This window comes from Streptomyces sp. NPDC044984, from assembly GCF_040646935.1.
Lineage (GTDB): Bacteria > Actinomycetota > Actinomycetes > Streptomycetales > Streptomycetaceae > Streptomyces.
The window spans coordinates 1-44,409 of the sequence record NZ_JBEZBE010000049.1; the positions used below are offsets into that span (position 1 = coordinate 1).

Consider the following 44,409-nt stretch of genomic DNA (forward strand, 5'->3'; position numbering starts at 1 on the left):
GTCTCGTCAGATCATGCCGGACCGTCGTGCTCCTCGCCTGCCCCGCCCGTCACTTCGGCAAGCGCGTCCCGCTCGGCGGCCTTCTCCCGGGCGCGGTCGGTGTCGGTGAACTCCGCGACCGTGGCGATCTTGAAGTCGGCGAAGGCGGCGCGGAAGCCGGGGCGGCGCCGCAGGTCGCGTCCGGTGAGCATCGCCGTCAGACGAGGGACTCCACGGCGGCCGTGGCGAAGGCATGGTCCTGCTCCGGGGCGCCACCGCCGACACCGATCGCGCCGATCAGCCGGCCGTCGCGCCGGACGGGCACGCCTCCGGCGATGAACAGCAGCGGCCGGTCGAGTGCGGTGGGCAGGGTGTGGAAGAGGCCTCCGGGCTGCACGGCGTCCACGAGGTCGGCGGTCGGCGCGTTCAGCTGGAGCGCGGTGTACGCCTTGCGGGTGCTGGTCTCCCCGGAGATCAGCACGGCGCGGTCGTCCCGGCGGAAGGTGAGCAGATGCCCGCCCGCGTCGAGAACGGTGACGCTGACCGTGACACCGGCCGCGTCCGCGGCCTGATACGCCGCGCCGAGCAGGGCTTCGGCCTCCGGGGTGGTGAGCGGGGCGACGGCGGTGGGGCTCATGAGGGGATTCTCCTCGTGGTACTCGGTGTTGTCGGTGGTTCCGGGTGGGGAACCGGCCGGGGGACGGCCCTGGCCCCGCATCTGCCGGTCCCGTGGGTCAGTGGGAGACGACGGTCCGCCGCTCGGTGGGCACCGGACCGGCGAGCACGCTGCCGGGCGGGGTGTCGCGGCGCTCGAAAGCGGCCGAGACGAACGCCAGCACCAGGGCACTCGCGGCGAGAACGGCACCGACCCAGTTGGGGGCGGTGTAGCCGAGGCCGGCCCCGATCACGAGGCCGCCGAGCCAGGCGGACAGCGCGTTGCCGAGGTTGAAGGCGCCGATGTTCAGGGCCGAGGCCAGGGTGGGGGCGCCGTGCGCCTGGTCGAGGACCCGCTTCTGCAGGGGCGGCACCGTGGCGAATCCCAGGGCGCCGATGAGGGCGATGGTGACGGCTGCGGCGATCTTGTTGTGCGCGGTCAGGGTGAAGAGCGCGAGAACGACGGCGAGGGCGCCCAGGGAGAGGTACAGCATGGGCATCAGGGCACGGTCCGCGTACCTGCCGCCGACGAGGTTGCCGCCGACCATGCCGAGGCCGAAGAGGACCAGCAGCCAGGTTACGGAGCCGTCGGCGAAGCCGGTGACGCGCGTCATCATCGGCGCGATGTAGGTGATGGCCGCGAAGACGCCACCGAATCCCAGGACGGTCATCGCCATGGCGAGCAGGACCTGGACGTTCTTCAGGGCGGCCAGTTCGTGACGCAGCCGCACTCCCTCGGCCTTGGGCATGTCGGGGACGAGCCTGGCGATGCCGGCCAGGCCGACGACACCGAGGGCGGCGACGATGCCGAAGGTGACCCGCCAGCCGATGGACTGGCCGACGAGCGTGCCCAGCGGGACGCCGACGACATTGGCGACGGTCAGCCCGGTGAACATCAGGGCGATGGCTCCGGCCTTCTTTTCCGGGGCGACCAGGTCGGCCGCGACCACCGAGCCGATACCGAAGAAGGCGCCGTGGGCCAGCGAGGCGACCACCCGCCCGGTCAGCATGAGGCCGAAGGACGGGGCCAGCGCGGAGAGCAGGTTCCCCGCGATGAACAGTCCCATCAGCAGCATCAGCATCCGCTTGCGGGAGATCCTGGTGCCGAGCACGGTCATCAGCGGGGCGCCGAACATGACGCCCAGCGCGTAGCCGGTCACCAGATAGCCGGCGGTGGGAATGGAGACACCGAAGTCACCCGCGACCTCGGGCAGCAAGCCCATGATCACGAACTCCGTGGTTCCGATCCCGAAGGCCCCGATCGCGAGGGCCAGAAGCGCGAGAGGCATGGGGGAGAGACCTTCCCAGACGATTGCAGGGGCGCTTTGCGTGCCTCGACAATAATTGCAGACGCTGGCTATTTGCAAGCGCCGTATATTGCGGCCTTGCTCTACCCTGGTGTCAGCAGCTCCTGGACGGAGGAAACGCCCATGACAGCCACGGACCCCGCGCTCACCGCCCTCGCTCAGGGCTGGTGCGCACTCTCCCTGCTGCACGGGAGGATCGAGGCCCACATCGAGCGCGCCCTTCAGGCCCGGCACGACCTGAGCGTGCGGGAGTACTCCCTGCTCGACGTGCTGAGCCGGCAGCACGACGGTGACGGGGGGCACCTGCAGATGAAGCAGGTCGCCGACGCGGTCGTGCTCAGCCAGAGCGCCACCACGCGCCTGGTCACCCGTCTCGAGGACCGCGGACTGCTGGAGCGCTACCTGTGCCCCACCGACCGCCGGGGCATCTACACCAACGTCACCGAGGCCGGTCTCGAGCTGCTGGACGAGGCGCGGCCGACCAACGACACGGCCCTGCGCGAAGCCCTCGACACGGCGGCGGAGAACCCCGACCTCGCTCCCCTGGTCCGGGCCGTGGAAACACTGAAGGCGCCGGTGCCCGCGTAGGGTGCCGGCATGGAAGATCTGGAGATACGGGCCGCGGTCGCCGACGACGTTCCCGCGATCGTCGGCATGCTCGCGGACGACCCCCTGGGCGCGCAGCGCGAGTCGCCGGACGACCTCAGCCCCTACCTGACCGCCCTGGAGCGGCTCAGCGCCGATCCGAACCAGCACCTGGTCGTCGCGGTCCGCGCAGGACGCGTCGTCGGCACGCTTCAGCTCACGGTCGTTCCCGGGCTCTCCCGCCGCGGCGCCACCCGGTCGATCATCGAAGCGGTCCGCGTCCACGCGGACGAGCGCGGCAGCGGCCTGGGAAGCCGGCTCGTCGAGTGGGCGATCGACGCGTCCCGCCACGAGGGCTGCCAACTGGTCCAGCTGACCTCCGACAACACCCGGACCGCCGCCCACCGCTTCTACGAGCGACTCGGCTTCACGGCCTCCCACGTGGGCTTCAAACTGCCGCTGTGACGAAGGAACCGGGTCCTGTTCCACGTGAAACAGGACCCGCGGCCGCTCCCTGACGGCCGGGAGCTAGCCGATACCCCGCCATCCCTCCGGATCCACGCCGCCCGGCACGGGAGCCCCCTCCTCGTACGGCTGACGTGTGAACACGAACGAGCCCAGGTCGAGATGGCTCAGCGCCCCGTCCGACCGCCGTACGGGTTTCAGGAGTTCTCCGGCGTAGTAGCCCTCCAGGCCCACCCAGGTGCCGTCCTCCGCCGGGCGGAAACGCGAGCGCCGGCCGTTGCCGGACAACGGCTCCAGCGAGACGAGGCCGTCGGCCGAGAGCCGGAGCACGAACGCGGACGTCCCCCAGTACCACTGCCCCACCAGCTCCAGCGCCGCCGGATCCGCCTCTCGCAGCGGCCGCCAGGGAGCCGGGACACGTGGTTCCGCCTCGGCGACGATCCGGACGAGGTCGGCCGCGACCGTGAACGGCGCCGGTCCGGACGTGCAGTTGGCCAGGACCACCGCGCCCACGTCGTCCGCCACACTGATCGTGAGGCAGGCGAGGAAGCCCGGCAGTGAACCCGTGTGCCCGACGAGGGAACGCCCGTGCTGGTGACGGATCTCCATGCCCAGGCAGTACGCGTAGCCGCTCGCCACGTCCGCCGCCTCGACCGGAGCGGCCGGCGTCCTCATCTCCCGCAACGACTCGGCGCTCAGCACCCGTTCGTCGCCCTCGGCCAGGAAGGCGGCGAAGCGCGCCAGATCACCTGCGGTGGACCACAGTTGCCCGGCGGGCACCATCACCCCGAGATCCTCCAAGGGCTCGGGCAGCATCACATCGGCCCATGGGTGCACCGCCCAGCCACCCGCGTGCGGCGCTTCCGCGCGCACAGTCGTGCGACGCAGGCCCAGAGGTGCGAGTACTTCCCGCCGAAGCACCTCCTCCCACGGGGCACCGCGCAGCTTCTCGACCAGGGCGCCGAGCAACGCGTATCCGGGGTTCGAGTAGTGGAACCGCCGGCCGACGGGGTGCACCAGGGGCCGCTCGCCCAGCACGTCGGCGAGGCCTGGACGCAGGGACCCGGGGGTCCGTTCCCACCAGGGCCCGGGGGTCTCGGCGGCCAGCCCGCCGCTGTGGGCGAGCAGTTCGGCGACGGTCGCCCCGCCCACGCCCGTGTCCGGCAGGTGCTTCTCCAGCGGGTCGGCGAGATCGAGCGCTCCCTCGTCGCGCAGCCGGAGCACCAGAACGGCGGTGAAGGTCTTGGTGATCGAACCGATCCGGTACTGCACGTGCTCGTCCGGAGCGTGCCCTTCCACCGACGTCCGCGCTCCCGTCCACACGGCCTTCCCGCCCCGCACCACGGCCGCGACGAGCGACGGCGCGCGTCCTTCGCTCTGGGCGACGGCGATCCTGTGCAGCAGCGCCCGCCGTGTACCGGGCAGCAGTTCTTCCTGATGAGGTGTCGTCATGCCCTCAGTTCAGCAGGAACGGATCAGGTCTGTGCCATGTCCACGAAACGTGAGTAGTGGCCCTGGAAGGCGACCGTGATCGTGGCCGTCGGACCGTTACGGTGCTTCGCCACGATCAGGTCCGCCTCACCCGCGCGCGGGGACTCCTTCTCGTAGGCGTCCTCGCGGTGCAGCAGGATGACCATGTCGGCGTCCTGCTCGATGGAACCGGACTCACGCAGGTCGGAGACCATCGGCTTCTTGTCCGTGCGCTGCTCGGGGCCGCGGTTGAGCTGGGAGAGCGCGATGACCGGGATCTCCAGCTCCTTGGCGAGCAGCTTGAGGTTACGGGACATGTCCGAGACCTCCTGCTGACGGCTCTCGGACCGTTTACCGCCGGACTGCATCAGCTGGAGGTAGTCGATGACGACCAGCTTCAGGTCGTTGCGCTGCTTGAGGCGACGGCACTTGGCGCGGATCTCCATCATCGACAGGTTCGGGGAGTCGTCGATGTAGAGCGGTGCCGCCGAGACGTCCGGCATCCGGCGCGCCAGGCGGGTCCAGTCCTCGTCGGTCATCGTGCCGGAGCGCATGTGGTGCAGGGCGACCCGGGCCTCGGCGGACAGCAGGCGCATCGCGATCTCGTTGCGCCCCATCTCGAGCGAGAAGATGACGCTCGGCAGGTTGTTCTTGATGGAGGCGGCCCGTGCGAAGTCCAGGGCGAGCGTCGACTTGCCCATCGCGGGACGCGCGGCGATGACGATCATCTGTCCCGGGTGCAGGCCGTTGGTGAGCGAGTCGAAGTCGGTGAATCCGGTGGGCACCCCGGTCATCTCACCGCTGCGCGATCCGATCGCCTCGATCTCGTCGAGCGCACCCTCCATGATGTCGCCGAGCGGCAGGTAGTCCTCGCTGGTGCGCTGCTCGGTGACCGCGTAGATCTCCGCCTGCGCGCGGTTGACGATCTCGTCGACGTCGTCGTCGGCCGCGTATCCCATCTGCGTGATGCGCGTGCCGGCCTCGACCAGGCGGCGCAGCACGGCACGCTCGTGCACGATCTCCGCGTAGTAGGCCGCGTTGGCCGCCGTGGGCACCGTCTGGACGAGGTTGTGCAGATACGAGGCCCCGCCGACCTTGTTGATCTCACCGCGCTTGGTCAGCTCCGCGGCGATGGTGATGGGGTCGGCCGGCTCGCCCTTGGCGTAGACGTCGAGGATGGCCGTGTAGATGGTCTCGTGGGCCGGCTTGTAGAAGTCGTGGCCCTTGAGGATCTCGACGACGTCGGCGATGGCGTCCTTGGACAGCAGCATGCCGCCCAGCACGGACTGCTCGGCCTCGAGGTCCTGCGGCGGCACCCTTTCGAACGCGGAGCCTCCGCCGTCCCACACGCCGTTGTCCCGGCCGCGGTCGTGCTGCTCGTCGCGGCCCCTGCCCCGGTCCTCGCGGCGCCGGGAGGCGGGCAGACGATCACTGGGTCCGCTCTCGGCCCACGGGTCGTCCAAGGGCTCGGAAATGCTCACCGAGCCACCTCCTCCCGTCCGCCGGAACGGACCTCGCCGTGCCTCTCTGTTCTACGGCACGGCACTGACAGATAAGAGGCCCAACTCCACTTGTCGTGCGCCGGATTTGTGGCGTTTCTGAAACCGGTGGACGGAGCGAGCGCCGGACCACCGTAGGCCCGTCGGCACCGACAGCCAATCTGGTTATCCACAGGCCATGTGGACGACCGGCCCAATGCTGTGGAGAACTCGGCGAAACCTGTGCACGAGCCGGTGGACAGCCCTGTGAACAAGCCCGCACCTTTGACACCCACAAGGCTTTGACCTGCGAATTCATCGTCCACCGGCTGTGCAGAAGAAAAAGTTTCCCGGTCGGATCAAGATCGCTCCATGTGGTGTACGCAAGCCCACACCCAGAGCCACAAAGTAAGGGTCTCCAAAGCTTTGCATCTCTTACCTGTGGACGATTAGATTGGTGCACATGACACAGGCCCCCGCGCGGCCCGGAGCCGCTCGACGGCAGCATGACCGCGAGATCGTCATGCTGGCAGTCCCCGCCTTCGGCGCCCTCGTCGCCGAGCCGCTCTTCGTCATGGCGGACAGCGCCATCGTCGGTCATCTGGGCACGGCACAGCTCGCCGGTCTCGGCGTCGCCTCGGCCCTCCTGATGACCGCCGTGAGCGTCTTCGTCTTCCTGGCCTACGCCACCACGGCCGCCGTAGCCCGACGCGTCGGAGCCGGCGACCTCCCGTCGGCCATCCGCCAGGGCATCGACGGAATCTGGCTGGCCCTGCTCCTCGGCGCCACCGTCATGGCCGTCGTCCTGCCCACGGCGCCCGTCCTCGTGGACCTCTTCGGCGCCTCCGACACAGCGGCCCCCTACGCGACCACCTATCTGCGGATCTCCGCACTCGGCATACCGGCCATGCTGATCGTGCTCGCCGCGACCGGTGTCCTCCGCGGACTGCAGAACACCAGGACACCGCTCTACGTCGCCCTCGCCGGCTTCGTCGCCAACGGTGTGCTCAATGTCGCGCTGGTCTACGGCGCCGGCCTCGGCATCGCGGGCTCCGCCTGGGGCACCGTCATCGCCCAGTGCGGCATGGCCGCGGTCTATCTGGCCGTGGTGCTGCGCGGAGCGCGCAGGCACGGGGCGTCGCTGCGGCCGGACGCCGCCGGCATCAGGGCGTCCGCCCAAGCGGGCGTTCCGCTGCTGGTGCGCACCCTCTCACTCCGGGCGATCCTGCTGATCACGACAGCCGTCGCCGCACATCTCGGCGACTCCGACATCGCGGCCCACCAGATCATCCTCTCCCTGTGGAGCCTGCTCGCCTTCGCGCTGGACGCCATCGCCATCGCCGGGCAGGCCATCATCGGGCGTTATCTGGGCGCCGGCGACGTCCGGGGTGCCCGTGAGGCATGCCGCCGCATGGTCGAGTGGGGCATCGCGGTCGGTGTCGTCCTCGGCGTCCTGGTGGTGCTCGCCCGACCGGTGTTCCTGCCCCTGTTCACCAGTGACGCCACGGTCACGGACGCTGCCCTGCCCGCCCTGGTCCTGGTGGCGCTGTCCCAGCCGATCTGCGGCGTCGTCTTCGTCCTGGACGGGGTCCTGATGGGCGCGGGCGACGGACCGTATCTGGCCTGGGCGATGCTGCTGACCCTCGCGGTGTTCACTCCCGCCGCCCTGCTGGTTCCCTCGCTCGGGGGCGGACTCACCGCGCTGTGGGCCACGATGACGCTCATGATGACCGTGCGGATGCTGACCCTGTGGCTCCGTACTCGCTCCGGCCGCTGGATCGTCACGGGTGCCGCACGCTGACCGTTTCACGTGGAACACGGCGATGGGGGCCGCACCCCGAAGGGTGCGGCCCCCATGCTCACTGCTTCAGCAAGCGCGGCACTCAGCCGGCGACGACCTCGATGCTGACCTTGGCGGCCACCTCGGGGTGCAGACGCACGGACGTCTCGTGGGCGCCCAGCGTCTTGATCGGCGAGCCCAGCTCGATGCGGCGCTTGTCGACCTCGGGACCACCGGCGGCCTTGATCGCCGAAGCGATGTCGGCCGGGGTGACGGAACCGAAGAGACGACCGGCGTCGCCGGAGCGGACGGCCAGGCGGACCTTGACGCCCTCGAGCTGGGCCTTCACCTGGTTGGCCTGCTCGATGGTCTGGATCTCGTGGATCTTGCGAGCACGACGGATCTGCTCGACGTCCTTCTCGCCACCCTTGGTCCAGCGGATCGCGAGCTTCCGCGGAACCAGGTAGTTGCGAGCGTAACCGTCCTTGACGTCGACGACGTCGCCCGCGGCACCGAGGCCGGAGACCTCGTGGGTGAGGATGATCTTCATGAGTCGGTCACCCTTCCCTTATCGCGCGGTGGAGGTGTAGGGCAGCAGCGCCATCTCACGGCTGTTCTTGACGGCCGTGGCGACGTCACGCTGGTGCTGCGTGCAGTTGCCGGTCACGCGGCGGGCACGGATCTTGCCGCGGTCGGAAATGAACTTCCGCAGCATGTTCGTGTCCTTGTAGTCCACGTACGTGACCTTGTCCTTGCAGAATGCGCAGACCTTCTTCTTCGGCTTGCGCACAGGCGGCTTCGCCATGATGTTTCTCCTGTGTGATCAAGAAGTGTGGGTACGGCCCGCCTAGAAGGGGGGCTCGTCCGAGTAGCCGCCGCCGCTGCCGCCGGAGCCACCGCCCCAGCCACCGCCGCCGCCCTGCTGGCCACCGGCGGGAGCGCCGGTCGCCCACGGGTCGTCGGCAGGAGCGCCGCCGCCCTGCTGGCCACCGCCGGGGCCGCCGCCCCAGCCGCCGCCACCCTGGCCGCCGCCGCCACCCCCGCCGTAGCCGCCCTGGCCACCGCGGCCGGTGGTCTTGGTGACCTTGGCCGTGGCGTTGCGCAGGCTGGCGCCGACTTCCTCGACGTCCAGCTCGTAGACCGTGCGCTTGACGCCCTCACGGTCCTCGTAGGACCGCTGCTTCAGCCGGCCCTGCACGATGACGCGCATGCCTCGCTGGAGCGACTCGGCGACGTTCTCCGCCGCCTGACGCCAGACCGAGCAGGTCAGGAACAGGCTCTCGCCGTCCTTCCATTCGTTCGTCTGACGGTCGAAGGTGCGGGGGGTCGACGCGACACGGAACTTCGCGACGGCCGCACCGGACGGGGTGAAGCGCAGCTCGGGGTCGTCGACAAGATTGCCGACGACCGTGATGACGGTCTCGCCTGCCATGGGGAACCTCTCGGCGGGTTTGCTGCTGGCTGCTTGTGCTGCTACTCGAGTCCCGGGATCAGCTGAGCGGAAGAGCTCAGTGGGTCTCGGGGCGGAGGACCTTGGTCCGGAGGACCGACTCGTTCAGGTTCATCTGGCGGTCGAGCTCCTTGACGACCGCAGGCTCGGCCTGCAGGTCGATGACCGAGTAGATGCCCTCGGGCTTCTTCTTGATCTCGTACGAGAGACGACGACGGCCCCAGGTGTCGACCTTCTCGACCTTTCCGCCGCCGTCACGGACGACAGAGAGGAAGTTCTCGATCAGCGGGGAGACAGCGCGCTCCTCGGTGTCGGGGTCGAGGATGACCATCACCTCGTAGTGACGCATGTGGAACCCACCTCCTTTGGACTCAGCGGCCACGGTCGTTCCGTGGCAGGAGGGTCGTGATGCGTTGCTGCAACGATGCCTGTCAGTAAAACAGCCGCCACTGACAATCGAGGCCGGGCGGCGATCTCCCAGGCCGGCGAGGACGGACCGTGGCCCTTCCTCGACTCGCCTGGCTCTGTCCGGACAGACACCGATGCGGACGGTACAGAGTACCCACACAGCGGCTTCCGGTTGAAATCCGGCCGTGGGGACAGTCAATCTGTACACATCGGGTGTGTACGGCGCTACGATCCGCCGCCTTTCGCAGGAGGTGCCCCATGGCACAGGCATTGCGACCCAACACCACCGGAGGCCTTTTCGCCACGGACGGTAAACCCCACCCGCTCCAGGACACCCTCATGGCGGTGACCCTGGTGCTGGGGATCACGTCCTTCATCACGGCGATGTTCCACCATCTGCACCTGCTCAGCTCCTGGACCGGCCTGGTGGGGATCCTCATCGGCGCGTACGGCCAGTGGATCTCGGTGACGACCCGCGAGCGCTTCGGCCTCGTCCTGGGCCTCGGTGCCGCGGCGGTCGGGTTCTTCCTGGGCATGGCGCACGGGGGCCTCTTCGGCGGACTCTTCGACTGACGTCGGACACCACTCCTTTTCGAACACCGCCGAACGCCCCGGCCGGCGACGAGCCGGGGCGAAGGGCCCGTGCGCCCAACCGGGGCGCCCCCGAGGCGCAGTAGGCTTCGCGCGAGAGCCGGAGCCCCTGAACCCATGGGGACACACCAGCCCGAGGAGCGCCCCGAATGAGCCTGACCCTGAGGACCATCAGCCGAGAGCAGCATCTGGCCTACATCCAGAGCCTGCCGTCGGCGAGTCACATGCAGGTCCCGGCCTGGGCCGATGTCAAGGCGGAATGGCGCTCGGAGAGCCTCGGCTGGTTCGACGACCGGACCGGTGAGCTGGTCGGTGCCGGTCTCGTCCTCTACCGGCAGCTGCCCAAGATCAAGCGCTACCTCGCCTATCTGCCCGAGGGCCCGGTCATCAACTGGTTCGCGCCGAATCTTCAGGAATGGATCGAGCCGATGCTCGCCCATCTGAAGCAGCAGGGCGCGTTCTCGGTGAAGATGGGCCCGCCGGTGATCATCCGGCGCTGGGAGGCCTCGACCATCAAGAAGGGCATCCAGGACCAGGACGTGAAGCGCCTGCGCGACCTGGAGGCCGACTTCATCGAGCCCCGGGCCTTCGAGGTCGCCGACAAGCTGCGCCGTATGGGCTGGCAGCAGGGTGAGGACGGCGGCGCCGGATTCGGAGACGTCCAGCCCCGCTACGTCTACCAGGTGCCGCTGGCCAACCGTGCCCTGGAAGAGGTCCACAAAAACTTCAACCAGCTGTGGCGCCGCAACATCAAGAAGGCGGAGAAGGCCGGCGTCGAGGTCGTCCAGGGCGGTTACAACGATCTGCCCGAGTGGCAGCGGCTGTACGAAATCACGGCCGTGCGCGACCACTTCCGGCCCCGCCCGCTGTCGTACTTCCAGCGCATGTGGACGGCCCTCAACACCGAGGACCCCAACCGCATGCGGCTGTACTTCGCCCGGCACAACGGCGTGAACCTGTCCGCGGCGACGATGCTGATCGTCGGCGGGCACGTCTGGTACTCCTACGGTGCCTCCGACAACATCGGCCGCGAGGTCCGGCCCTCGAACGCGATGCAGTGGCGGATGCTGCGCGACGCCTACGCGCTCGGCGCGACCGTCTACGACCTGCGCGGCATCTCCGACTCGCTGGACGAGACCGACCACCTCTTCGGTCTGATCCAGTTCAAGGTGGGTACCGGCGGCCAGGCCGCCGAGTACCTCGGCGAGTGGGACTTCCCGCTGAACAAGCTGCTCCACAAGGCGCTCGACATCTACATGTCGCGCCGCTGACCCCTGTTGCGCCGCTCCGACGGCTCCATAAGCTCCCATACCTCTGATACACCGCAGCCACGAGAAAGGTTCCAGGTCCGGCCATGGCGCTCACGCTCTACGTCGACACCGCGCGCTGGCGGGCGCATCACAAGCACGTGCAGGAGCAGTTCCCGGGGCTGGTCCCGGTCTGCAAGGGCAACGGCTACGGCTTCGGCCACGAGCGGCTGGCCGAGGAGGCCACCCGGCTGGGCTCGGACGTCCTCGCGGTCGGCACGACGTACGAGGCCGCCCGGATCAAGGACTGGTTCGGCGGTGACCTGCTGGTGCTGACGCCGTACCGGCGCGGTGAGGAGCCGGTGCCGCTGCCCGACCGGGTCATCCGTTCGGTGTCGTCCGTCGACGGCGTGTACGGCCTGGTCGGCGCCCGGGTGGTCATCGAGGTGATGTCCTCGATGAAGCGGCACGGCATCAGCGAGCAGGACCTGCCCCAGCTGCACTCAGCGATAGAGAACGTCCGGCTGGAGGGCTTTGCCATCCACCTGCCGCTGGACCGCACCGACGGCTCGGACGCCGTCGAGGAGGTCATCGGCTGGATGGACCGCCTGCGGGCGGCCCGTCTCCCGTTGCACACCATGTTCGTGAGCCATCTCAAGGCCGACGACCTCGCCCGGCTGCAGCAGCAGTTCCCGCAGACCCGCTTCCGCGCCCGGATCGGCACCCGGCTCTGGCTGGGCGACCACGAGGCCACCGAGTACCGGGGCGCGGTGCTGGACGTCACCCGCGTCGCCAAGGGGGACCGGTTCGGCTACCGGCAGCAGAAGGCCGCCTCCGACGGCTATCTGGTGGTCGTGGCGGGTGGTACGTCGCACGGGGTGGGCCTGGAGGCCCCCAAGGCCCTGCACGGCGTCATGCCGCGCGCCAAGGGCGTCGCCCGCGCCGGCCTCGCCACGGTCAACCGGAATCTTTCGCCGTTCGTCTGGGGCGGCAAGCAGCGCTGGTTCGCCGAGCCGCCGCACATGCAGGTGTCGATCCTGTTCGTGCCCGCGGACGCGCCGGAACCGAAGGTGGGCGAGGAACTGGTGGCCCACCTCCGGCACACCACCACGCAGTTCGACCGGCTCCTCGACCGCTGACAGCGAGAAGGCCGTACACGGTTCTCCCGTGTACGGCCTTTCCTCTGCCCTGAGCAGGTGTCACCCTCCTGATCGTTCGCTCAGAGCGAACCTCCGGTGGCTTCCTTCCTGCCCCATTCGACCGGGGTTCCCTCGAAGTGGGCCGCGTGCCGTGCCGGGTGAGCCGCGGGTCCGAGCACGAACACGTCCTCCGCCCCGTCCAGCACCCCGCCCGAGGGGTCGTCGTCACCGGACCGGCGCACCGGGTCCCGCTCCGGCATCAGGATGTCGCGCAGGACCATGACACACAGGTAGAGCGTCCCCAGCAGGTGCACGCCGATCGCCCAGTGGTAGCCGTCGGTGGGCAGCCCCTTGTGGGCGTCCCCGCTGGTCGTGTAGGCGAGGTACATCCAGATGCCCAGGAAGTAGGCCACCTCGCAGGCCTGCCAGACGAGGAAGTCCCGCCACTTCGGCCGGGCGAGGGCCGCCAGCGGCACCAGCCACAGGACGTACTGCGGCGAGTAGACCTTGTTGGTGAGGATGAACGCCGCGACGATCAGGAAGGCGAGCTGGGCGAAACGCGGCCGGCGGGGGGCCATGAGCGTGAGCGCCGCGACACCCGCGCAGCACAGCAGCATCAGCGCCGTGGCGAGCGTGTTGACCGTGTCGGTGCTCAGCGGGTCGTCCGAGTTCTGCGCGAGGATCAGCCAGAAGGACCCGAAGTCGACGCCCCGCTCCTGGCTGAACGTGTAGAACTTCGACCAGCCGTCGAACGCGAAGAGCATCACGGGCCCGTTCACGACGAGCCAGGCGGCGGCCGCGCCACCGAGGGCCGTGCCGTACTCCCGCCACCGTCCCGCGCGCCAGCACAGCACCAGCAGCGGCCCGAGCAGCAGCACGGGGTAGAGCTTGGCGGCCGTGGCGAGCCCGAGGAGGACACCGAAGGCGAGGGAACGCCCGCGCGACCACATCAGCATCGCGGCGGCCGTCAGAGCGACCGCCAGCAGGTCCCAGTTGATGGTCGCGGTCAGCGCGAAGGCCGGCGCCAGCGCGACCAGCAGGCCGTCCCAGGGCCGCCGCCCGTGCGTACGGGTCACGCAGACCGCGATGACGGACGCGCACGCCATCAACATCCCGGCGTTGACCATCCAGTACCACTGCTCCTGGTCCTGGATGCTGCCGCTGCCGGGGGTGAGCCAGGCGGCGACCTCCATGAACAGGCCGGTCAGCACCGGGTACTCGAGGTACTGCATGTCCCCGGAGAGCCTGTCGAAGTACGGCACCAGCCCGTCGGCGAAGCCGCGCCCCTGGTAGAGGTGCGGGATGTCCGAGTAGCACGCGTGCGTGTACTGGGAGCTGGCGCCGAAGAACCAGGCTCCGTTGTAGCAGGGTGCCTTCTGCACCAGGCCGAGGGCGAACATGCCGATCGCCACGAGCGCGATCACCCGCACCGGGGTCCACCAGGAGGTCCCGGTCAGAGCACGCCGCCCGAGCGGACCGCCGATCAGCTCGCTGCCGGCCGCGGCGACCCGGTCCTCCTCGGTCGGCCGCACCGGCTCCGGCTCGTGGACGCTCGCTTGCGTCGATTCTCCACTGGGCATGCCGCACATCCTGCCGCATGGGGCTGGGGATACGCCGAGGGCCGCCGCACCCGGAGGTACGGCGGCCCATGTTTCACGTGAAACACCCAAGCCGGGCGATAAGCCGACTAACCGAAGAGACCGCCATCACTTCCGTTGCCGTTGCCTCTGCTGGTTCCGGTGTCGCTGCTGGCCGTGGGATCCGGCGAGCTGGTCGCACCTCCGTCGGTGCCGCCGCTGTCCGTGCCGCCCACATCGGTGCCGCCCGATTCCTCGCCGTCGTCCTCGCAGTTGAAGTCGAACGGCCTGCACGTGGCGGTATTGGTCGGCGGCGGCGGCGTGACCTCGGTCTGGCTGGGCGACGGAGGCGCCGTCGGCGTCTCCTTCTCCTCTTCCTCCTCGGTCGCCGTGACGCTCGGGCTGGGAGACGGTGCTCCGATCCCGTCCGCGATCTGACCGATCTTCTCGGCCTTGGGGAATCCGGGGTCGTCCTCGCCCTTCAGCGCGACCTTCATGTACTCGGTCCAGATCTGCGTGGGAACGTCACCACCGTGGATGGACTCATCACCCGCCGTGCCGTTCATGGAGAGCAGTTTGTGGTCCTTGGGGTCCTCGCGGAACATGGCGACCGAGGTCGCGAGCTGCTGGGTGTAGCCGACCCACCACGCGGACTTGTTCTCGTCGGTCGTACCCGTCTTGCCGGCCGCTGCACGCCCGAGCCCTTGCGCCCTGTAACCGGTACCGTTCTCGATCACGTTCTCGAGGACATTGGTGATGTTGTGCGCCACGTTCTCCGGCATCGCCTGCTTGATGCGCGGCTTCTCGAAGTTGGGAAGCTCCGTCCCCTTGTGCTTGACGGCGGTCACCGAGTACGGGTCGGCCTGCTTGCCGGACGCCGCGAAGGTCGCGTAGGCGTCGGCCATGCGGATCGCGCTGGGGGTCGACGTGCCCAGGGCGAACGACGCGTTGAGGTCGGCGAAGCTGTCCTTCAAAATGCCGGACTTCTCGGCGACGTCCGCCACGTTCTTCATCCCCACGTCCATGCCGAGCTGTACGAAGGGGGTGTTGACGGACTGCTCCATCGCCTTGTGCAGGGTGATGTAACCCCACTTGTAGTCGGTCTCGTTCGCCTGGTAGAAGGGCGTGTTGTCCTTCTTGAGGACGAGGGAACCGTCGTTGTTCCTGATCTGCAGGTGGTCGTTGCCGTTGTACTTGCTCTGCGGTGAGACGCCTTCGCCATTGGTCTTGTACGTGCCGTGCTCCATCGCGGCGGCCAGCACGAACGGCTTCCACGTCGAGCCGACGGGGACACCCGAGGTGTCCGCGTTGTTGTTGAAGTGACCGTTCTCGAAGCCGGCACCACCGTAGAGAGCGACGATCGCACCGTCATTAGGCTTCACCGACGCCGCGCCGAACTGGACGTGCTGGTCCTCCTCGCGCTTCTTCGGGTCGAGCTTCTCCTTCTCGACCTTCTTCACGGCCTTGGCCAGCGCCTCGACCTTGTCCTTCTCGAAGGTCGTGTAGATCTGGTAGCCACCCTGGTCGAACTGCGCCTCCGTGATGTCGGAGTTCTTCATGACGTAGCGCTTCGCCGTGTCGACGAGGTAGCTGATCTGACCGGTCATGCCCTTGGTCGCCTTGCGGCCCTGGGGCATGGGGTACTCCTTGGTCGCCTCCTGGTACTCGGCGTCCGAGAGGTGCTCGTCCGTGTGCATCTGCTCGAGGATCCAGGACCAGCGCTCCTCGGAACGCTCAAGGTTCTTCTCCGCGGTGGCGGAGGAGTCGAGGTTCACGTTGCCCGCGGGGTCGTAGTACGTCGGGCCCTTGAGCAGCGCGGCGAGGAAGGCGCACTCGCTGGCGGTGAGGTCGACCGCGTCCTTGCCGTAGTAGGTCTGGGCGGCGGCCTGGATGCCGTAGGCGCCGCGGCCGTAGTACGAGGTGTTCAGGTAGCCCTGGAGGATCTCTTTCTTGGTGAGCTTGGTGCCCACCTTGATCGAGATGAACATCTCCTTGAACTTCCGGGAGATCGTCTGGTCCTGGCTCAGGTAGGTGTTCTTCACGAACTGCTGGGTGATCGTCGAGCCACCCTGGGTGTCACCACCCGTCGCCATGTTGCCGAGCGCCCGGGCGATGCCCATGGGGTCGATGCCCGAGTCGTCGTAGAAGCTCTTGTTCTCGGCCGAGATCACCGCCCACTGCATGGCCGCGGGGATCCGGTCGATCGTGACGTTCTGCCGGTTCTGCCCGCTGCCGGTGGCGACCATCTGGGTCTCGTCGGCCCAGTAGTAGACGTTGTTCTCGGACAACGCCATGGCGTTCTCCTCGCTGGGCACGCTCACCATCGCGTACCCGATCCCCGCCACGGCGACCAGACTGCCGAAGAAGGCGAGGCACAGCCCGGACACGAGCTTCCAGGACGGCGTCCAGCGGCGCCAGCCGTCCTTGTCCCAGCGCGGATAGTCGATGATCCGCTTCTTTCCGGGAGGGGCCGAGCGCCCCCCGCCCCGGCCGGGGCCGGCGGCGCCGGCACGGCGGCCCCCGCCTCTCTGTGCCGCGCGTCGCGCCTCGGCACGACTGCTGTACGTATGCTCCTCACCCCCCGGACCACGGGAGCCCGACCCATAGGAATCGGACGGAGACCCGGTGGCGCCTCGCGGTGCCGCGCGGCGGCCGGAGGACGAACCGGACTGGCCGCGTCGGGCCGCGGCACGTCCGCCTCCCTGCGGCTGCGGCGGTTTGCGACGGTGCTCGCTCATCGAACGACTACTCCTCGGGCAGGCGCACCTTTGCGCGCCTGGAAACGGCGGCTGGTTTCCGGTCCCCCCGAAGTACGGATGCGGCGCTTCGCGCATTCACCCGTACTACACCGGGGACCAAGACGCCCCCGGGCGTCACTCGGTTCCCGGTGGTGTGCATGGCGCACAGACTACGCACCGCCAAAACCCGCCGAGCACAGAAGTTCACCTCAAATCAGGCAACTTGCTCTCGATGAATCGGTGATGTGATCCCGTTCACCTTTTTCCCCCTTGTCGCATCCGGGAGGCCGTTCTATCGTCGTGATGTATCGAGTCGATACATCAGCTCGGCATAAGGACGGCGACAAGCCGCACACGAGCCCGTCACGGCATGACCGCGGCAGAGAGGAGGCGACGATGAGCCGGCGTTCCGGGATCCTCGAGTTCGCCGTACTCGGCCTGCTCCGCGAATCTCCGATGCACGGCTATGAGCTGCGCAAACGACTCAATACGTCACTGGGTGTGTTCCGTGCGTTCAGCTACGGGACGCTTTACCCCTGCCTCAAGACGCTGCTCGCCAACGGCTGGTTGATCGAGGAACCGGGGAACACCACCGAGGACGCCCTCGCGGCCCCGCTCGCGGGGCGCCGCGCCAAGATCGTCTACCGGTTGACGGCGGAGGGTAAGGAGCACTTCGAGCAGCTGCTCTCCCAGACGGGACCGGACGCGTACGAGGACGAGACCTTCGCCGCGCGGTTCGCCTTCTTCGGGCAGACGTCGCGCGACGTACGCATGCGCGTGCTCGAAGGCCGCCGCAGCCGGCTGGAGGAGCGCCTCGAGAAAATGCGCGCCTCCCTGGCCCGGACCCGGGAGCGCCTCGACGACTACACGCTCGAGCTCCAGCGCCACGGGATGGAGTCCGTGGAGCGCGAAGTGCGCTGGCTGAACGAGCTCATCGAGAGCGAGCGGGCCGGGCGGGACCTGAAGGGATCCGCCACCGGGGAGCCCGCTCAGCAGGACACCACATCTGGAGCGACGGGCGGCCTGCCCCGGACCGGGGACGATCCCCGGCCGGATACGCCCGACGACACCGCCACGTGAGACCCGCCGAAGGGCCTCACTCGTACACACAGGGAGCAACCGGAATGGGTTCGGTTCGCGTAGCCATCGTCGGCGTGGGCAACTGCGCCGCATCGCTGGTGCAGGGCGTCGAGTACTACAAGGACGCCGACCCGGCGTCCAAGGTCCCGGGCCTGATGCACGTCCAGTTCGGCGACTACCACGTCCGTGACATCGAGTTCGTCGCCGCCTTCGACGTGGACGCCAAGAAGGTCGGCCTGGATCTCGCGGACGCCATCGGCGCCTCCGAGAACAACACCATCAAGATCTGCGACGTGCCGAACAGCGGCGTCCAGGTCCAGCGCGGCCACACCCTCGACGGTCTCGGCAAGTACTACCGGGAGACCATCGAGGAGTCCGCCGAGGCCCCGGTCGACGTCGTCCAGGTCCTCAAGGACAAGCAGGTCGACGTCCTCGTCTGCTACCTGCCCGTCGGCTCCGAGGACGCGGCGAAGTTCTACGCCCAGTGCGCCATCGACGCCAAGGTCGCCTTCGTCAACGCCCTCCCGGTCTTCATCGCCGGCACCAAGGAGTGGGCGGACAAGTTCACCGAGGCGGGCGTTCCGATCGTCGGTGACGACATCAAGTCGCAGGTCGGCGCCACCATCACGCACCGCGTCATGGCGAAGCTGTTCGAGGACCGCGGTGTCGTCCTGGACCGCACGATGCAGCTGAACGTCGGCGGCAACATGGACTTCAAGAACATGCTCGAGCGCGACCGCCTCGAGTCCAAGAAGATCTCCAAGACGCAGGCCGTCACCTCGCAGATCCCCGACCGGGACCTCGGCGAGAAGAACGTCCACATCGGCCCGTCCGACTACGTCGCCTGGCTGGACGACCGCAAGTGGGCCTACGTCCGCCTCGAGGGCCGTGCCTTCGGTGACGTCCCGCTGAACCTGGAGTACAAGCTCGAGGTCTGGGACTCCCCGAACTCGGCCGGTGTCATCATCGACGCCCTGCGCGCCGCGAAGATCGCCAAGGACCGGGGCATCGGCGGCCCGATCCTCTCGGCGTCCTCGTACTTCATGAAGTCCCCGCCGGTGCAGTACTTCGACGACGAGGCCCGCGAGAACGTCGAGAAGTTCATCCAGGGCCAGGTCGAGCGCTAGGACCTCCCTCTTGTGGGCAGTTGAGGGTCTCCGGGTCGTATGGCCCGGGGACCCTCTTCGTATGTGAGGCTGTGCCCCATGGCCGTCGTCCATGACCTGCGCGTTCTGCTGCGCCTCCAGGGCTTCAGACGTCTGCTCGCCGTCCGGCTGCTCTCCCAGGGCGCCGACGGTGTCTTCCAGGTCGCGCTCGCCGCCTACGTGGTCTTCTCCCCCGAGAAGCAGACGTCGGCCACGGCGATCGCCTCCGCGATGGCGGTTCTGCTCCTCCCGTACTCCGTGGTCGGCCCCTTCGCGGGAGTCCTCCTCGACCGCTGGCGCCGCCGTCAGGTCTTCCTGTACGGCAACCTGCTGCGCGCCCTGATGGCCTCGGTGACCGCCCTCCTGATCCTCGGCCGGGTGCCCGACTGGCTCCTCTTCGTCGCCGCCCTGTGCGTCACGGGCGTCAACCGCTTCGTCCTCGCCGGACTGTCCGCCGCGCTGCCGCGCGTGGTGGACCGCGAGCGGCTGGTCGTCGCCAACTCCCTGTCCCCGACCGCCGGAACGCTCGCCGCGACCGCGGGCGGTGGACTCGCCTTCGTCGTCCGCCTGGTCGTCGCCGACTCCGACGCGGCCGTGGTGCTCGTGGGCGCCGCGCTGTACCTGTGCGCGGCCGTGGCATCGCTCCGCATCGCGAAGGAACTGCTCGGTCCCGACCGCGCGTTGGTACGTCCCCGGCTGGCCACGGCACTCACCGGCACCGCTCGGGACCTGGTGGCGGGCGTACGGCACCTCGCCGCGCCCCGGCGCAGGGAGGCCGCCTGGGCGCTCACGGCGATGTCGCTCATGCGGTTCTGCTACGGCGCGATGCTCGTCATGCTGCTGATGCTCTGCCGGTACGCCCTGACGTCGACCACCGAGGAGGGGCTCGCCCTGCTGGGGCTGGCGTTGGGCGTGTCCGGCGCCGGCTTCTTCGCCGCTGCCGTCCTCACGCCCTGGGCCGCGGGACGGCTCGGTCCCGGCCGCTGGATCGTGGTGTGCGCAGCGGCGGCGGCCGTACTGGAGCCGGCGCTCGGTCTGCCCTTCGCCACCGGCCCCTTGCTGGCCGGGGCGTTCGTCCTGGGCCTGACCACCCAGGGCGCGAAGATCGCCACGGACACCGTCGTCCAGGCCTGTGTCGACGACGACTTCCGCGGCCGGATCTTCTCGGTGTACGACGTCCTGTTCAACGTGGCCTTCGTCGGCGCCGCGGGAGTGGCTGCCCTGATGCTGCCGCCGGACGGCCGATCGGTTCCACTGGTGGTAACGATCGCCGTTATCTACGGAGCAGTAGCTGTGGGTATGGCTCGTTTTGAGCGTCAGTAAGTGTCACATCAACGCCACAGAGCTTTATTGAGCTACGGAGTTGTCAGTGCGGGCCGGTAGCTTACGTGCGTCTTATCAACGCTTCTTTCACGCCACGCACCCATGTTCTAGGGGGACCCCAAGTGACCACTCCGCCGCCTCAGGGCAATCCGTTCGCACAGGGCCAGCAGCAGCCCTACGGCCAGCCCCAGGGTCAGGCCCCCTTCCCGCAGCAGGCGGGCCAGCCCGGCTTCCCCCCGCCGGGTGCGCCGGTTCCCCCGCAGCAGGGTCGCAAGCTCAGCTTCAAGACGATCAAGAACATCGTCATCGTCCTGATCGTCGCCGGTGTGGCCATCGGCGGCTGGATCACCAGCCAGGACGACGCCAACACCGCCGCCGTCGGCGACTGCATGCACCGGGGCAGCACGAACGACAACAGCCCGGACCTCGAGGTCGTCGACTGCGGTGACGCGAAGGCGCAGTACACGGTGCTCGCCAAGATCGAGGGCGACTTCTCCGGTCTCACGGCTCAGAGCAAGTGCGACGCGGCGGCCAAGGACTTCGAGTACGTGTACACGGAGACCAACGGCAGCCAGAGCTTCCTCCTCTGCCTGAAGGACAAGTAGAGAAGACGGTGAGGGGTGGCGTTTCACGTGAAACGTCACCCCTCGCGCACATCCGCGGGGCGATGTTTCACGTGAAACATCGCCCCGCTCCACATCCTCAGGCCTGCTGGCCGGCCCACCACTCCTTGAGTGCCGCCACCGCCGCGTCGTGCTCCATCGGACCGTTCTCCAGCCGGAGCTCCAGCAGGTGCTTGTATGCCTGGCCGACGGCCGGGCCCGGCTTGACGCCGAGGATCTCCATGATCTGGTTACCGTCGAGGTCCGGGCGAATGGCGTCCAGCTCCTCCTGCTCCTGAAGCTGGGCGATACGCGCTTCCAGGCCGTCGTACGCACGGGAGAGCGCGGCGGCCTTGCGACGGTTGCGCGTGGTGCAGTCCGAACGGGTCAGCTTGTGGAGCCGGTCGAGAAGCGGTCCGGCGTCGCGGACATAGCGACGCACAGCGGAGTCCGTCCACTCCCCCATGCCGTAACCGTGGAAGCGCAGATGGAGTTCGACGAGACGTGAGACGTCCTTCACCAGCTCGTTGGAGTACTTGAGCGCCGTCATGCGCTTCTTGGTCATCTTCGCTCCGACCACTTCGTGGTGGTGGAACGAGACGCGGCCGTCCTTCTCGAAACGCCGCGTGCGCGGCTTGCCGATGTCGTGCAGCAGGGCCGCAAGGCGAAGGGTCAGGTCGGGGCCTTCCTCCTCCAGGGCCATCGCCTGCTCCAGGACGATCAGCGTGTGGTCGTAGACGTCCTTGTGCCGGTGGTGCTCGTCCCGCTCCAGGTGCAGGGCCGGCAGCTCGGGCAGCACGTACTCGGCGATCCCGGTGTCCACGAGCAGGGACAGTCCCTTGCGCGGGTGCGTGGAGAGGATCAGCTTGTTCAGCTCGTCCCGTACGCGCTCGGCGGAGACGATCTCGATACGTCCGGCCATCTCCTTCATCGCCGCGACGACCTCGGGTGCCACCTCGAAGTCGAGCTGGGCGGCGAAACGGGCGGCCCGCATCATCCGCAGCGGATCGTCCGAGAAGGACTCCTCGGGCGTACCCGGGGTGCGCAGCACCCGCGCGGCCAGGTCGGCGCGACCGCCGTGCGGATCGATGAACCGCTTCTCCGGCAGCGCGACGGCCATCGCGTTCACCGTGAAGTCACGGCGGACCAGGTCTTCCTCGATCGAGTCGCCGTACGACACCTCCGGCTTGCGTGAGGTGCGGTCGTACGCTTCCGAACGATAGGTGGTCACCTCGATCTGGAAGCTCCGGTCGGCGTCTTCGACACGGGCTTCCTTCTGTGCCCCGACCGTGCCGAAGGCGATCCCGACGTCCCAGACGGCGTCCGCCCAGGGACGCATGATCTTCAGTACGTCCTGCGGGCGGGCGTCGGTCGTGAAGTCCAGATCGTTGCCGAGGCGGCCGAGCAGCGCGTCCCGCACCGAGCCGCCCACCAGGGCGAGTGAGAACCCGGCTTCCTGGAAGCGGCGGGCGAGGTCGTCGGCGACAGGGGCGACCCGCAGCAGTTCACTCACGGCGCGGTCCTGCGCCTGGCTCAGGGCACTGGTTTCTTCGTTGGCGTTCGGCACAACAGAAGAGGGTACGTGGCCGGAACCACCGAGGGCTCCTCCATAACGTGCGCGGGGACACCCCCGCCGATACACGGACAAGCCCATGTCTCCACGATCTTGTGGACCGGTCCGCGGCACTTCCTCCCGGCGCGCATCGTTACCATGCGTGGACGCACATTCCGACAACCACTGACGAAGACGAGGGACGGGCGAGCGCGTGGCCGAGGCGGCAGACTTCCAGGGGACCAGTCCCTCACCTGCCCGCCGCTGGCTGCGGCGTACCGGAGCCCTGTTCGCCGGAGTGCCCCTGCTGACGGGGCTCGTCCAGCTGCCCGCCGCGCCCCCCGCGGACGCCGCGGGGGCGGACGCGTCACAGGCCGCCTCCGGCGCTGGCTCGGTCTCCGTCTCGGTCGACACCCTCACCCCCGGCGCCCCCGCCGAGGGGGACACCGTCACCGTGTCCGGGACGGTGACCAACAAGGGCAAGCAGACCGTCACCGACGCCCACGTGGGGCTGCATGTGGGTCCGCTGCTGAACACCCGCTCGAGTATCGACAGCGTCGCCAAGAACAGCACCGACGTGCAGAGCTCCATCGGCCCGGAGGTCGGCGACAAGTACTCCGAGGAGTTCGCCGAGCTCACTCCGGGTGTCTCGCAGTCCTTCACCCTCTCGGTGCCGGTGGACAAGCTGGACCTCGGGCAGGACGGCGTCTACCAGCTGGCCGTGGCACTCTCCGGGGAGACCTCCGACCAGCCGTGGGAGCAGACCCTCGGCGTCCAGCACACGTTCCTGCCGTGGCAGCCCGACGAAGCCGGCACGAAGACGAAGACAACGTTCATGTGGCCGCTGATCTCCACCGTCCACATGACGGCGGAGACGGGTTCGGACGAGCAGCAGACGCCGGTCTTCCACGACGACGACCTCGCCAAGGAGATCTCCCCGGGCGGCCGGCTGGACCGGATGGTGGCGCTGGGCAAGGACCTCGACGTCACCTGGGTGATCGACCCGGACCTGCTGGCGTCCGTCGAGGCGATGACCGACCGTTACGAGGTTCCCGGCGAGGGTGACGACACCGTCGTCGGCGGCCACCAGTCGGTCGCGAAGCGATGGCTCACCGAGGTGCAGAAGGCCGTGACGGACAAGGAGGTCGTCGTGCTGCCGTTCGGCGACCCCGACCTGGCCTCCCTCGCCCACAACGGCACGTCCGTCACCGGCTCGCTGGGTCACCTCAAGGAAGCCACCGACGTCGCCAGGACCGTGGAGGCCATCCTCCACGTCAAACCCGTCACGGACTTCGCCTGGCCCGTCAACGGTGCCGTCGACCCCTCCATCGTCAAGGTCGCCACCTCCGCCGGAGCCGACAAGGTGATCGCCCGCAGCGACACCTTCAAGGAGACCGGTGGCCTGTCGTACACGCCCTCCGCGCCCCGGCCCATCGGCGGCGGCACGACGGCCGTCGTCGCGGACGCGCGGCTGTCCACGGCGTTCCAGGGCGACATGACCAAGGCCTCCACCTCCACGCTCGCTGTGCAGCGGTTCCTGGCCCAGAGCCTGACCCTCGGCCTGCAGACGGGGCAGCAGCGCAGTGTCGTCGTCGCGCCGCAGCGGACGCCGTCCGCGAGCCAGGCCCAGACGATGGCCGAGGCGCTCACGCTCCTCCAGGACGGAACCTGGTCCGAGTCGCAGGGCCTCACGGCGGCCGCCGGGGCCGAACCGGACCCCGCCGCCACCACCAAGGTTCCCCCGGCCTCCGCGTACCCCTCCTCGTTGCGCAAGCACGAGCTGCCGCGCACGACGTTCGAGCAGATCGGGAGGACGCAGGCCAAGCTCGACAAGTTCAAGGTGATCCTCTCCGACCAGTCCCGGGTGGTGACCCCGTTCGGACGTGCCCTGAACCGGTCGATGTCCGTGTCGTGGAGGGGCCGGCAGTCCGAGGCCGCGATCTACCGGAGCGGCATCGAGTCGTACCTCGACACGCTCATCGGCCAGGTCAGACTGATCGACAAGTCGGAGACGAAACTCTCCGGCCGCAGCGCCACCATCCCCGTGACGGTCCAGAACAACCTGGTGCAGGGTGTCGAGCACCTGGTGCTGCGGCTCACCTCGACCAACCCGACCCGTCTCGAGATCGGTGGGGACGCCTACGAGGAGCAGCCCGTCGCGGTCTCCGGCGGTCACAGCCAGTCGGTGAAGTTCACCACGTCCGCCAATGCCAACGGACGGGCGACGGTGGTCGCCCAGCTGTACACGCAGGACGGCCAGAGGTACGGCGAACCCGTCACGTTCGACGTGAAGGTCACCGAGATCACCGCCACGGTGATGCTGGTCATCGGCGGTGGCGTGCTGTTGCTCGTCCTCGCCGGCTTCCGGATGTACACCCAGCGCAAACGGGCCGCGGCCCGTGAGGCGGACGAGGACGCCGACGACCCGCAGAACCCGGAAGCCGCCGGGGAACGTCTCACCCGGGAGCCCGGCACGGACGCTCGGGCGGACGCCCCGGAGCAGCCGGGTGACCCGGCACCGGACACCGCACCGGAGAACGCCGACCCGTCCGGCACGGGTGAGAGAGTGGACCGTTGAGGATGTCGTGGCCGGTGGGCCCGGGACGATGAGGTGGGGTAACCATGAACGCGCCGTACGACGGTGACCGCGGCCATGCCGCGGGCAACTCGGGCCATCCCGAGTCGGGCCCCCCGCAGGGTCCGCCGCCCGGGCACGACCAGGTGCCGCAGCCGCCCGCCGACCCGTACCTCCAGGACGCCTACGCCCAGGATCCCTACCGGGCGCAGGACCTCACCGCCCAGGACCCGGTTGCCGAGGCGCTCTACGACCGCGCCGCGCACCCGCCGCCCCCTCCCGGCGCCTACCCCCCTCAGCAGCCGCTGTACGGGCAGCCGCCCCCGTCTCCGTACGCTCCCGACCCGCGGGTGTGGGCCCAGACCCCCGCACCGGAGCCGGACGGGCCGACGCAGTACCTGCCGTACGGCGACGACCCGCGCACCACACAGTTCGTGGGCGTGGACGACCTGGTCGGCCAGGCCGGGGACCAGCGGCATGAGCCGGACGCCTTCGCCCACCTGTTCCGCGACCAGCAGCAGAGCGGCGCCTTCCCCGACCAGCAGCAGGGCGGCGGGTACCCCCAGCAGCACGTCGGTGGACACCCGGCCCACCCGCCGGTGGGCGGCCCACAGCCCTACGCCTCCGCACCGGTGCCGGGCCCGTCGTCCCCGACGCCCGGCCACTACGCGGGAGCCACGCCGCCTCCCGCCGCGGAGGCTCCCGTACCTGAACCGGCTCCCGCCCCCGCCCCGAAGAAGGGCGGCCGGGCCGGGGGACTGCTGAAGTCGAGCGCCGTGATGGCGGCGGGCACGATGGTGTCCCGTCTCACGGGGTTCGTCCGGTCCGCGCTGATCGTCTCGGCCCTGGGCCTCGGTCTGCTCGGCGACTCGTTCCAGGTCGCCTACCAGCTGCCGACCATGATCTACATCCTGACCGTCGGCGGTGGCCTCAACTCCGTCTTCGTACCGCAGCTCGTGCGGGCGATGAAGGAGGACGAGGACGGGGGCGAGGCGTATGCGAACCGTCTGCTGACGCTCGTCATGGTGGCCCTGGCGGTGCTCACCGCCCTCGCGTGGCTGGCCGCCCCGCTCCTGGTACGCGCCCTGTCGAACCCGGTCGCCGGCAACCCCGAGGCCAATGACGTCGCCGTCACCTTCACCCGCTACTTCCTGCCTTCGATCTTCTTCATGGGCATTCACGTGGTGATGGGTCAGATCCTGAACGCCCGTGGCCGTTTCGGCGCGATGATGTGGACCCCGGTCCTGAACAACATCGTCATCATCGTCACGCTCGGCGTCTTCATCTGGGTCTACGGCACCGCCGCGGACTCGCAGATGGAGGTCGCGAACATCCCTCCGGAGGGTCAGCGGCTCCTCGGCGTCGGCGTCCTGCTCGGTCTCGTCGTCCAGGCACTGGCGATGATCCCGTATCTCCGTGAGACCGGGTTCCGCATCCGCCCGCGCTTCGACTGGAAGGGGCACGGACTGGGCAAGGCGGCGATGCTCGCCAAGTGGACCATCCTGTTCGTCCTCGCCAACCAGGCAGGCGCTCTGGTGGTGACTCAGCTGTCCACCGCCGCGGGTCTGGATTCCGATGTGAAGGGCACCGGATTCGCCGCATACGCCAACGCCCAGTTGATCTGGGGTCTGCCCCAGGCCATCATCACCGTTTCCCTGATGGCCGCCCTGCTGCCGCGCATCTCCCGCTCGGCCGCCGAGGACGACGCCGGTGCCGTCCGGGACGACATCTCCCAGGGTCTGCGCACCACAGCCGTCGCCATCGTGCCGGTCGCCTTCGGCTTCGTCTCGCTCGGCATCCCGATGTGCACGCTGATGTTCGGCTCCTCGGGCACAGAAGCGGCCACCAACATGGGCTTCATGCTGATGGCCTTCGGCCTCGGCCTGATCCCCTACTCCGTGCAGTACGTCGTCCTGCGGGCCTTCTACGCGTACGAGGACACCCGAACCCCCTTCTACAACACGGTCATCGTGGCCGCGGGCAACGCGATCGCCTCGGGCATCTGCTACTTCGTGCTCCCGGCCCGCTGGGCCGTGGTCGGCATGTCCGCCTCCTACGGCCTGGCCTACGTGATCGGTGTCGGCGTCGCCTGGCGCCGGCTGCGCAAGCGGCTGGGCGGGGACCTGGACGGCTCCAGGGTGCTGCGGACCTACGCACGGCTGTGCATCGCCTCCGTTCCCGCCGCGCTGCTCAGCGGCGCGGCCTGCTACGGGATCGTGCAGACGCTCGGCCAGGGCGTCCTGGGCTCGTTCGCGGCACTGCTGGCCGGTGGGGCCGTACTGTTCGGAGTCTTCTTCGTGGCCGCCCGCCGGATGCGGATCGAGGAAGTCAACTCACTGGTCGGTATGGTGCGCGGACGCCTTGGACGCTGAGGCAAGGGGTAGGCGCACAACCATCGTCAGCCACTGTGTGTCGTGCATAGCGGCGGACTGTGGGCACAATTGGTCTCGGCGTCGAACGGCGCGCGACGGACGCCGGCCGACGCGCATGGGATGGGGAGGCAGGGAACGACGGTGGCCGAACGGAGCACAGCTGCCGTCGACGTGGCAGACGACAGCGGCAAGCAGCCGCTGACCGCACAGGCGGACCAGTCCACGGCCGACGGGGTGGCCCAGAACCGGGAGCGGGACACGGACAACGACGAGGCACAGGAGAGCACTGGGGCCGAAGGTTCCGCGATGACCTCGCCACCCGAACTGCACAGCGGTCACAAGCTCGCCAGGCGCTATCGCCTCGAGGAGTGCGTCACCCGTCTGGACGGGTTCAGCAGTTGGCGTGCCGTGGACGAGAAGCTCCGCCGTGCCGTCGGCGTGCACATCCTGCCCGCGGATCACGCGCGCGCCCGGTCGGTCCTGGCCGCGGCCCGTTCCTCCGCCCTGCTGGGCGACCCGCGCTTCGTCCAGGTCCTGGACGCCGTCGAGGAGAACGACGTCGTCTACGTCGTGCACGAGTGGCTCCCCGACGCCACCGAGCTGACGACGCTCCTGGCGGCCGGCCCGCTGGAGGTGTACGACACCTACCAGATGGTCAGTCAGGTCTCCGCCGCCATGGCCGCGGCCCACCGCGAGGGCCTCGCCCACCTGCGGCTGAACCCCAACGCGGTCCTGCGCACCTCGACCGGCCAGTGGCGCATCCGCGGCCTCGCGGTGAACGCGGCGCTGCGCGGCGTCAGCTCCGACACCCCGCAGCGCACCGACACCGAGTCCATCGGCGCCCTGCTCTACGCGGCGCTCACCCAGCGCTGGCCGTATGAGAACGACGCCTACGGCATGTCCGGACTGCCGAAGGACATCGGGCTGATCCCGCCCGACCAGGTGCGCGCCGGTGTCCACCGCGGACTGTCCGAACTGGCCATGCGCGCGCTGGCCAACGACGGCGCCACCGCGTCACGCCACGAGTCGGCGTGCACCACGCCCGAGGAACTGGTGAAGGCGATCGGCGAGATGCCCCGCATCCGCCCGCCGGAGCCCGCGTTCGCGACCCCGCCCGACTACCAGCGCACCACCTATCAGCAGGGCACCTACGGCCGGTCGGCGCCGCACCCCGGCGTCGCCCAGCCGGTGCCGGCTCCGCCTCCCCCGTTGCAGAGCCGCACGGGCAAGGCACTGAAGTGGGCCGTCTCGGCCCTGTTGATCGCCGCGCTGGGCCTGGGCAGCTGGCAGCTCGCGGACGCGCTGCTGGAGCAGGACAAACAGTCCGACGACACCAACCAGACACAGACGACGGACGGCGACGACAAGAGCGACGACAAGCCCAAGCCGGCCAAGCCGCTCGGCATCGAGGGCGCCCAGGAATACGTGGCCGAGGGAGACGCCCAACATCCGGAAGACGTGAACCTGACGTACGACGACAGCACGTCGACGGGATGGCGGACCAACAGCTACAGGGACGGTCCGAAAATAGTGATCAAGCCCGGAGTCGGCATCGTCTACGACCTCGGCTCCGACCAGGAGGTGTCGGCCGCGACGCTCTCCCTGCGGTACGGCGGCGATCACACCACCGTCAAGCTGTACGCCACCGACTCACTGGACTCGTCCACACCCCTGAGCTCGATGAAGGAGCTGGGCGAGACGACGACGAACAGCACTTCCGCGAAGGTGACGGTCGACAAGCCGGTGAAGAGCCGCTACGTGCTGGTGTGGCTGACCGCGATGCCGTACTCCGGCCAGGATTCCGTCAACTACAGCCAGCCCGGCTACAAGCAGGCCATCACCGATATCGAAATCCTCGGCTGACAGCTCGCCGCATCCCGGGGAGGGGGTCCGATGGCAGACGACAGCACCTACGGCAACGTCAGTGATCGGGACCTCCTCGCCCGCCATGTGGAGGGCGACCCCGAGGCCTTCGGTGAGCTCGTACGCCGGCACCGTGACCGGCTGTGGGCCGTGGCCCTCCGGACGCTCGGCGACCGTGAGGAGGCCGCTGACGCCGTCCAGGACGCCCTCGTCTCCGCCTACCGGGCCGCCCACACCTTCCGCGGCCAGTCGGCCGTCACGACATGGCTGCACCGGATCACGGTGAACGCCTGCCTCGACCGCGCCCGCAAGACGGCCTCCCGCAAGACCGCTCCGGTCGACGACACGGAGCGTCTGGAGCAGTTGCTCGAACCCCACGAGTCCGCCTCCGCGCCCGCGGAGCGCAACGATCTGCACCGCCAGCTCATCGAAGCCATGGGCACCCTCCCGCCCGATCAGCGGGCCGCGCTCGTCCTCGTGGACATGCAGGGTTATCCGGTCGCCGAAGCCGCTCGCGTCCTCGATGTACCCACCGGCACGGTGAAGAGCCGCTGTGCACGGGGCAGAGCCAGACTCCTGCCCCTGCTCGCTCATCTACGGCCGGACGGCCCCGGTGGGAGCAGGAAACAGGGTGAGGGACGGAACCGGACGCAGGGGACGCCCGTCCCACCCGCAGCGGACCCGCGGCAAGCGGATCCGCCGGACCCAGGACCGAACGACCCGGCTGCAGTGAAGGGCGGAGGTGGGCGAGCGTGACGTCGACGACAGACATGGCCGAGCACCCGGACGTCGCGGAGATCTCCGACCTGACCGAAGGGCTCCTCCCCTCGGCCCGGAGCGCCGACGTACGCCGGCATCTGGACGAGTGTGCGCTCTGCGCGGACGTCCACGCCTCGCTCGAGGAGATCCGTGACCTGCTCGGCACGGCGCCGGGACCGCCCCGCATGCCCGCCGAGGTGGCGGGCCGCATCGACGCCGCACTGGCCGCGGAAGCCCTGCTGCACGCCACGGCACCGGTGCCCGAGGCTGCCGGGGAACTCGACGGCACTTCTCCCACGGCCTCCGATGACGAGACCGCACATGTTTCACGTGAAACATCGACGTCCCAGGACCGGCCGACCGGGCGCCCCCGCTCCACCACGACCGGACCGGGACGCAAGGGCCGCCTGCGCGGCGGGCGCCGCCGGGTCGCCGTCCTGGGGACCGTCTTCACGGTCGCCGCTCTGGGGCTCGGGTCGGCGGTGTTGTCCTCCATGGACGACGGCACCGGTCAGAACGAGGGACCCCGGACGGCCGCCTCGGACACCTTCTCCGAGGGGAAGCTGGAGAAGCAGGTCACCGATCTCCTCGCACAGAGCCAAGGGGAGATGAAGGGCTCGAGCACCGCACACACCTTCGGGTCTCAGTCGGAGTTCGACACCGTCAGCCCCAGGGTCCTCAAGAACTCCGTGGTGCCGAAGTGCGTCAGTGACGGCATCGGCCGCAACGACGCCGCACTCGCCACCGAGAAGGGCACGTACAAGGGGAAGGAAGCGATGCTCGTCGTGCTTCCCGACGCCTCGGACGACACCCGTGTGACCGCGTACATCGTCGAGGCGACCTGTGTGGACAACCCGTCCGTGGCCGCCACGGCGAAGGTTCTGCTGAAGCACTCCTACACGCGCTCCTGACGACCGACACACGTTACTGACACCCGCACTTGACGGCCGGCGCTTCGTCTCCCTCCTGCGTGGTATCCCGTACGGTGTGCGCTTCTCCCTGTCGGAAGAAGGCTGTGCCCGTGTGCCCGGACACGGCGGGAATGCGCGCCCCTTAGGATCCGTTGGGTGGGGTGAGAGTTCCGAAAGAAGCTCCCCCGGTCGACCGACGCAGACCAGAGACGAGGAAACAAGCCGTGAGCGACGTCCGTAACGTGATCATCATCGGCTCGGGGCCCGCCGGCTACACGGCGGCGCTCTACACCGCCCGTGCGTCGCTGAAGCCCTTGGTGTTCGAGGGCGCCGTCACCGCCGGCGGCGCGCTGATGAACACCACCGAGGTGGAGAACTTCCCCGGCTTCCAGGACGGCATCATGGGCCCCGAGCTCATGGACAACATGCGGGCCCAGGCGGAGCGCTTCGGTGCAGAGCTCGTCCCTGACGACGTGGTCGCCGTCGATCTGACCGGTGAGATCAAGACCGTCACGGACACCGCCGGCACGGTCCACAGGGCGAAGGCCGTCATCGTCACCACCGGCTCGCAGCACCGCAAGCTCGGCCTGCCCAACGAGGACGCCCTCTCCGGCCGCGGTGTCTCGTGGTGTGCCACCTGTGACGGGTTCTTCTTCAAGGACCACGACATCGCCGTGATCGGCGGGGGCGACACCGCGATGGAGGAGGCCACCTTCCTCTCCCGCTTCGCCAAGTCCGTGACGATCGTCCACCGTCGTGACACCCTGCGCGCCTCCAAGGCGATGCAGGAGCGTGCCTTCGCCGACCCGAAGATCTCGTTCGTCTGGGACAGCGAGGTCGCCGAGGTCCAGGGCGACCAGAAGCTCTCGGGTCTGAAGCTGCGCAACGTCAAGACCGGTGAGCTCTCCGACCTGGCGGTGACCGGCCTCTTCATCGCGATCGGCCACGACCCGCGCACCGAGCTCTTCAAGGGCCAGCTGGAGCTGGACGAGGAGGGCTACCTGAAGGTCGAGGCGCCCTCGACGCGCACGAACCTCACCGGTGTCTTCGGTGCCGGTGACGTGGTCGACCACACCTACCGCCAGGCGATCACCGCGGCCGGTACGGGCTGTGCCGCCGCCCTCGACGCCGAGCGCTTCCTCGCCGCTCTCGCGGACGAGGAGAAGGCTGAGCCCGAGAAGACCGCTGTCTGACCCCTACCCGCCCCACGCACCAACCAGTTAAGGAGCCCGCTGTGGCCGGCACCCTGAAGAACGTGACCGACGACTCCTTCGAGCAGGACGTCCTCAAGAGCGACAAGCCCGTTCTGGTGGACTTCTGGGCCGCCTGGTGCGGTCCGTGCCGTCAGATCGCTCCGTCCCTCGAGGCGATCGCCTCCGAGTACGGGGACAAGATCGAGATCGTCAAACTGAACATCGACGAGAACCCGGCCACGGCCGCCAAGTACGGCGTCATGTCCATCCCGACCCTGAACGTCTACCAGGGTGGCGAGGTCGCCAAGACCATCGTCGGCGCCAAGCCGAAGGCCGCGATCGTCCGCGACCTCGAAGAGTTCATCACCGTCGCCAAGTGACGACCGACCGCCTCACCGGCGGCACATGTTTCACGTGAAACACGAATGGGCCGACCCGCCTGGGTCGGCCCATTCGTATGAGGACCATCAGAGAGGCCGCAGCGCCGGCTCCTTCTGCACCGCTCCGAGCAGCCGGTCCAGCGCCATCTCGACGTCTTCCCTCCAGGAGAGCGTCGTCCTCAGCTCCAGTCTCAGCCGGGGATGGGTGGGGTGCTGTCGAACCGTCTTGAAACCCACGGCCAGCAGATGGTCGGCGGGCAGGACACAGGCCGGTTCCTTCCAGCGGGCGTCGCCGAACGCCTCGATCGCTTTGAAGCCCCGGCGCAGCAAGTCCTTGGCCACCGTCTGCACCATCACCCGGCCCAGCCCTTGCCCCTGATACCCCGGCATGATGAACGCGGTCATCAGCTGCACCGCATCGGGCGACACAGGGCTGGTGGGGAATGCCGTGGAGCGTGGCACATAGGCGGGTGGGGCGTAGAGGACGAAGCCCACGGGGACGTCATCGACATAGACGATCCTTCCGCAGGATCCCCAGTCCAGGAGGACGGCCGAGATCCACGACTCCTTCTCGACCGCCGACGTGCCCGCCTTTACCGATGCCTCGCCACTGACGGGGTCGAGTTCCCAGAAGACGCACGAGCGGCAGCGCTGGGGGAGGTCCGGAAGGTTGTCCAGCGTGAGCGGTACGAGCCGACGGCCCATGAAGGCTGTTCCTCGCTTCCTTCGCCCGCTGCCTCGCGGGCGGCTGTCAGAGCGCTCCGTTCCCTGAGCAGGCTGCCGATGAAGCCGCTGATGGCTCCCACCCCCAGCCCTGCGCTCACCAGTCCGGTGCGGCTCGTCATTCGCATGGCCCCTGCCTTGCTCTCAGAGGTACTGCCGGGTGGATGCGCCCTGTCCGAACGCATCGTATCCATGAAGCGATTCCATCGATACCGCCAAAAAGCAAAGGGCGGACCGTGTTCCGGTACACACCGGAAAACGGTCCGCCTCTGGTCACCCAGTCAGCCGCTCAGCCGAACCCGCCGAGGGGTCAGGACTCGCTCTCCACGGATGCGTCGTCCACCAGGCTCTTCTGCAGAACGGGTCCCTCACCCGGAGCGAGGGTTCCGAGGATGCGCTCGAGGTCCTCCATGGAGGCGAACTCGACGGTGATCTTGCCCTTCTTCTGCCCCAGGTCGACCTTCACCCGTGTCTCGAAGCGATCCGAAAGACGCGTCGCCAGATCCGTCAGTGCGGGGGAGACAAGGGCTCCGGCACGCGGCCCCTTGGACCGCTGCGCCTTCTGGGGGTGTGAACCCATCAGGGTCACGATCTCCTCGACCGCCCGCACCGAGAGCCCTTCGGCCACGATCCGGTGAGCCAGCCGGTCCTGCTCCTCGGCGTCCTCGACGGACAGCAGCGCGCGTGCGTGTCCTGCGGACAGCACACCGGCAGCCACCCTGCGCTGAACGGTCGGGGACAACTTCAGCAGACGCAGCGTGTTGGACACCTGCGGCCGGGATCGGCCGATGCGGTCCGCCAGCTGGTCGTGCGTGCAGTTGAAGTCCTTCAGCAACTGGTCGTAGGCGGCGGCCTCTTCCAGCGGGTTCAGCTGAGCACGGTGCAGGTTCTCCAGCAGTGCGTCCAGGAGGAGCTTCTCGTCCTCCGTGGCCCGCACGATCGCCGGGATCGCCTCGAGTCCCGCCTCATGGCAGGCCCGCCACCGGCGCTCACCCATGATGAGCTCATAGCTCGCGGGGCCCACCTGCCGTACGACGACCGGCTGGAGGAGACCGACCTCCTTGATGGAGGTGATGAGCTCGGACAGCGCATCCTCGTCGAAGACCTCACGCGGCTGTCGGGGGTTCGGCGTAATGGCATCGAGAGGGATCTCAGCGAAGTACGCGCCCATGGGAGGTGCGGGCACGGCCGTGATGCCGTGAACCGAAGCCTCTTCCGTTTCACGTGAAACAGTCGGCAGCGTGGCTCCACGCTCGTTCGGCAGCATCGACACCCCCGAAGGAGACGGGGAAGCAGCGCCGCTCACCGCGGGCGGTGTCACCGCCTTCTCTGTCGGGGGAGCAGGGATCAGTGCGCCGAGACCACGGCCCAGCCCTCTCCGTCGCTCGCTCACTGGACGCCCTCCACCATGCTCGGATCATTCTGCTGTACGCCGAGGTGAGCCTGTGATGCGTCATAGCTGACGCCGACGCCCCTCAGCGCGATCTCTCGTGCCGCCTCGAAGTAGGAGAGGGCACCACTTGATCCAGGATCGTAAGTCAGTACCGTCTGCCCATAGCTCGGCGCCTCCGAGATACGGACGGAGCGGGGGATGCTCGTCCGCAGTACCTCGTCGCCGAAGTGGGTGCGCACCTCGTCCGCGACCTGCGACGCGAGACGCGTCCGGCCGTCGTACATGGTGAGCAGGATCGTCGATACGTGCAGGGCGGGATTGAGGTGCCCCCGCACCAGATCGACATTGCGCAGCAGCTGCCCCAGCCCTTCCAGCGCGTAGTACTCACACTGGATCGGGATCAGGACCTCCCGGCCGGCCACCATCGCGTTGACCGTCAGCAGGCCGAGCGAGGGCGGGCAGTCGATGAGGATGTAGTCCAGCGGCTGCTCATACGCCTGGATCGCCCGCTGCAGCCGGCTTTCCCGCGCCACCAACGACACCAGTTCGATCTCCGCGCCGGCGAGATCGATCGTGGCGGGTGCGCAGAAGAGCCCCTCGACATCGGGGACCGGCTGGACGACCCCCGCGAGCGGCTTGCTCTCCACCAAGACGTCATAGATGGAGGGGACTTCCGCGTGGTGGTCGATGCCCAGGGCTGTGGACGCATTTCCCTGGGGGTCGAGGTCGATCACCAGGACGCGGCTGCCGTGCAGAGCGAGCGACGCGGCGAGGTTGACGGTGGTCGTCGTCTTGCCGACACCGCCCTTCTGGTTGGCGACCACGATGACGCGGGTCTGCTCGGGCCGTGGCAGGCCCTCACCGGCTCGCCCCAGAGCCTCCACCGCCAGTTGGGCAGCACGACCGATGGGAGTGTCGTCCATCGGAGGCGGTGTTTCACGTGAAACATCCGCTCCCGTCGACTCGGTACGGGGGCCGGGGACCGGATCGGTCATCGGTCCCGCGATGTTGGCGTCGGACCGCAAGGATTCACTCTCCTCGACTTCAGGCTCGCTATGAACAGAGCCTCCCATGCCTTCGGGGTCGCGAACCAGTGAGCCCTGACCTTCTGTGGAGAAATCCACCTCTGTGGACAACTCCATACCCCTTGGGGAGGCCGGTGTCTCGTCGTGACCGGAAGCCTCTCGAAGCGAACCGAGAGGCTTCCGGTCACGGGGTTCGGCCGCAGCGCGGCCCCGACTGATGATGCCGTGCAGCAGTGAGCGATGTTTCACGTGAAACACGATGCACAGCAGCCGAGGCGGCGCTGCCGCGACACTCCGACCTGCATGGGTTCGGCAGCTTGTGTGGAGTACGTCCGGCTCTCAGGACGGACCCCACTCCGTCGGACCCCACTTCATCGGGCCGCACTCCGACGATTCGGTCATCGTCGGCTCAGCCCCGCCCGCTCTCAGCGCCGGCGCCGGGCCCGTCCCGTACGAGCAGCCTTCGCGCGCTTCGCCGCGAACCGCACACCGCCCGGGCTCTCCCCGACCTCGACCCGCACCACCGTGGACATCGGATCCACGACGCCCTCGCCCACATGCACGATGGACGTCTCCACGGCACCGAGCTTGCTCAGTGCCGTCGCCGCGCTCTTCAGCTCCTCCTCGGCGGTGTCGCCCTTGAGCGCCAGCATCTCGCCGTAGGGACGCAGCAGAGGAATGCCCCATGTGGCCAGGCGGTCGAGCGGGGCCACGGCGCGAGCGGTCACCACATGCACCGGAGGCAGCTTCCCCATGACCTCCTCGGCCCGGCCACGCACGACCGTCACGTGGTCCAGTCCGAGCAGCTCGACGACCTCGGTCAGAAAATTGGTACGCCGGAGCAGCGGCTCCAGCAGAGTGATCTTGAGGTCCTCCCGGACCAGCGCCAGGGGGATGCCCGGCAGGCCGGCACCCGAGCCCACATCGCACACCGTCACGCCCTCGGGCACGACCTCCGAGAGCACCGCGCAGTTCAACAGATGCCGCTCCCACAGGCGGGGCACCTCGCGCGGCCCGATCAAGCCGCGCTGCACGCCCGCCTCGGCGAGCAGCTCCGCGTACCGGACCGCGTCCTCGAAGCGATCGCCGAACACCTCACGTGCCTGCTCGGGCGCGGGGGGAAGCTCCGCTGCCTCCGTCACGGGGGACCGTCCTTCCGTACCGTGCCGGCACCGGGCGCCGACACCAGAACCACAGAACTATCAGGCTGACAAAGTTCGGCCCCGTCTGCGCAACAGACGGGGCCGGTGGAACGTAGAACCGATCAGGCGGGAAGCACGACGACGAAGCGCTGCGGCTCCTCGCCCTCGGACTCGCTGCGCAGGCCGGCCGCCTTGACCGCGTCGTGCACGACCTTGCGCTCGAACGGCGTCATCGGGTCCAGCTTCACGGCCTCGCCGCTGCTCTTGGCCTCGGCCGCGGCCTTGGCACCCAGCTCGGACAGCTCGGTCCGCTTCTTGGCCCGGTAGCCGGCGATGTCGAGCATGAGACGGCTGCGGTCCCCGGTCTCCCGATGCACGGCCAGACGCGTGAGCTCCTGGAGCGCCTCCAGCACCTCACCGTCACGACCCACCAGCTTCTGCAGGTCACGGCTGCCCGTGTCGCTGATGATCGAGACGGAGGCTCGGTCGGCCTCGACGTCCATGTCGATGTCGCCGTCGAGGTCGGCGATGTCGAGCAGACCCTCCAGATAGTCCGCCGCGATCTCGCCCTCCTGCTCCAGGCGGGTCAGGGTGTCTGTGCCCTCGGCAGCGGCGGAGGTGGTGCCTTCCGTCACGGGATGGTCTCCTTCTTACTTCTTGGACGGGGACTTGGGCCGCTGCGGACCCTTGCGCTGCCCGGACTGGGCCCTGCTGCGGGTACTGCCGGCAGGCTTGGCGTTGTCCTTCTTGGCAGGGGCGGCGGGCTTGGCGTCCTCGGGCTCGGAGGACTTGGTCAGCGAGGTGGGCTCACCGGCCGCCTTGGCCGTACCGGACTGGCGCTTGGCCTTGGTCTGCCGCTTGGGCTGCTGCCGCTTGGCGGCGGCGACCTCCTCGGCCTGGGCGGCGGCCGTGCTCTCGCTCTTGATCACCGTGCCGTCGGCCTGGACCGCGAGGCCCTCCTTGTTCAGGCCGTTGACGAACTTGCGCTCGTACTCGTTGCGGTCCCGGCCCTTCGCGACGATGGCCTTGACGATGGCGCGCTCGCCGCGGCCGCGGGTCCTGCCGTGCTTGGAGACGCTCTTGGAGAGGCGCTCCAGGTACGCGGCCTGCGCCTTGGAACCCGGCGTGGGGTTGTTGCGGATGACGTACATCTGCTGGCCCATGGTCCACACGTTGGTGGTCAGCCAGTAGACGAGGACACCGACCGGGAAGTTGATGCCGAAGACGGCGAAGATGATGGGGAAGACGTACATCAGCATCTTCTGCTGCTGCATGAACGGCGTCTTCACCGTGGTGTCGACGTTCTTCGTCATCAGCTGGCGCTGCGTGTAGAACTGCGACAGCGACATCAGGACGATCATGATGGCCGTGACGATGCGGACATCGGTCAGCGAGGAGTTGAGCGCCTCGACCTTGTCCGAGCTGTCCGTGAACTTCGCCGCGAGCGGGGCACCGAAGATGTGGGCCTTCTGCGCGCTCTCCAGCAGCCGCTCGTTGATCACGCCGATGGTGTCGTTCGACGCGATGCTGTTGAGCACGTGGTAGAGGGCGAAGAAGAACGGCGACTGCGCCAGGATGGGAAGGCACGAGGAGAGCGGGTTGGTACCCGTCTCCTTGTACAGCTTCATCATCTCTTCGGACTGGCGCTGCCGGTCGTTCTTGTAGCGCTCCTGGATCTTCTTCATCTCCGGCTGGAGCGTCTGCATCGCGCGCGTCGCCTTGATCTGCTTCACGAAGAGCGGGATCAGGCAGATACGGATCAGAATCACCAGGGACACGATCGACAGGCCCCAGGCCCACCCGGTGTCAGGGCCGAAGACGGCGCCGTACACCTTGTGGAACTGGACGATGACCCAGGAGACAGGTGTCGTGATGAAGCTGAAGAGGCTGGCAATCGTGTCCACTAATCATGCTCCTTGGGCATGGGACGAGGTCTCTGCGGCCGGGCTCGAAGGATTCGTCGGTCCTGTGGGAGAGATCCGTCCCTCGGTGGCCGGTTCGGCGGCGGAGGTCCCGCCCCTACGTGCGCGCCAGGCGTCACGCAGCATTTCGTGCCACCGCGGACGCTTGCGCGGAGGGACGTGGTCCACACCACCCAGCGACCACGGATTGCACCGGAGGATGCGCCAGGCCGTGAGCGCTGTGCCCTTGACGGCACCGTGCCGGTCGATGGCCGTGTAGCCGTAGTGGGAACACGACGGGTAGTACTTGCACACCGGCCCCAGCAGCGGACTGATCGTCCACTGGTAGATCTTGATCAGAGCCAGCAGCGGGTACTTCATCGCGCGCCCCCTCCCAGCAGCCGCCGCAGGGCGGCGTCCAGGTCTCGGGCCAGTTGTGCATGGTCGGCGTCACCCGCACCGGGCAGCGCTCGTACGACTACCAGGCTACCGGGGGGCAGCTGGTCGACTCGCTCGCGCATCAAATGGCGAAGCCTGCGCTTCACCTTGTTGCGCACCACCGCGCCACCCACGGCCTTGCTCACGACGAAACCCGCACACGGCGGGGGAGCGCTCTCCCCAGGCGCATGCGGGTCCGTGGCACCGCTACGAAGATGGACGACGAGATGCCGGCTTCCTGCCCGGCGCCCTCGTCGTACCGCGGTCGCGAAATCCTCGCGCCGCCTCAGCCGGTTCTCGGTGGGCAGCACGACGTCATGACCTGACCGGGATCAGGCGGACAGACGGGCGCGACCCTTGCTACGGCGGGACGCGAGAATCGCGCGGCCGGCACGGGTGCGCATACGCAGCCGGAAGCCGTGGGTCTTGGCGCGACGACGGTTGTTCGGCTGGAAGGTGCGCTTGCTCACTCGGGGGCTCCAGAAAGACTCGGTGTTTGCGGGGTGCCGTCCTGGCTGTCACCGTGCGCCCACGAGTAGCTCGCGTTACGCCCGAGTGCACCGCTGACCGATCACCTTGCGTGATCTGTGCCCATCGGAGGCAGGCGGCAGCAGCCATCGACAACTCGACCTGGTCACGGTACGCGCGACTGCGCCATTCGGTCAAACCGGCGACGAGTGGGAGACACTTGTCCACAGCCTGGGGACAACAACTTGAACCGTACCGGTCGCGCTGACTACCGTGGCTTGACTCCGATTCGTTCCCTTGACGATTCCTTCTCTTGACCCTCCACCACCCGATTTACATCCCGACCCGTCCTTCGCATCACACGATCGAAGGACCTGTGAGAGAGCGTGCCCTGTGGCTGACGTACCTGCCGATCTTGCCGCAGTGTGGCCACGCGTACTGGAGCAGCTCCTCGGAGAGGGCCGCGGACAGGGGGTCGAGGTCAAGGACGAGCACTGGATCCGGCGCTGCCAGCCGCTGGCACTCGTCGCCGACACCGCGCTGCTCGCCGTACCCAACGAGTTCGCGAAGGGCGTGCTCGAGGGCCGCCTCGCCCCCGTCGTCAGCGAGAGCCTGAGCCGCGAGTGCGGACGCCCGATCCGCATCGCGATCACCGTCGACGACACCGCCGGCGAGCCCTCGCCCCCACCGGCACCCCGCCCCCAGCCTCGCTACGAGGAGCCAGAGCTCCCAGCTGTCCGCCAGGACCGCCCCGAGCACCTCGAGCGGCCGGACCGGCAGGAGCGCGAGCCGTACGAGGGATACGACGGCTACGAGGGATACGGACGCCGCCGTGCCGACCAGCAGCAGGGCCCCTCCGGTGACCAGCTGCCCACCGCCCGGCCCGCCTACCCCTCGGAGTACCAGCGTCCGGAGCCCGGCGCCTGGCCGCGGCCGGCGCAGGAGGAGTACGGCTGGCAGCAGCAGCGCCTCGGCTTCCCGGAGCGGGACCCGTACGCCACACCCCCGCAGGACGCCTATGGCCCGCCGGACGGCTACGGCCCACAGGACAGCTACGGCGGCAACCCGCCCGTACAGGACTACCGTCCGCAGCCCGTGGACCGGCCGTCGTACGACCAGCAGCGCCCCGACTACGACACGTCACGCGGCGACTACGACCAGCGCGACGCCATGCGCCGCGAACTGCCCGACACCCCCTCCGGCTCCGGGCACGTCCACCGCGGCGGCCCCGTGGGCCCCAACCTGCCCACCACCGGCGCGCCCGGCCCGCTGGCGGCACAGCCGGCACCGGCGGCGGGCCCCGGTGAGCCGACCGCGCGGCTGAACCCGAAGTACCTCTTCGACACGTTCGTCATCGGCGCGTCCAACCGCTTCGCGCACGCGGCCGCGGTCGCCGTCGCCGAGGCACCGGCGAAGGCCTACAACCCGCTGTTCATCTACGGGGAGTCCGGGCTCGGCAAGACCCACCTGCTGCACGCGATCGGGCACTACGCGCGGAGCCTGTATCCCGGCACGCGGGTGCGGTACGTGAGCTCGGAGGAGTTCACCAACGAGTTCATCAACTCGATCCGCGACGGCAAGGGCGACAGCTTCCGCAAGCGGTACCGCGAGATGGACATCCTGCTCGTCGACGACATCCAGTTCCTGGCGGACAAGGAGTCGACACAGGAGGAGTTCTTCCACACCTTCAACACGCTCCACAACGCCAACAAGCAGATCGTGCTCTCCAGCGACCGGCCGCCCAAGCAGCTGGTCACCCTGGAGGACCGGCTGCGGAACCGTTTCGAGTGGGGCCTGATCACCGACGTCCAGCCGCCGGAGCTGGAGACGCGCATCGCGATCCTGCGCAAGAAGGCGGTCCAGGAGCAGCTCAACGCCCCGCCGGAGGTGCTGGAGTTCATCGCCTCCCGGATCTCGCGGAACATCCGCGAGCTGGAGGGCGCGCTGATCCGGGTGACGGCGTTCGCCTCGCTCAACCGGCAGCCGGTGGACCTGGGCCTGACGGAGATCGTCCTCAAGGACCTCATGCCCGGCGGTGACGACTCGACGCCGGAGATCACCTCGACGGCCATCATGAGCGCCACGGCCGACTACTTCGGCCTCACGGTCGAGGACCTGTGCGGCAGCTCCCGGGGCCGCCAGCTGGTGACGGCCCGCCAGATCGCCATGTACCTGTGCCGCGAGCTGACGGACCTGTCGCTGCCGAAGATCGGCGCGCTGTTCGGCGGCCGCGACCACACCACGGTGATGCACGCCGACCGGAAGATCCGCAATCTGATGGCCGAGCGGCGCTCCATCTACAACCAGGTCACCGAGCTCACCAACCGCATCAAGGCCGGCTGAACGGCCCGCACAGGCCGGCCGACTTCGTCGAGGGCGCCCCCGGATCGCTCCGGGGGCGCCCTTCTTCGTGTCCCGGGGCGTCCCGCCCCCTCGTGGAGCGCCCCGGCACTGTTCGATTCCGGAGCCGGGTTACGGCCTTCCTCCACAGATTCGGTGACTTTTTCCCGTCCACATCCTGGGGACCGGGAAGTTGTCCCGATCTTGTCCACAGGGCAGCCCGCCGAGGGATGATCGGGCCAGGTCAGCAGGCTGTGGATACGTGGATGAGCGATCTCCACAGGCTGTGGACAAGTCGGAGACCCACAGCCTGAGCATCGAGTTGTCCACGGGCAGCCCACAGGCTGGAGGCCGTTGTCCCCAGTGATCGACCGGTTCTCCACATGACTGTCCACTGTTCGGCAACATGACGCGCCTTTTCACCGGGGCGAGTGAAAGGCGTCACATCGGGCTGCCGCAGGGGCCTGTGGGAAAGGCCCGCAAACCTGGGGACGGAGCTGGGGAGAACTCGCCCCTCCCTGTGCACGGGATGTGCAGAACTTTCTGTTCTCCACAGAGACACCCAGTTGTCCACGGCCTCCACCCACAGGGCCAGTGGACAAAATATCCAGTCTGACCTGCGGAAACAGGGTTATCCACGGTATCCACAGGCCCTACTACTACTCCCAACTAGAGAGAGCGAGGAATTCGTTTCGAAGGGGGTCCTGTGCACAACTCGCTGTCTCGGCCCCGGCTGCCACTCGTCACGACTTGACCCCGAGGGGCACCTACTGTCAGTGCGGTGCGTCAGACTGGTCCCCGGTGTCCTTCCCCTCCCAGGGGCCGACGACACCGAGTCAGACGACGAAGCCAGGCAGGGCGAGAAGCGCCGGCAACAGCAGGAGGCGGCAACAGTGAAGATCCGGGTGGAACGCGACGTACTCGCGGAGGCAGTGGCCTGGGCGGCGCGCAGCCTCCCGGCCCGTCCGCCGGCCCCTGTCCTCGCCGGCCTGCTCCTGAAGGCCGAGGACGGCCAGCTGAGCCTGTCCAGCTTCGACTACGAGGTCTCCGCGCGGGTGTCGGTGGAGGCGGAGGTCGAGGAGGAGGGCACGGTCCTCGTCTCGGGCCGTCTGCTGGCCGACATCTCCCGCGCCCTCCCCAACCGGCCGGTGGAGATTTCCACAGACGGTGTACGGGCGACGGTGGTGTGCGGCTCCTCGCGGTTCACCCTCCACACACTGCCTGTGGAGGAGTACCCGGCCCTGCCGCAGATGCCGAACGCGACGGGCACGGTTCCCGGCGAGGTCTTCGCCTCCGCCGTGCAGCAGGTCGCCATCGCGGCCGGCCGCGACGACACGCTGCCCGTGCTCACCGGCGTGCGCATCGAGATCGAGGGCGACACCGTCACGCTGGCCTCCACCGACCGCTACCGCTTCGCGGTCCGCGAGTTCCTGTGGAAGCCGGAGAACCCGGAGGTCTCCGCGGTCGCCCTGGTGCCCGCCAAGACGCTCCAGGACACCGCCAAGGCGCTGACCAGCGGTGACCAGGTGATCCTGGCGCTGTCCGGCTCGGGCGCGGGCGAGGGCCTGATCGGCTTCGAGGGCGCCGGCCGCCGTACCACCACGCGCCTGCTGGAGGGCGACCTCCCGAAGTACCGCACGCTGTTCCCGACCGAGTTCAACAGCGTCGCCGTGATCGAGACCGCCCCCTTCGTGGAGGCCGTCAAGCGCGTGGCCCTGGTCGCCGAGCGCAACACCCCGGTGCGGCTGAGCTTCGAGCAGGGCGTGCTCATCCTGGAGGCAGGTTCCAGCGACGACGCACAGGCTGTGGAAAGGGTCGACGCCCAGCTGGAGGGCGACGACATCTCGATCGCCTTCAACCCGACGTTCCTGCTGGACGGCCTGAGCGCCATCGACTCCCCGGTGGCCCAGCTGTCCTTCACCACGTCCACCAAGCCGGCACTGCTCAGCGGCCGCCCGGCGGTGGACGCGGAGGCGGACGATGCCTACAAGTACCTGATCATGCCGGTGCGGCTCAGCGGCTGAGGCACACCCGCCGCAGCGGCTGCCGGGGGTGGGGGGTTGTCCCCACAGGATCGCAGCATGCCGGTGCGGCTCGACGGCTCGGCGTCGTCCCGGGTAAAGCCGCTGGTGAGGGATGCGTCTGAGCGCGTATGCCCACAGATGTGCGCGGGCGTCCGGGTTTAGGCTCGGACGCCGGCACGTACGTGCCGTCACGCCACGTCGCATACCTAAGGATCACAACTGATGGAGCTCGGTCTCGTCGGCCTCGGCAAGATGGGCGGCAACATGCGCGAGCGGATTCGCCGCGCGGGTCACACCGTCCTCGGATACGACCGCAACCCGGACCTCGCCGA

Annotated in this window: 41 protein-coding genes; 20 read left to right on the top strand and 21 right to left on the bottom strand. The window is 68.6% G+C overall.

All coding sequences use genetic code 11. The features are described 5' to 3' along the window. Positions 1-11: 11 nt before the first annotated feature. The 3 genes from AB0A94_RS34725 to AB0A94_RS34735 all read right to left on the bottom strand — a co-directional run bounded on the left by AB0A94_RS34725 (position 12) and on the right by AB0A94_RS34735 (position 1,922). On the bottom strand, positions 12-191 hold the full coding sequence (locus AB0A94_RS34725; RefSeq protein WP_361750460.1) for a hypothetical protein: 180 nt from the start codon (positions 189-191) through the stop codon (positions 12-14). A 5-nt stretch (positions 192-196) separates the two neighbouring features. After that, entirely contained in the window at positions 197-616 is a 420-nt protein-coding gene (locus AB0A94_RS34730; RefSeq protein WP_361750462.1) for a heme-binding protein, read from the bottom strand. 97 nt (positions 617-713) lie between these two features. After that, positions 714-1,922 carry an MFS transporter gene (locus tag AB0A94_RS34735; RefSeq protein ID WP_361750464.1) on the bottom strand — a complete coding sequence of 403 codons (1,209 nt, stop codon included), beginning with the start codon at positions 1,920-1,922 and terminating at the stop codon, positions 714-716. A gap of 141 nt (positions 1,923-2,063) precedes the next feature. On the opposite strand from AB0A94_RS34735, the gene AB0A94_RS34740 reads away from it, so the two are divergent. Both AB0A94_RS34740 and AB0A94_RS34745 read left to right on the top strand, forming a co-directional pair. Further along, positions 2,064-2,528: a MarR family transcriptional regulator gene (locus AB0A94_RS34740; protein WP_361750465.1), complete on the top strand. Its 465-nt coding sequence runs from the start codon at positions 2,064-2,066 to the stop codon at positions 2,526-2,528. Positions 2,529-2,537: 9 nt separating this feature from the next. After that, positions 2,538-2,990, top strand: coding sequence for a GNAT family N-acetyltransferase (locus AB0A94_RS34745; protein WP_361750467.1), 453 nt, complete (start codon positions 2,538-2,540; stop codon positions 2,988-2,990). A 63-nt stretch (positions 2,991-3,053) separates the two neighbouring features. Here the strand turns inward: AB0A94_RS34745 and AB0A94_RS34750 are convergent, their stop codons facing one another. Then, positions 3,054-4,442 carry a serine hydrolase domain-containing protein gene (locus tag AB0A94_RS34750; protein ID WP_361750468.1) on the bottom strand — a complete coding sequence of 463 codons (1,389 nt, stop codon included), beginning with the start codon at positions 4,440-4,442 and terminating at the stop codon, positions 3,054-3,056. Between the two features lie 23 nt (positions 4,443-4,465). Then, the gene (dnaB, locus tag AB0A94_RS34755) at positions 4,466-5,941 is read right to left on the bottom strand and encodes a replicative DNA helicase (protein WP_361750470.1); all 1,476 of its coding nucleotides are present in this window, start codon (positions 5,939-5,941) and stop codon (positions 4,466-4,468) included. 460 nt (positions 5,942-6,401) lie between these two features. Here dnaB and AB0A94_RS34760 point away from each other — a divergent pair, with 460 nt between their 5' ends. After that, positions 6,402-7,739, top strand: a complete 1,338-nt coding sequence (locus AB0A94_RS34760) for an MATE family efflux transporter (protein ID WP_361750471.1) — start codon at positions 6,402-6,404, stop codon at positions 7,737-7,739. An 82-nt stretch (positions 7,740-7,821) separates the two neighbouring features. Here the strand turns inward: AB0A94_RS34760 and rplI are convergent, their stop codons facing one another. The 4 genes from rplI to rpsF form a co-directional block, all read right to left on the bottom strand. After that, complete coding sequence (gene rplI, locus AB0A94_RS34765) at positions 7,822-8,268, bottom strand: 50S ribosomal protein L9 (protein WP_361750473.1); 447 nt, start codon at positions 8,266-8,268, stop codon at positions 7,822-7,824. 18 nt (positions 8,269-8,286) lie between these two features. Then, a complete protein-coding gene (gene rpsR / locus AB0A94_RS34770; protein ID WP_003949403.1) occupies positions 8,287-8,523 on the bottom strand; it encodes a 30S ribosomal protein S18 in 237 nt (78 codons plus the stop codon). A gap of 42 nt (positions 8,524-8,565) precedes the next feature. Continuing rightward, positions 8,566-9,150 carry a single-stranded DNA-binding protein gene (locus AB0A94_RS34775; RefSeq protein ID WP_019525359.1) on the bottom strand — a complete coding sequence of 195 codons (585 nt, stop codon included), beginning with the start codon at positions 9,148-9,150 and terminating at the stop codon, positions 8,566-8,568. 76 nt (positions 9,151-9,226) lie between these two features. Beyond that, positions 9,227-9,517 (bottom strand): 30S ribosomal protein S6, encoded by a 291-nt coding sequence (gene rpsF / locus AB0A94_RS34780; RefSeq protein WP_004929252.1) that lies wholly within the window; start codon positions 9,515-9,517, stop codon positions 9,227-9,229. Between the two features lie 317 nt (positions 9,518-9,834). Between rpsF and AB0A94_RS34785 the strand changes: the two genes are divergently transcribed. From AB0A94_RS34785 to AB0A94_RS34795, 3 genes are all read left to right on the top strand, one after another. Continuing rightward, positions 9,835-10,149 (top strand): hypothetical protein, encoded by a 315-nt coding sequence (locus AB0A94_RS34785; protein ID WP_361750476.1) that lies wholly within the window; start codon positions 9,835-9,837, stop codon positions 10,147-10,149. A 167-nt stretch (positions 10,150-10,316) separates the two neighbouring features. After that, positions 10,317-11,438: a peptidoglycan bridge formation glycyltransferase FemX gene (gene femX / locus AB0A94_RS34790; protein WP_361750478.1), complete on the top strand. Its 1,122-nt coding sequence runs from the start codon at positions 10,317-10,319 to the stop codon at positions 11,436-11,438. A gap of 83 nt (positions 11,439-11,521) precedes the next feature. After that, positions 11,522-12,553 carry an alanine racemase gene (locus AB0A94_RS34795; protein ID WP_217130717.1) on the top strand — a complete coding sequence of 344 codons (1,032 nt, stop codon included), beginning with the start codon at positions 11,522-11,524 and terminating at the stop codon, positions 12,551-12,553. An 80-nt stretch (positions 12,554-12,633) separates the two neighbouring features. Here AB0A94_RS34795 and AB0A94_RS34800 read toward each other — a convergent pair whose 3' ends face one another. Together AB0A94_RS34800 and AB0A94_RS34805 are read right to left on the bottom strand one after the other, a co-directional pair. Beyond that, positions 12,634-14,142 (bottom strand): glycosyltransferase 87 family protein, encoded by a 1,509-nt coding sequence (locus AB0A94_RS34800; RefSeq protein WP_361750480.1) that lies wholly within the window; start codon positions 14,140-14,142, stop codon positions 12,634-12,636. 98 nt (positions 14,143-14,240) lie between these two features. Continuing rightward, entirely contained in the window at positions 14,241-16,868 is a 2,628-nt protein-coding gene (locus AB0A94_RS34805) for a transglycosylase domain-containing protein (protein ID WP_361750482.1), read from the bottom strand. Between the two features lie 396 nt (positions 16,869-17,264). Between AB0A94_RS34805 and AB0A94_RS34810 the strand changes: the two genes are divergently transcribed. The 4 genes from AB0A94_RS34810 (at position 17,265) to AB0A94_RS34825 (ending at position 21,021) form a co-directional block, all read left to right on the top strand. Further along, entirely contained in the window at positions 17,265-17,948 is a 684-nt protein-coding gene (locus AB0A94_RS34810; RefSeq protein ID WP_361750484.1) for a helix-turn-helix transcriptional regulator, read from the top strand. Between the two features lie 44 nt (positions 17,949-17,992). Then, positions 17,993-19,075 carry an inositol-3-phosphate synthase gene (locus tag AB0A94_RS34815; RefSeq protein WP_361750486.1) on the top strand — a complete coding sequence of 361 codons (1,083 nt, stop codon included), beginning with the start codon at positions 17,993-17,995 and terminating at the stop codon, positions 19,073-19,075. Positions 19,076-19,153: 78 nt separating this feature from the next. Then, positions 19,154-20,416 (top strand): MFS transporter, encoded by a 1,263-nt coding sequence (locus AB0A94_RS34820; RefSeq protein WP_361750488.1) that lies wholly within the window; start codon positions 19,154-19,156, stop codon positions 20,414-20,416. Between the two features lie 122 nt (positions 20,417-20,538). Next, the gene (locus tag AB0A94_RS34825) at positions 20,539-21,021 is read left to right on the top strand and encodes a hypothetical protein (RefSeq protein WP_361750490.1); all 483 of its coding nucleotides are present in this window, start codon (positions 20,539-20,541) and stop codon (positions 21,019-21,021) included. 97 nt (positions 21,022-21,118) lie between these two features. Here the strand turns inward: AB0A94_RS34825 and AB0A94_RS34830 are convergent, their stop codons facing one another. Then, positions 21,119-22,585 carry a CCA tRNA nucleotidyltransferase gene (locus AB0A94_RS34830; RefSeq protein ID WP_361750492.1) on the bottom strand — a complete coding sequence of 489 codons (1,467 nt, stop codon included), beginning with the start codon at positions 22,583-22,585 and terminating at the stop codon, positions 21,119-21,121. 199 nt (positions 22,586-22,784) lie between these two features. Between AB0A94_RS34830 and AB0A94_RS34835 the strand changes: the two genes are divergently transcribed. The 7 genes from AB0A94_RS34835 to trxA all read left to right on the top strand — a co-directional run bounded on the left by AB0A94_RS34835 (position 22,785) and on the right by trxA (position 32,623). Next, positions 22,785-25,148 (top strand): DUF6049 family protein, encoded by a 2,364-nt coding sequence (locus tag AB0A94_RS34835; RefSeq protein ID WP_361750493.1) that lies wholly within the window; start codon positions 22,785-22,787, stop codon positions 25,146-25,148. A gap of 44 nt (positions 25,149-25,192) precedes the next feature. Further along, complete coding sequence (gene murJ / locus AB0A94_RS34840; protein WP_361750495.1) at positions 25,193-27,517, top strand: murein biosynthesis integral membrane protein MurJ; 2,325 nt, start codon at positions 25,193-25,195, stop codon at positions 27,515-27,517. A gap of 141 nt (positions 27,518-27,658) precedes the next feature. Further along, complete coding sequence (locus tag AB0A94_RS34845; protein WP_361750497.1) at positions 27,659-29,380, top strand: protein kinase family protein; 1,722 nt, start codon at positions 27,659-27,661, stop codon at positions 29,378-29,380. A gap of 30 nt (positions 29,381-29,410) precedes the next feature. Beyond that, positions 29,411-30,136 carry an RNA polymerase sigma factor SigM gene (gene sigM, locus AB0A94_RS34850; protein ID WP_361750499.1) on the top strand — a complete coding sequence of 242 codons (726 nt, stop codon included), beginning with the start codon at positions 29,411-29,413 and terminating at the stop codon, positions 30,134-30,136. Next, positions 30,133-31,050 (top strand): hypothetical protein, encoded by a 918-nt coding sequence (locus tag AB0A94_RS34855; protein WP_361750501.1) that lies wholly within the window; start codon positions 30,133-30,135, stop codon positions 31,048-31,050. Before sigM ends, AB0A94_RS34855 begins: the two co-directional genes overlap by 4 nt. A gap of 224 nt (positions 31,051-31,274) precedes the next feature. Next, positions 31,275-32,243 carry a thioredoxin-disulfide reductase gene (gene trxB / locus AB0A94_RS34860; RefSeq protein ID WP_361750503.1) on the top strand — a complete coding sequence of 323 codons (969 nt, stop codon included), beginning with the start codon at positions 31,275-31,277 and terminating at the stop codon, positions 32,241-32,243. A 41-nt stretch (positions 32,244-32,284) separates the two neighbouring features. Next, the gene (gene trxA / locus AB0A94_RS34865) at positions 32,285-32,623 is read left to right on the top strand and encodes a thioredoxin (protein ID WP_361750505.1); all 339 of its coding nucleotides are present in this window, start codon (positions 32,285-32,287) and stop codon (positions 32,621-32,623) included. 87 nt (positions 32,624-32,710) lie between these two features. Here the strand turns inward: trxA and AB0A94_RS34870 are convergent, their stop codons facing one another. From AB0A94_RS34870 to rpmH, 9 genes are all read right to left on the bottom strand, one after another. Then, positions 32,711-33,328: a GNAT family N-acetyltransferase gene (locus AB0A94_RS34870; RefSeq protein ID WP_361750507.1), complete on the bottom strand. Its 618-nt coding sequence runs from the start codon at positions 33,326-33,328 to the stop codon at positions 32,711-32,713. Positions 33,329-33,656: 328 nt separating this feature from the next. Next, on the bottom strand, positions 33,657-34,739 hold the full coding sequence (locus AB0A94_RS34875; protein ID WP_361750509.1) for a ParB/RepB/Spo0J family partition protein: 1,083 nt from the start codon (positions 34,737-34,739) through the stop codon (positions 33,657-33,659). Then, positions 34,736-35,812, bottom strand: a complete 1,077-nt coding sequence (locus AB0A94_RS34880) for a ParA family protein (protein WP_361750521.1) — start codon at positions 35,810-35,812, stop codon at positions 34,736-34,738. Before AB0A94_RS34880 ends, AB0A94_RS34875 begins: the two co-directional genes overlap by 4 nt. Before the next feature lie 377 nt (positions 35,813-36,189). Further along, on the bottom strand, positions 36,190-36,906 hold the full coding sequence (gene rsmG, locus AB0A94_RS34885) for a 16S rRNA (guanine(527)-N(7))-methyltransferase RsmG (RefSeq protein ID WP_217130731.1): 717 nt from the start codon (positions 36,904-36,906) through the stop codon (positions 36,190-36,192). A gap of 122 nt (positions 36,907-37,028) precedes the next feature. Then, positions 37,029-37,541, bottom strand: a complete 513-nt coding sequence (locus tag AB0A94_RS34890) for a R3H domain-containing nucleic acid-binding protein (RefSeq protein ID WP_361750511.1) — start codon at positions 37,539-37,541, stop codon at positions 37,029-37,031. A gap of 15 nt (positions 37,542-37,556) precedes the next feature. Beyond that, the gene (gene yidC / locus AB0A94_RS34895) at positions 37,557-38,810 is read right to left on the bottom strand and encodes a membrane protein insertase YidC (RefSeq protein WP_361750513.1); all 1,254 of its coding nucleotides are present in this window, start codon (positions 38,808-38,810) and stop codon (positions 37,557-37,559) included. 3 nt (positions 38,811-38,813) lie between these two features. Beyond that, the gene (gene yidD / locus AB0A94_RS34900) at positions 38,814-39,188 is read right to left on the bottom strand and encodes a membrane protein insertion efficiency factor YidD (RefSeq protein WP_361750515.1); all 375 of its coding nucleotides are present in this window, start codon (positions 39,186-39,188) and stop codon (positions 38,814-38,816) included. After that, positions 39,185-39,556: a ribonuclease P protein component gene (rnpA, locus tag AB0A94_RS34905; RefSeq protein WP_361750517.1), complete on the bottom strand. Its 372-nt coding sequence runs from the start codon at positions 39,554-39,556 to the stop codon at positions 39,185-39,187. The genes yidD and rnpA overlap by 4 nt, the downstream gene beginning before the upstream one ends. A gap of 21 nt (positions 39,557-39,577) precedes the next feature. Beyond that, a complete protein-coding gene (gene rpmH / locus AB0A94_RS34910) occupies positions 39,578-39,715 on the bottom strand; it encodes a 50S ribosomal protein L34 (RefSeq protein ID WP_003956500.1) in 138 nt (45 codons plus the stop codon). 391 nt (positions 39,716-40,106) lie between these two features. On the opposite strand from rpmH, the gene dnaA reads away from it, so the two are divergent. The 3 genes from dnaA to AB0A94_RS34925 all read left to right on the top strand — a co-directional run. Continuing rightward, positions 40,107-42,056 carry a chromosomal replication initiator protein DnaA gene (gene dnaA / locus AB0A94_RS34915; protein ID WP_361750519.1) on the top strand — a complete coding sequence of 650 codons (1,950 nt, stop codon included), beginning with the start codon at positions 40,107-40,109 and terminating at the stop codon, positions 42,054-42,056. 890 nt (positions 42,057-42,946) lie between these two features. Further along, entirely contained in the window at positions 42,947-44,077 is a 1,131-nt protein-coding gene (gene dnaN / locus AB0A94_RS34920; RefSeq protein WP_030857039.1) for a DNA polymerase III subunit beta, read from the top strand. Positions 44,078-44,299: 222 nt separating this feature from the next. After that, positions 44,300-44,409, top strand: a 110-nt coding sequence (locus tag AB0A94_RS34925) for an NAD(P)-binding domain-containing protein (protein WP_361750523.1), incomplete at its 3' end; no start/stop codon positions are given.

Excerpts from the sequence above, each read along its gene's own strand:
- rpsF (WP_004929252.1), bottom strand. The coding sequence starts at position 9,517 with ATGCGTCACTACGAGGTGATGGTCATCCTCGACCCCGACACCGAGGAG.
- AB0A94_RS34730 (WP_361750462.1), bottom strand. The coding sequence starts at position 616 with ATGAGCCCCACCGCCGTCGCCCCGCTCACCACCCCGGAGGCCGAAGCC.
- AB0A94_RS34880 (WP_361750521.1), bottom strand. The coding sequence starts at position 35,812 with ATGGGAGGCTCTGTTCATAGCGAGCCTGAAGTCGAGGAGAGTGAATCC.
- AB0A94_RS34785 (WP_361750476.1), top strand. The coding sequence starts at position 9,835 with ATGGCACAGGCATTGCGACCCAACACCACCGGAGGCCTTTTCGCCACG.
- AB0A94_RS34740 (WP_361750465.1), top strand. The coding sequence starts at position 2,064 with ATGACAGCCACGGACCCCGCGCTCACCGCCCTCGCTCAGGGCTGGTGC.
- AB0A94_RS34800 (WP_361750480.1), bottom strand. The coding sequence starts at position 14,142 with ATGTGCGGCATGCCCAGTGGAGAATCGACGCAAGCGAGCGTCCACGAG.
- AB0A94_RS34760 (WP_361750471.1), top strand. The coding sequence starts at position 6,402 with ATGACACAGGCCCCCGCGCGGCCCGGAGCCGCTCGACGGCAGCATGAC.
- AB0A94_RS34735 (WP_361750464.1), bottom strand. The coding sequence starts at position 1,922 with ATGCCTCTCGCGCTTCTGGCCCTCGCGATCGGGGCCTTCGGGATCGGA.
- AB0A94_RS34820 (WP_361750488.1), top strand. The coding sequence starts at position 19,154 with ATGGCCGTCGTCCATGACCTGCGCGTTCTGCTGCGCCTCCAGGGCTTC.
- AB0A94_RS34870 (WP_361750507.1), bottom strand. The coding sequence starts at position 33,328 with ATGGGCCGTCGGCTCGTACCGCTCACGCTGGACAACCTTCCGGACCTC.
- yidD (WP_361750515.1), bottom strand. The coding sequence starts at position 39,188 with ATGAAGTACCCGCTGCTGGCTCTGATCAAGATCTACCAGTGGACGATC.
- AB0A94_RS34795 (WP_217130717.1), top strand. The coding sequence starts at position 11,522 with ATGGCGCTCACGCTCTACGTCGACACCGCGCGCTGGCGGGCGCATCAC.
- sigM (WP_361750499.1), top strand. The coding sequence starts at position 29,411 with ATGGCAGACGACAGCACCTACGGCAACGTCAGTGATCGGGACCTCCTC.
- AB0A94_RS34745 (WP_361750467.1), top strand. The coding sequence starts at position 2,538 with ATGGAAGATCTGGAGATACGGGCCGCGGTCGCCGACGACGTTCCCGCG.
- AB0A94_RS34725 (WP_361750460.1), bottom strand. The coding sequence starts at position 191 with ATGCTCACCGGACGCGACCTGCGGCGCCGCCCCGGCTTCCGCGCCGCC.
- rplI (WP_361750473.1), bottom strand. The coding sequence starts at position 8,268 with ATGAAGATCATCCTCACCCACGAGGTCTCCGGCCTCGGTGCCGCGGGC.
- AB0A94_RS34815 (WP_361750486.1), top strand. The coding sequence starts at position 17,993 with ATGGGTTCGGTTCGCGTAGCCATCGTCGGCGTGGGCAACTGCGCCGCA.
- AB0A94_RS34775 (WP_019525359.1), bottom strand. The coding sequence starts at position 9,150 with ATGGCAGGCGAGACCGTCATCACGGTCGTCGGCAATCTTGTCGACGAC.
- rpsR (WP_003949403.1), bottom strand. The coding sequence starts at position 8,523 with ATGGCGAAGCCGCCTGTGCGCAAGCCGAAGAAGAAGGTCTGCGCATTC.
- femX (WP_361750478.1), top strand. The coding sequence starts at position 10,317 with ATGAGCCTGACCCTGAGGACCATCAGCCGAGAGCAGCATCTGGCCTAC.
- AB0A94_RS34805 (WP_361750482.1), bottom strand. The coding sequence starts at position 16,868 with ATGAGCGAGCACCGTCGCAAACCGCCGCAGCCGCAGGGAGGCGGACGT.
- murJ (WP_361750495.1), top strand. The coding sequence starts at position 25,193 with ATGAACGCGCCGTACGACGGTGACCGCGGCCATGCCGCGGGCAACTCG.
- AB0A94_RS34750 (WP_361750468.1), bottom strand. The coding sequence starts at position 4,442 with ATGACGACACCTCATCAGGAAGAACTGCTGCCCGGTACACGGCGGGCG.
- AB0A94_RS34810 (WP_361750484.1), top strand. The coding sequence starts at position 17,265 with ATGAGCCGGCGTTCCGGGATCCTCGAGTTCGCCGTACTCGGCCTGCTC.